General features: G+C 70.5%; 45 protein-coding genes (2 of these 45 only partly in view). 16 read left to right on the top strand and 29 right to left on the bottom strand.

Going from position 1 to position 57,671, the window contains the following annotated elements; all coding sequences use genetic code 11:
• The 4 genes from NQO67_RS06375 to NQO67_RS06390 all read right to left on the bottom strand — a co-directional run.
• A protein-coding gene (locus tag NQO67_RS06375; protein WP_255947768.1) for an ATP-grasp domain-containing protein crosses the window boundary here: on the bottom strand, positions 1-601 show its start. It extends 737 nt beyond the left edge of the window; 601 of the gene's 1,338 nt are visible here — the first part of the coding sequence; its start codon is at positions 599-601; the stop codon falls past the left edge of the window.
• On the bottom strand, positions 598-2,226 hold the full coding sequence (locus NQO67_RS06380; RefSeq protein ID WP_255947770.1) for an MBL fold metallo-hydrolase: 1,629 nt from the start codon (positions 2,224-2,226) through the stop codon (positions 598-600). The genes NQO67_RS06375 and NQO67_RS06380 overlap by 4 nt, the downstream gene beginning before the upstream one ends.
• A gap of 388 nt (positions 2,227-2,614) precedes the next feature.
• Positions 2,615-5,527 (bottom strand): AMP-binding protein, encoded by a 2,913-nt coding sequence (locus NQO67_RS06385; protein WP_255947772.1) that lies wholly within the window; start codon positions 5,525-5,527, stop codon positions 2,615-2,617.
• Between the two features lie 116 nt (positions 5,528-5,643).
• Entirely contained in the window at positions 5,644-6,807 is a 1,164-nt protein-coding gene (locus NQO67_RS06390; protein ID WP_255947774.1) for a hypothetical protein, read from the bottom strand.
• Between the two features lie 371 nt (positions 6,808-7,178).
• Here NQO67_RS06390 and NQO67_RS06395 point away from each other — a divergent pair, with 371 nt between their 5' ends.
• Entirely contained in the window at positions 7,179-7,871 is a 693-nt protein-coding gene (locus tag NQO67_RS06395; protein ID WP_255947776.1) for an HAD family hydrolase, read from the top strand.
• Here the strand turns inward: NQO67_RS06395 and NQO67_RS06400 are convergent.
• Together NQO67_RS06400 and NQO67_RS06405 are read right to left on the bottom strand one after the other, a co-directional pair.
• A complete protein-coding gene (locus NQO67_RS06400; RefSeq protein ID WP_255947778.1) occupies positions 7,789-9,429 on the bottom strand; it encodes an APC family permease in 1,641 nt (546 codons plus the stop codon). The genes NQO67_RS06395 and NQO67_RS06400 overlap by 83 nt on opposite strands.
• A 301-nt stretch (positions 9,430-9,730) precedes the next feature.
• The gene (locus NQO67_RS06405) at positions 9,731-10,990 is read right to left on the bottom strand and encodes an ATP-grasp domain-containing protein (RefSeq protein WP_255947780.1); all 1,260 of its coding nucleotides are present in this window, start codon (positions 10,988-10,990) and stop codon (positions 9,731-9,733) included.
• 294 nt (positions 10,991-11,284) lie between these two features.
• Between NQO67_RS06405 and NQO67_RS06410 the strand changes: the two genes are divergently transcribed.
• The 5 genes from NQO67_RS06410 (at position 11,285) to NQO67_RS06430 (ending at position 16,466) form a co-directional block, all read left to right on the top strand.
• Positions 11,285-11,590, top strand: coding sequence for a hypothetical protein (locus tag NQO67_RS06410; RefSeq protein ID WP_255947782.1), 306 nt, complete (start codon positions 11,285-11,287; stop codon positions 11,588-11,590).
• Positions 11,591-11,595: 5 nt separating this feature from the next.
• Positions 11,596-12,285 (top strand): SDR family NAD(P)-dependent oxidoreductase, encoded by a 690-nt coding sequence (locus NQO67_RS06415; RefSeq protein ID WP_255947784.1) that lies wholly within the window; start codon positions 11,596-11,598, stop codon positions 12,283-12,285.
• Positions 12,286-13,665: a class I adenylate-forming enzyme family protein gene (locus NQO67_RS06420; protein WP_255947786.1), complete on the top strand. Its 1,380-nt coding sequence runs from the start codon at positions 12,286-12,288 to the stop codon at positions 13,663-13,665.
• A gap of 85 nt (positions 13,666-13,750) precedes the next feature.
• Positions 13,751-15,466, top strand: a complete 1,716-nt coding sequence (gene cmlS, locus NQO67_RS06425) for a chloramphenicol-biosynthetic FADH2-dependent halogenase CmlS (protein ID WP_255947788.1) — start codon at positions 13,751-13,753, stop codon at positions 15,464-15,466.
• Between the two features lies 1 nt (position 15,467).
• On the top strand, positions 15,468-16,466 hold the full coding sequence (locus NQO67_RS06430; RefSeq protein WP_255947790.1) for an aldo/keto reductase: 999 nt from the start codon (positions 15,468-15,470) through the stop codon (positions 16,464-16,466).
• Between the two features lie 70 nt (positions 16,467-16,536).
• Here NQO67_RS06430 and NQO67_RS44175 read toward each other — a convergent pair whose 3' ends face one another.
• Both NQO67_RS44175 and NQO67_RS06440 read right to left on the bottom strand, forming a co-directional pair.
• Positions 16,537-17,115, bottom strand: a complete 579-nt coding sequence (locus NQO67_RS44175) for an IclR family transcriptional regulator (RefSeq protein WP_255947792.1) — start codon at positions 17,113-17,115, stop codon at positions 16,537-16,539.
• Positions 17,116-17,435: 320 nt separating this feature from the next.
• Positions 17,436-19,142: a cellulase family glycosylhydrolase gene (locus NQO67_RS06440; protein WP_255947794.1), complete on the bottom strand. Its 1,707-nt coding sequence runs from the start codon at positions 19,140-19,142 to the stop codon at positions 17,436-17,438.
• 179 nt (positions 19,143-19,321) lie between these two features.
• Between NQO67_RS06440 and NQO67_RS06445 the strand changes: the two genes are divergently transcribed.
• The gene (locus NQO67_RS06445) at positions 19,322-20,137 is read left to right on the top strand and encodes a zinc-ribbon domain-containing protein (RefSeq protein ID WP_255947796.1); all 816 of its coding nucleotides are present in this window, start codon (positions 19,322-19,324) and stop codon (positions 20,135-20,137) included.
• Positions 20,138-20,151: 14 nt separating this feature from the next.
• Here NQO67_RS06445 and NQO67_RS06450 read toward each other — a convergent pair whose 3' ends face one another.
• The 3 genes from NQO67_RS06450 to NQO67_RS06460 form a co-directional block, all read right to left on the bottom strand.
• Positions 20,152-21,438, bottom strand: coding sequence for a cytochrome P450 (locus NQO67_RS06450; RefSeq protein WP_255947804.1), 1,287 nt, complete (start codon positions 21,436-21,438; stop codon positions 20,152-20,154).
• On the bottom strand, positions 21,435-22,229 hold the full coding sequence (locus NQO67_RS06455; RefSeq protein WP_255947814.1) for an alpha/beta fold hydrolase: 795 nt from the start codon (positions 22,227-22,229) through the stop codon (positions 21,435-21,437). The genes NQO67_RS06450 and NQO67_RS06455 overlap by 4 nt, the downstream gene beginning before the upstream one ends.
• A gap of 152 nt (positions 22,230-22,381) precedes the next feature.
• On the bottom strand, positions 22,382-23,083 hold the full coding sequence (locus tag NQO67_RS06460) for a DUF4232 domain-containing protein (protein ID WP_255947816.1): 702 nt from the start codon (positions 23,081-23,083) through the stop codon (positions 22,382-22,384).
• A 226-nt stretch (positions 23,084-23,309) separates the two neighbouring features.
• Here NQO67_RS06460 and NQO67_RS06465 point away from each other — a divergent pair, with 226 nt between their 5' ends.
• Positions 23,310-24,122 (top strand): alpha/beta hydrolase, encoded by an 813-nt coding sequence (locus NQO67_RS06465; RefSeq protein ID WP_255947818.1) that lies wholly within the window; start codon positions 23,310-23,312, stop codon positions 24,120-24,122.
• Positions 24,123-24,233: 111 nt separating this feature from the next.
• On the opposite strand, the gene NQO67_RS06470 is transcribed toward NQO67_RS06465, so the two are convergent.
• Positions 24,234-25,280 (bottom strand): LLM class flavin-dependent oxidoreductase, encoded by a 1,047-nt coding sequence (locus NQO67_RS06470; protein WP_255947820.1) that lies wholly within the window; start codon positions 25,278-25,280, stop codon positions 24,234-24,236.
• Positions 25,281-25,631: 351 nt separating this feature from the next.
• On the opposite strand from NQO67_RS06470, the gene NQO67_RS06475 reads away from it, so the two are divergent.
• The gene (locus NQO67_RS06475; protein WP_255947822.1) at positions 25,632-26,204 is read left to right on the top strand and encodes an LOG family protein; all 573 of its coding nucleotides are present in this window, start codon (positions 25,632-25,634) and stop codon (positions 26,202-26,204) included.
• Between the two features lie 104 nt (positions 26,205-26,308).
• Here the strand turns inward: NQO67_RS06475 and NQO67_RS06480 are convergent, their stop codons facing one another.
• Both NQO67_RS06480 and NQO67_RS06485 read right to left on the bottom strand, forming a co-directional pair.
• Complete coding sequence (locus NQO67_RS06480; RefSeq protein ID WP_255947824.1) at positions 26,309-27,718, bottom strand: glycoside hydrolase family 28 protein; 1,410 nt, start codon at positions 27,716-27,718, stop codon at positions 26,309-26,311.
• Positions 27,719-27,891: 173 nt separating this feature from the next.
• Positions 27,892-28,428, bottom strand: a complete 537-nt coding sequence (locus tag NQO67_RS06485; RefSeq protein WP_255947826.1) for a hypothetical protein — start codon at positions 28,426-28,428, stop codon at positions 27,892-27,894.
• Positions 28,429-28,968: 540 nt separating this feature from the next.
• On the opposite strand from NQO67_RS06485, the gene fusA reads away from it, so the two are divergent.
• Positions 28,969-31,026 (top strand): elongation factor G, encoded by a 2,058-nt coding sequence (gene fusA, locus NQO67_RS06490; RefSeq protein ID WP_255947837.1) that lies wholly within the window; start codon positions 28,969-28,971, stop codon positions 31,024-31,026.
• 140 nt (positions 31,027-31,166) lie between these two features.
• Here fusA and NQO67_RS06495 read toward each other — a convergent pair whose 3' ends face one another.
• From NQO67_RS06495 to NQO67_RS06510, 4 genes are all read right to left on the bottom strand, one after another.
• Positions 31,167-33,605 carry a DUF8189 domain-containing protein gene (locus NQO67_RS06495; protein ID WP_255947839.1) on the bottom strand — a complete coding sequence of 813 codons (2,439 nt, stop codon included), beginning with the start codon at positions 33,603-33,605 and terminating at the stop codon, positions 31,167-31,169.
• Positions 33,606-34,108: 503 nt separating this feature from the next.
• On the bottom strand, positions 34,109-35,164 hold the full coding sequence (locus NQO67_RS06500; RefSeq protein WP_255947849.1) for an ABC transporter substrate-binding protein: 1,056 nt from the start codon (positions 35,162-35,164) through the stop codon (positions 34,109-34,111).
• A 38-nt stretch (positions 35,165-35,202) separates the two neighbouring features.
• Positions 35,203-36,069: an ABC transporter permease gene (locus NQO67_RS06505; RefSeq protein ID WP_255947851.1), complete on the bottom strand. Its 867-nt coding sequence runs from the start codon at positions 36,067-36,069 to the stop codon at positions 35,203-35,205.
• On the bottom strand, positions 36,059-36,874 hold the full coding sequence (locus NQO67_RS06510) for an ABC transporter ATP-binding protein (protein WP_255947853.1): 816 nt from the start codon (positions 36,872-36,874) through the stop codon (positions 36,059-36,061). Before NQO67_RS06510 ends, NQO67_RS06505 begins: the two co-directional genes overlap by 11 nt.
• A 218-nt stretch (positions 36,875-37,092) precedes the next feature.
• On the opposite strand from NQO67_RS06510, the gene NQO67_RS06515 reads away from it, so the two are divergent.
• Together NQO67_RS06515 and NQO67_RS06520 are read left to right on the top strand one after the other, a co-directional pair.
• Positions 37,093-38,733 (top strand): sensor histidine kinase, encoded by a 1,641-nt coding sequence (locus NQO67_RS06515; protein ID WP_255947855.1) that lies wholly within the window; start codon positions 37,093-37,095, stop codon positions 38,731-38,733.
• The gene (locus NQO67_RS06520) at positions 38,733-39,437 is read left to right on the top strand and encodes a response regulator (protein WP_255947857.1); all 705 of its coding nucleotides are present in this window, start codon (positions 38,733-38,735) and stop codon (positions 39,435-39,437) included. The genes NQO67_RS06515 and NQO67_RS06520 overlap by 1 nt, the downstream gene beginning before the upstream one ends.
• 25 nt (positions 39,438-39,462) lie before the next feature.
• Here NQO67_RS06520 and NQO67_RS06525 read toward each other — a convergent pair whose 3' ends face one another.
• From NQO67_RS06525 to NQO67_RS06560, 8 genes are all read right to left on the bottom strand, one after another.
• Complete coding sequence (locus tag NQO67_RS06525; protein ID WP_255947868.1) at positions 39,463-40,719, bottom strand: lactate racemase domain-containing protein; 1,257 nt, start codon at positions 40,717-40,719, stop codon at positions 39,463-39,465.
• 5 nt (positions 40,720-40,724) lie between these two features.
• Entirely contained in the window at positions 40,725-42,083 is a 1,359-nt protein-coding gene (locus tag NQO67_RS06530; protein ID WP_255947870.1) for a mannitol dehydrogenase family protein, read from the bottom strand.
• An 86-nt stretch (positions 42,084-42,169) separates the two neighbouring features.
• The gene (locus tag NQO67_RS06535) at positions 42,170-43,429 is read right to left on the bottom strand and encodes a hypothetical protein (RefSeq protein ID WP_255947872.1); all 1,260 of its coding nucleotides are present in this window, start codon (positions 43,427-43,429) and stop codon (positions 42,170-42,172) included.
• Positions 43,426-44,640, bottom strand: coding sequence for an N-acetylglucosamine-6-phosphate deacetylase (locus tag NQO67_RS06540; protein WP_255947883.1), 1,215 nt, complete (start codon positions 44,638-44,640; stop codon positions 43,426-43,428). The genes NQO67_RS06535 and NQO67_RS06540 overlap by 4 nt, the downstream gene beginning before the upstream one ends.
• The gene (locus NQO67_RS06545; protein WP_255947885.1) at positions 44,637-45,404 is read right to left on the bottom strand and encodes a sugar isomerase domain-containing protein; all 768 of its coding nucleotides are present in this window, start codon (positions 45,402-45,404) and stop codon (positions 44,637-44,639) included. The genes NQO67_RS06540 and NQO67_RS06545 overlap by 4 nt, the downstream gene beginning before the upstream one ends.
• Positions 45,394-46,149, bottom strand: coding sequence for a glucosamine-6-phosphate deaminase (locus tag NQO67_RS06550; protein ID WP_255947887.1), 756 nt, complete (start codon positions 46,147-46,149; stop codon positions 45,394-45,396). The genes NQO67_RS06545 and NQO67_RS06550 overlap by 11 nt, the downstream gene beginning before the upstream one ends.
• On the bottom strand, positions 46,149-47,423 hold the full coding sequence (locus NQO67_RS06555; protein WP_255947889.1) for an AGE family epimerase/isomerase: 1,275 nt from the start codon (positions 47,421-47,423) through the stop codon (positions 46,149-46,151). The genes NQO67_RS06550 and NQO67_RS06555 overlap by 1 nt, the downstream gene beginning before the upstream one ends.
• Positions 47,416-48,951 carry a sodium:solute symporter family protein gene (locus NQO67_RS06560; protein WP_255947891.1) on the bottom strand — a complete coding sequence of 512 codons (1,536 nt, stop codon included), beginning with the start codon at positions 48,949-48,951 and terminating at the stop codon, positions 47,416-47,418. Before NQO67_RS06560 ends, NQO67_RS06555 begins: the two co-directional genes overlap by 8 nt.
• 139 nt (positions 48,952-49,090) lie before the next feature.
• Here NQO67_RS06560 and NQO67_RS06565 point away from each other — a divergent pair, with 139 nt between their 5' ends.
• From NQO67_RS06565 to NQO67_RS06580, 4 genes are all read left to right on the top strand, one after another.
• A complete protein-coding gene (locus tag NQO67_RS06565; RefSeq protein ID WP_255947893.1) occupies positions 49,091-50,125 on the top strand; it encodes a LacI family DNA-binding transcriptional regulator in 1,035 nt (344 codons plus the stop codon).
• 195 nt (positions 50,126-50,320) lie between these two features.
• The gene (locus NQO67_RS06570; RefSeq protein WP_255947895.1) at positions 50,321-51,931 is read left to right on the top strand and encodes a helix-turn-helix domain-containing protein; all 1,611 of its coding nucleotides are present in this window, start codon (positions 50,321-50,323) and stop codon (positions 51,929-51,931) included.
• 78 nt (positions 51,932-52,009) lie between these two features.
• Positions 52,010-53,452: a purine-cytosine permease family protein gene (locus tag NQO67_RS06575; RefSeq protein WP_255947897.1), complete on the top strand. Its 1,443-nt coding sequence runs from the start codon at positions 52,010-52,012 to the stop codon at positions 53,450-53,452.
• Positions 53,449-54,462, top strand: a complete 1,014-nt coding sequence (locus tag NQO67_RS06580; RefSeq protein ID WP_255947899.1) for an FAD-dependent oxidoreductase — start codon at positions 53,449-53,451, stop codon at positions 54,460-54,462. The genes NQO67_RS06575 and NQO67_RS06580 overlap by 4 nt, the downstream gene beginning before the upstream one ends.
• Before the next feature lie 30 nt (positions 54,463-54,492).
• Here NQO67_RS06580 and NQO67_RS06585 read toward each other — a convergent pair whose 3' ends face one another.
• From NQO67_RS06585 to NQO67_RS06595, 3 genes are all read right to left on the bottom strand, one after another.
• The gene (locus NQO67_RS06585) at positions 54,493-55,686 is read right to left on the bottom strand and encodes an RNA-guided endonuclease InsQ/TnpB family protein (RefSeq protein ID WP_255947901.1); all 1,194 of its coding nucleotides are present in this window, start codon (positions 55,684-55,686) and stop codon (positions 54,493-54,495) included.
• A gap of 172 nt (positions 55,687-55,858) precedes the next feature.
• Positions 55,859-56,632: an ABC transporter permease gene (locus NQO67_RS06590; protein WP_255947903.1), complete on the bottom strand. Its 774-nt coding sequence runs from the start codon at positions 56,630-56,632 to the stop codon at positions 55,859-55,861.
• Positions 56,629-57,671: the 3' portion of a DUF1349 domain-containing protein gene (locus NQO67_RS06595; protein WP_255947905.1), read on the bottom strand. It continues 493 nt past the right edge of the window; only the last 1,043 of its 1,536 coding nucleotides appear in the window; its start codon lies beyond the right edge, outside the window — the gene reads right to left on this strand; its stop codon occupies positions 56,629-56,631. The genes NQO67_RS06590 and NQO67_RS06595 overlap by 4 nt, the downstream gene beginning before the upstream one ends.

Below are 57,671 nucleotides of genomic sequence, written 5' to 3' on the forward strand. Positions count from 1 at the left end.
GCGCGGCGGCGTCGTCCAGGATGTGCACGCCGATGCTGGCGGCCTGGCTGCGCGGCTTGAGCACGACGCGGCCGGGGGCCCGGTGCGCGAAGGCCTCCAGCTCCGCCCGTCCGGTGTCGGGACCGACGGCCAAAAAGCGTGGTACGGGTATCCCCGCGGCCGCCACAGCCTGCTTCATGGGCACCTTGTCCCGGCACAGCACCGCCGTGCGCACCGAGGTGCCCTGGAGCCCGAAGTGCTCGCGCAGCCGGGCCGCCGGCAGCGTGGTGTGCTCGTACAGCCCGACGATCGCGGCCGGCGGCCCGAACTCGGCTGCCAGCGACTCGACGACGGCACGAATGCGGTCGAAGTTGCGGTCGTAGGTGTCCAGGTCGGCATTGCTCACGTCGCCGGAGGCCGGTAGGTCCAGGAGTGCGACCCGTGCGAATCGTGCGGCCAGTTCCTCGGGGAGCCGGGCCGCGCTCGCACGCGGCAGGACCACCGTCACACGGTCGGCGTCGAAGTCGACGGCGTGGGCCTCGGATGCGTGGAAGCCGACGTGGACGATGTGCTGCCCGGCGTGCACCTCGGTGGCGGTGGCCCGGTCGGTGCCCGCGCTCACCCGCGCACCGCCATCGACTCGTGCAGGAACAGCCGCTTGGACGTGCCGCCGCGCTCCCTGACGTAGGCCACCAGCTTGTTGCTGTCGATCATCGCCGGGTGCTTGTCGTCGTACTCGACGCACATCACCGCGCCCAGCCAGGGCTCCTGGCCCATCGCGTACACGTAGACCGAGCTGGCCCGGAGCGTGTCGACGATGGCCGAGGCCTGCTCGAAGTTGGAGCCCTTGAGACGGCGACCCGCGTCGATCCTGCGCTCCAGGCGCTCCGGGAAGAGCGGCCCGTACAGCCAGCTGACCGGGGCGCCCACGCTCTCCATCCCGATGAAGACCGTGTCCACCTGGCCCACTGCCGCCGTGACCTGCGCATACAGCTGGGGCGAGATGTTGGTGGAGTCGGCGGCGAACAGGACGCGGGTACCGTCCAGGTCCAGCAGCCAGCCGCACTTGGTACGGATCCGGATGTCGCCGTGCTCGCCGAGGAAGGGCAGCGCGGTGATGGTGCCGCCGGGGGTGCGAAGGGTGTCCAGGTCGTCGAGTTCCACGACGTCGTCGAAGCCGAGGGCGCGCAGGATCCGCTTCAGGTCCGGGTCGACGAGGCTGGAGCCGGCCGACTTCGCGATGACGACGCGGCCCACCCGGTGCCTGATCCTGAGCAGCGTCTCCAGGAGCATGTGGTCCTGGTGGTTGTGCGTGATCAGCACGTTGTCGATGCGCTCGGGCAGATCGTCGAAGGTGAACCGGCCGTCGCTCTCGTGCGAGTAGCCGCTGTAGCTGATCACCGGGTCGACGAGGAACGTGGTGCCGCGGTGGCGGACGAACACGCAGGCGTGGCCGACGTACTCGATGGTGTCGTCCTGCGAGGGGGCGGCCGGTTCGGGAGTCTCCTCGAAGAAGCCCTTGAAGGTGGTGGCCCGCTCCCCCTCGATGCCGAGGTCGGCGGCGAACTGGTCCAGCTCGCGGGGGTCGAGCCCGCCGGCGAAGACCCTGTCGAGCAGCGGCGAATCCAGCGGAACGGTCACCAGCACCTGCTCGGGCGTGTACTCGAGTACCGGCGTGGTGAGGGCGAACTCCCTGGCGTCCCGCTCGATCGTGGAGAACCGGACCTGCTGAAGCCCTGGATCGAAGTACGGGGACGCGTAGAGCAGCGGCTCGATGAAACGGTAGTCGGGGGTCCGGTTGTCCCGGTTGTAGAACAGCTCCACCCGCCCGGCCAGCGGCTCGGGCAGCTGGCGGTACACCGGCTCCATGGTGGCACCGTCCAGGGTGGGCAGGATCTTCTGCTCCAGCTCCTCGATGGCGTCCGCGAGTTCCATGAGCGGGGCGTACTGCTCGCGCACGGTCTCGTACCAGCTGCGGATCCTGTCGTACGAGCCCGCGCACTCGTGCACGAAGGGCCCTCCCTGGAAACGGGCCTGCTTGAGCGCCGTGCGGTGCGCGTCGGGCTTTTCCAGATAGGACTCGACGATGTTCCGGTAATGGCCCTTCAGGTATTTCGCCAGGGTGAAGGGCGGCAGCAGATACGACCAGGCGTACCACCCGGCGACAGCGGGCTCCGCAATGACATTTCGCTTCAGCGACAGAAGCGGCGCCGGTGAGTGCAGCGATAAGGCCACGTCAGCCCCCATTCTCATCAACGTAGTACTGGAACACGGAAGTCGTCTCGATGCCCGGCGGTCCGCGGCAGCCGCCGGCCTCCCTCTGATCGGTGCCGTTCGACGGCGGCGCCCGGGTCAGAGCGGCATGAGCGAACCGCCCGGAGGCGGCGTCGTATCCGGCGCGGCAGGATCTCCCGCGTCGGACATCTCAAGGGGACGGGCCCCGGCGTCGAGGAACCGCCGGAAGGGGAGGTCCGCGCTCCCCGGCGCTCCGGCGGGCCGCAGGGCCGCCTCGTGGTGCACCTGCCGCATCAGGTGCCCGCTCACAGCCGAGGATATTGCATTCGTACACCCGTCCGCGCGTGCAGCGTGGCATGAGATTGGCAAAGCCGTGGTGGGAGATCTCCTTGCCCTCGTCTTACCGGTGTTCCCCGGTGCGAACACGGAGCGCCGCCGGCTCTGCGCAGTGCCCATGCGCTACTCCCCCCAGGTGTTTGCGTCGCAGGTCCCGGATGATCGGCCGGTCGGTGGCGTGCACCCGTTCGCCCCAGCCCGCCGCGCCGATCCACTGCCGGAGTGCCGCAAGGAGCGGAAGCTCGGCGGTGCCCGCCCGGGTCACGGTGGTCAACCACTCCTGCGCGTCCACGACCTGGTGCGCTTCGAAACCGAGCTCGTCGCGCAGCTCCTCGACGTCGTAGGTGCGGTGCACGAGGACGGACTCCTCGGCCGCGCCCTGCGCGTCGGCCGCCGCCAGCAGCGCCGTTGCGACGTCGGCGACATGGCAGACCGGGACGCGGCCCTCCAGCCGGGGCAGCGCACCGTGCCGCAGCGACAGCCGCAGCAGCTGGGCGAACACGTCCCGCTCCAGGAACGCGTGCTCCCGGTCGGTGTGCCCGTACACCAGCCCGGCGCGCAGCAGGTCGATGCGGCAGCGGTCGCCGGACAGCGCGCCGGCGTAGCCCTCGGCGACGAACTTCGACTGCGAGTACGGGTCCCGGACCGCGGCCAGCGCTTCCTCGCCGAGCGGCACGAAGCGCGGGCCGACGGAGGCGGCGGACAGGAACACGAAGCGCGGTGCGTCCAGCGCGGCGGCGGCGCGCACCAGGGTGCGGGTGGTGGCGATGCTCCCGTTCACCTGGCGCTCGAGCGGCAGCAGATGGTTGACCTCGAAGCCACAGTGCACGACGGGCCCCCAGCGGAGGTCCGGCCCGTCACCACCGCTCCCGGCGAGGCGCTCGGCGTCTTCGTATCCGAGGAACTCGACGTCGGCGAGGTCCGCGGGAGCACGCTCGAAGCGTGCGCAGTGCCGGGACACCAGGTGCTCGGGGTCGCTGGTGGTGACGACGGTGAGTCGACGGTCGCCGTCCAGGAGGCGGTCCAGGACGTGGCCGCCGATGAAGCCGCCGGCGCCGGTGAGGGTGAGGGCCGCGGCGCGCTCCCGCGCGCGTGGGGTCGCCGGGCGCAGCGCGGCGAGCTCGGCCGGCAGCGCGGCCAGCTCCGTGGCGACACCGGCGAACACGCCCGGCACGGGGTCGTGTGCCTGCGGGGCGGCGGTCCCGCGCTCGCCCGCGGTCCCGTCCCCGGACCGGTCGTGCAGTCCGGCGAGGAAGCCCGCAACGCTGAAGTCGTAGTTGAGCAGGTCGAAGACCTCCTGGACCGGGTCCTCGCCGTAGATCTCGCTCAGTTCGACCTGGATCCGTACGAGCGCCAGCGAGTCCCCGCCCGCGTCGAAGATCGAGGTGTCGGGTTCGACGTCGACGCCCAGGACGCCTGCCACGATGCCGTGGACGATCGCCCTGTCGTCGCCGGAGGCCGACCGCGCGTCCGCGGGGGGCGTGTCGTCGGCCGCGCCCGCGCGGTCCGCGGCCTGCTGAACGAGGGTCCGTACGGCCGCCTTGTCCGCCTTGCCGTTGTTCGTGAGCGGCAGCTCGGGGAGCGCGAGCAGGACGTCCGGCACCTCCCAGGGCGGCAGTTGAGCACGCAGCTGCGCCTTCAGCTCGGTCTCCTGACGGGTGGTCGCGGTGTGCGCGAGCACCAGCGCGGCGCCGTCCTGGAGTAACACGGCCGAGGCGTCCAGGAGCTTGGCCACCCTGCCGCTCAGCTCGGTCAGGCCGATCCGGTGGCCGAGCCGCTTGATCTGCTCGTCGAGTCTGCCCAGGTAGAACACCTCCCCGTCGACGAGCTCGACCTCGTCGCCCGTGTGGTAGGCGGGAGAGCCGTCGACGGTGGTGAACGGACCGGTCTCCTCGGCGGACGCGGCGGACGCGGCGGACGCCCCCTCGTAGCCGAGCGCCACCCCCGGGCCGACCAGGACGAGCTCGCCGCGGCCGGCAGCGGCATAGCCGCCCTGCGCGGCGTCGTACACCCGAGCCGTGTAGCCGTCGATGGGGCGGCCGACGGAGGTCGTGAAGCGCGACGGCTCCGCGACGCTGAAGCACACCGTGCCCTCGGTGGGACCGTAGGCGTTCAGGACGCGGCTGTAGCGGGCGGCGGCGCGGAACTCCACCTCGGAGAGTGCCTCACCGGCGAAGACGACCGTGCCGATCGATTTGCGTGCTTCGTCGTCCAAACGCGCGTAGACCGAGGGCGGCAGTGTGATGATGTCGCAGCCGCGGTCCCGCAGATGCCGTCCGACCGCGCTGAGCCACGAGCCGCCCTCGCCTGGCGGCACCACCAGCTGCGCACCGGCGTACAGGGCCACCAGGATCTCCGCGATGGAGGCGTCGAACGACAGCGACGAGAACTGCACCACCCGGTGCCCCGGCTTCACCCCGAAGAGCCGGGTCTGGGCGCGGCACAGGTTCTCGATGCCGGCGTGGCCGACGTTCACCAGCTTGGGAAGGCCGGTGGAGCCGGAGGTGAAGATCGAGTACGCTGCCGCCGAGCCGGGCACGGCCTTCGCGTCACCACGTTGGCCTGCTGCCGCGGCGGCGCGCGTGATCTCTTCCGCTGCGAGCACCCTGACGGCCTCGTCGTGTTCCACGCCCACTTCCCGGAGCGCGGTGAGCGAGTCCGGCGAACAGCAGACGACGAGACGGGGGGCCGCGACGCGGATCGCCTCCCCCATCCGTTCCGCGGGCAGCGTGGGGTTCAGCGGGGTGTGGACGAGCCCGGCGCGCATCACCGCCAACGCCCAGATGAGGGCCTCCGCGGTGTGCTCGCCGATCAGGACGACGCGGCCGCCGTCCGGGCAGAGCCGGCACAGCTGCGCCGCGCGCTCCCGGGTGACCTGGTCGAGCTCCGCGTACGTCCAGCTCTGCGCTCCCGATTCCAGCGCCACCAGGTCGCCATGGCACCCGAGGTGGTGGGCGACGAAGGCAGGCAGTTCCACGAAGTACCTTCTTTCAACTCGCTGAACGCGGCGGTGCACGGGAGTGGGCGGTGGGCTGGGCCCGTCGGCCTGCGCGCGCCGGGGCACGCGCGGGGCCCTTCAGCGCATACGGCGGGTCATTGCGCGGTCTTGACCGGTCCGCTCCGGGACCCGACCCGCTCCTCGAGTTCGCCGAGGATGTTCCGGGCGTCCTCGGTCGGCAGGAAGGCCCGCTTGTACTGCAACCGCAGCAGTGGAGGCCCGGGCAGGGACCGGTCGGCCAGGAACTTCAGGTCCTCGAACATCCGGCGGCTGCGCACCGGGATCCAGCGCCACCTGCCGGGTTCCGGCCGCATGAGTGTGGTGTCCGAGACCACGATGCGCGGCATGCGGCAGCGGCCGCAGGCGGCACCGAAGGTCTTGAGGTCGGAGACGGTGAAGCGGCCGAGCGAGTCGTAGAACTCCCGCTTCTGCCGGAAGTACTCGGGGGTGTAGTCGGACGCCAGCTCCCCGCGCACGACCAGCGGTTTGATCTCGGCGAAGTAACCGCCCTTGCGGGCGAAGTCCCAGCGTGACACCGGGTATTGCAGCACCAGCCCGCCGCCGATGTTCCTCAGCACCGTGTCGGTGACGGCGCTCAGCAGCTCGTCGAAGGAGATGCCCCGGCGCAGCGGCAGCCACTGTTCGTCGGTCGCTGCGATGGTCGGAATGCCCTTGCGACCCGGTACCGGCAGCTCCCCCAGCTCGTGCTCGACCAGCGCGGGATCGGCCGGCGGGAGCGCCGCGTACCTGGCGAGCAGCGCCGCGTGGTCGCGGTAGCGGCCGGCGACGGGGCGGGTCGGCTTGCCCTGCACCTGCGCGCGTATCGCCTTGAGCACGGCCAGCGCGTCGGACAGGTCGACGACCATGTGGTTCATCTTGACGAAGACCACGTGCTCGCCGTCCGCATGCGGCCACATGGCGATGTGCACGGCCTCGTCGAGCCGCAGGGGACGGGAGTTGTGGTAGTCCGAGACCGTCTCGGCGAGCCGGTCGGTGTCACCGTCCAGGAGCGTCTCATGCAGGACGACGGTGGCGGCCGTCTCGGCCTCGTCCCTGCCGAGCAGGTTCGCCAGGGCATGCGTGAGCCCCAGTTCGCGTGCGAACCGGAGGAGGCCGGCCGGATCGGCGGCGCATGCCGGGTCCAGGGTGCCGATCCAGGCGGCGCAGGGGTTGACGTCGCAGTCCAGGTCGAGGTCGCGGAGGAACCGGAAGAGGTCCTGCACGCCGAGTGCATCGGGCCGTAGGGAAAATCCGGACATCAGCCTTCAGTTCCCCTCGGGTTCGGTGCAGCCGGCAGGACGGAGCGCTCGCACGGAGACACCGGCGAGCGTGGTGGAAACGGGCCCGGCCATCGCTGCCGTGCCTGGACTCAACATGGCTGAAAGTCTGTCGAGCACCGTGCCGCACGGCAAGCGCGTTCAAGGACAGGGGGTGGCGTGCAACCGCGGCCGAGCGGTGTGCAACCGCGGCCGCGCATCAGTTGGACACTGCTGGTCCGGCGCCTGCCGGGCGAGCATGAGCCGACCCGGGGAGTTCGACGGCTGCCGTATCATCCCCGGTGCCGCGACCCGGCCTTCCTTTCCCACCTGTACTCCCCTTTCCGCCATATCCGCAGAAGGAGCTTCCACGCGTGGTGAATTTCGCCGTCTTCGACCTCGATGACACCCTGGTGGACAGCACCGACGCCATTGACCGGTGGTTTGCCGAGCTGGCCGGGCAGCGCGAACTGGGGGCGGAAGGACTGGAATTCCTCCGTGCGGAACAGCAGCGTCCGGTAGCCCCCCGGGAGACCTTTCGCGTCATCGTCGAACGCTTCGGTTTCTCCGAGTCCCCGGCCGAACTCCAGGCCCTCTTCTGGGAACGCTGGCCACGCCTGGTCCGGCCGTTCGGCGGTGTCATCGAGCACCTGCGCCTGCTGCGCGGGGCCGGCTGGCGGCTCGCCGTGCTGACCAACGGCCCGGAGTCGGTGCAGCGCCTGAAGATGGGCGACGAACTGGCCGGTCTCTTCGACGCGGTGTGCTTCGCCGACGGCACACAGGTGCCCCTGAAACCCGACCCGGAGAGTTTCCGTCTCGTTGCCCGCCGCGCCGCCGCCGAACTCGAGGGGGCGTGGATGGTGGGTGATTCCCTCGTACACGACGTCGCGGGAGCCACCGCGGTGGGCATGGAGACGATCTGGATCTCGGGCGGCCGGAAGCCGGCGCCCGGAGAGGCCGTTCCGGGTCGGGTGGTGGCCACGGTCACCGAGGCGTTCCGGCTCCTGCTTCCGGAGGGCGCCCGGGGTCTTCGGAGCCCACAGCGTCCGGAGCACGCTGATCGGTGAGGTACGCCACCCCGGAGCGCACCCCCCACCGATAGGTGCCAAGGCCGCACAGCGCCACCGCAAGGGTGTCCCACGGCGCGGGAATCGCTCCCATACCGCCGAAGGTCCCGAGCCCCGACAGCACCAGCAGCCACACCAGGTACACCAGCAGCCAGGTGCCCCTGCGCACCTCGGCCACCACGTCGAGCTGCCCGCGACGCAGTGCGGCGAACAGCAGCACGGTGCCCAGCAGCACCGGCAGTGCGACACGCAGGGTGTGCCAGCCGGACCAGTAGACGAGCTCGGCCGCCACGACGAACCCGAGCGGCAGGATCCAGCCCAGCCCTCGTACCCAGCCCGCCAGCCGCTCGGGAGCGGCGGTGCGGAAGGTGGCCGCCGCGACGGTGCACAGCGAGTACGTCAGCAGGGCGAGCACCCCCACGACCGCGATGATCTGCTGCCATCTGCTGGACGGCAGCAGGCACACCATGCTGAGCACGAAGTTCAGCGCCAGCGCGTTCCTGGGCACCCCGGCGCCCTCGTCCACGTGCGTGAACAGCTTCGGCAGCCCGCCGTTCTTGGCCACCGCGTACGTCTCCCTGCCGCCGGCCGCGACGATGACGTACGTCGAGCCCGACGGCGACAGCACCGCATCGGCGTAGATGACGGTGGCGAGCCAGCCCAGGTTGAGCAGCAGCGCGAGCTCCCCGTAGGGCGAGGCGAAGCTGAGCCCGGCCCAGCCGCCCGGCCCGAGGCGCTCGGATGGCACCGCGAGGACGAAGGTCACCTGGAGCACCACGTTCAGCACCACGGAGAGCCCGATGGCGGTCAGGACGGCGCGCGGGATGTCCCGGCGGGGGTTGCGCGCCTCGGCCGACAGCTCGATCGGGGCGGCGAAGCCGTTGAGCGCGTAGATGATGCCGCCGCCCGCGATGGCCGTCAGGACCGCCGACCACCCCTGCGGCGCGAGTCCGCCCCCCGCGGAGACGTTGCCGGGGTGGAAGCTGGACAGCAGCAGCGTCACCACGGTGATCAGCGGCACCGCCACCTTGATCACGGTGACCAGCAGGTTCAGCCGGGCGAAGAGCTTGACGCCGAACGAGTTGAGCAGCACCAGGGCCGCCAGCAGAACGGCACCGACGACCTTGCCCTCGGCCGACATCGCGTCATCGACGTAGAGGCCGGGCAGGTAGCGGTCCGCGTACTGCACGATGGCCGAGGTCTGCGCCGCCATCGTGCTGGCGACCGCCAGGAGCATGGCCCAGCCGATCAGGTTTCCGGCCAGCGGGCCGTTGGCGAGCAGCGGCCAGCGCACCATGCCGCCGGCTTGCGGGGTGCCCGCACCCAGTTCGATGAGCACCACGGCGATCAGCATGACCGCCACGCCCGCGATGATCCAGGAGAGCACGGCCGCCGGGCCCGCGAGGGCGGCAGCGTAGAAGGCGCCGAACAGCCAGCCGGAGCCGATGATGCCGCCGAAGGCCACGCCCGTCAGGCTCCAGAAGCCCAGGTCGCGCCGGAGCCGGCGGTCCTGGTCGGGCTCGGGCCGCGTGGCGGGATCGGGTGCCACGACCGTCATGCGGTCACCTCCGCGTGCCCGAGCAGACCAAGCAGCGGGCGTGTGCGCCGCGTTCGCAGTTTCACGGTGTCTTCCCTTACGTGCGATCAGCGACGAGTGCCGCCAGACGGTCGATGCCGAATTGATCTGAGGGCCCTGGTACGGGCGGTGCGCTGGGCAGGGGGCCGCGCCGGTGCATCGCCGGTGCATCGGCCGGCGATGTCGCTGCGCAGGGCCATGGAGGCCGGCGCCGGATCGGGCACCGGCGTGCAGCTCGCCGATGTCCGCGCAGGACGCCCAGGGTGCGCTTCGCGGGCGCCGGTCAAGGGGCGGGGCGGGTCCCGGTCTCCTCGGGCAGGGGGCGCGAACGCAGTTCGACCAGCCGTTCCGGGGCTTCGAGGTCGGTGAGGACCTCGGCCAGCCCCTCCCCCACCGCGATCACATGGCCGTAGCGCGTGACGAACGCGTCGGGCGGCAGCGCCAGGCGCTTGCCTGGACGGACGGTGACGCCGGTCTCGTGGATGGTCGGCCCGAAGCGCTCCCGGTGCACCAGCACCTCCACGGCCTCGCAGCGCGCCTGCGGCAGCAGGAACCGGACGGCGGCGGCCTTGCGGAAGCGCGGCTCGGTGACGGGTGTGCGGCCGGCCGCGACGTCCGCGGCGGCGACGGTGGGGTCGGTGCCGGTGGCCAGCAGGCCGAGGTAGGGGATGAGGTCGCCGCCGAGCCGTGCGTTGACCTCCACGAGCCGCGGTCCGTTCGGGGTGAGCTTGAACTCGGAGTGCGTCGCGCCGTGCACCAGGCCCAGCGCGCGGTGGATCGCGCGGAGCTGCCCGAGCAGTTCGGCGTCCTGGAGCAGTGGGTCGCCGGCATCCACGTCGTGCCCGGTCTCCTCGAAGTACGGTTCGAGCCCGAGCCGCTTGCGCGCCAGGACGGTGGGGACGACCTCTCCCCCGTGGATGATCGCGTCGATGCTGATCTCCGGGCCGGTCAGGAACTCCTCCACCAGCACGTTCGCCGCGTGCTTGGCCATGCCCAGCAACTCGGCGGCGTGCGCGGTGGCAAAGGCCTCCGCGATGTCCTCAGGTCCGTTCGCGCGTACGACTCCGACGCTGGCGGCCATGGCCCGGGCCTTGACGATCACCGGGTAGCCGATCTTGTCGGCCGCGACGAGGGCCTCTTCTTCGGTGGTGACCGTGTACGAGGCGGGTTGCGGCACGCCGGCGGCGGCGAGCACGGCGCGGGTGGTCGCCTTGTCGCGGCAGGCGCGGACGGCCTCCGGTGGGCTGCCGGGCAGTCCGAGGTCGTGGGCGAGCTGGGCGCAGAAGACGACCTGCGACTCGTCGTAGGTGAACACGCCTGCGACCGGCAGGGATTGCACGACCGCGAGTGCCGCCGCACGCAGCGCGCCCGCGTCCCGTGTGTCGACCCGGGTGGCGCCCGTGCAGTAGGCCAGCTGCCAGGTGGCCTCGTGCGAGTCCAGGAGCCATAACCGGTAGTGCTTCGACACGGCGGCCAGGAGGTACTCGCGATAATGCCGGTATCCACTGCCGACCAGCAGTAGGACCGGCGCGTTTTCTGTCATGACGGTTCCTTCTGCGGGTACGGAGTTGCATACGCGTGCCGAGACGAATACATCCATCGCCCACGCTATGGGCGCCCGAATACCTACCTGCGCGGCCGAGAATCTGTCAACTACGAACAGGAAAACGGCTTGTACAAGCGAGCACGTGCCGACAGAGCGGCCGTGCAAGTGGGGAAAAGGCGCAGTTGCACGGCCTCTGAACGGCCCTTGCGCGGGTCCCGGGCATGTGCCATAAAGATCCGGGCATCGGGGTCCGACGCATCTGGACCGCCCCAACAATAGGGAGGTTCGACTGTGACCGATCGAATCCTGCAGCTCATTGCATCGGCGATCGAAGAGATCAATGAAATGCGCGAGGAAGACATCCCTACCGATGACATACTCGACCTGCGCCTCTACGGCAGTGGAGGGGTTTTCGAGTCGATGTACCTCGTGGCCTTTCTTTCACAGGTGGAAGAGGGCCTGGAAGATGAATTCGGAGTGGATGTCTCGCTGGCCTCCGAAAAGGCCGTGTCGCTTCGGGTGAGCCCGTTCAGCAGTGTCCGCCGTCTGATCGCCTTCATTGAGGAGGAGCTGCAACTGGCCGGCGCGACCGTATGATCATCATGATCACCGGCACGCGTACCGGTATCGGCAGGGCGCTCGCCGAGTACTTCCTCGAATCCGGCCACCAGGTCATCGGTTGCAGCAGAAAACCGTCGGACATCGAGCACGCGAGGTATCAGCACCATGAAGTGGACCTGACCCAGAACTCTCAGGTGAAGAAGATGTTCCGGGAGGTCAGGCAGGAACACGGCCATCTGGACGCGCTGGTGAACAACGCCGGCACCGCCACCATGAACCACTTCATGACCACCCCGGACGAGACGGCCAGAAGAATCTTCGACATCAACTTCTTCGCCGTCCTGAACTGCTGCCGGGAGGCGGCGAAGCTGCTGCGCAAGTCGAGCGAGCCGTCCACCGCCATTCTCAACATCTCCACGGTCGCGGTGCCGTGGGCGCTGGACGGCCAGCTGGTCTACACGGCCAGCAAGAGTGCGGTCGAGCAACTCGTCCGGGTCATGAGCAAGGAGCTGGCCGGCTTCGGCATCCGGGTCAACGCCCTCGGTCTGCCACCGGTCCGCACCGTCCTGACCAGGACGGTGCCCCAGCCGAAGATCGACGCACTCGTCGAGCGCCAGGCCATACGCCGTATGTGCACGATGTCCGACCTCGTCGGCCCGGTGGAGTTCCTCATCGGCCCGCAGTCGGCGTTCGTGACAGGGGAGACCGTCATGCTTGGGGGTGTGCACTGAATGCGGGATGAACTGATCCGCCGCTTCGAGGACTTCGGCACCCGGACCGCGCTCTACGAGCAGCGGACCGGCTTCACGTACGCCGACCTGCTGGACCGGATCCGCCGCGTCCGGGACCGGCTGGGCGCGGCGGGTGTCGCCGCGCACGACACGGTCGTCGTGAACGGCGACTACTCGCTGGACTCCATAGCGACGCTCCTCGCGCTGTACCTCAACAGGAACGTCGTCGTGCCCGTGGTGGCGCTCAACGCCACGAACCTCGACACCATCACCGAGTACTGCCGCCCCAGGTACCTGGTGAAGCCCGGCGCGGAACCCGACATCCAGGCCCTGGAGCCGCCGGACGCGGACTCCGCGGGCAGGCTGGGCGACCTCAGTGCCCAGGAGGCCGCCGGGCTCGTGCTGCTCAGCAGCGGCAGCACCGGCGCCCCGAAGGTCATCCTGCACAACCTGGACGCCCTGGTCGCGGAGAAACTCAAGAAGCGTCCCCGGCAGCGGCGGAACGCGCTGAACATCCTGATGGTCCTGATGTTCGACCACATCGGCGGCATCAACTCGCTGCTCAGCACGGTGCTGGTGGGCGGTACCGCGATCCTCCCGGAGGAGCGCGTCCCCGACGAGATCTGCGGGCTGATCGAGGAGCACCGGATCCTCGTGCTGCCGACCAGCCCCACCTTCCTGAACCTCATCATGGTCGGCGACTACCACCGCAAGTACGACCTCAGCAGCCTGCGCCTGATCACCTACGGCACCGAGCCGATGTCCGAGGAACTCCTCAAGCGCGTCAACCAGTGCTTTCCGGGGGTCCGGCTGCTTCAGACCTTCGGCACCAGCGAGACCGGCATCGCCACCACCACGAGCGAGTCCTCCAGCAGCACCTACTTCAAGATCTCGGATGCCGGCGTCGAACACCGCGTCGTCGACGGCGAGCTCCAGCTGAGGAGCAGGACCCAGTTCCTCGGCTACCTGAACTACCCGGACGACTCCCTGACCGAGGACCGCTGGTTCCGCACCGGCGACCTGGTCGAGGAGGGCGCCGACGGCTATCTGCGCATCAAGGGCCGGGCCAAGGAAGTCATCAACGTGGGCGGCGAGAAACTGCTGCCGCTCGAGCTGGAGTCCATCCTGCTGGGCAGCCCGCACATCGAGGAGTGCGTGGTCTACGGCCGCCCGAACGCCATCACCGGTCAGACGGTGTGCGCGGACATCAAGCCGAAGGACGGGCTGACCCGCGCCGAGGTCCGCAAGCACGTCGTCGAGTTCCTCACGGGCCGGGTGGAGCCGTTCAAGATCCCCTCGAAGATCGCCGTGGTCGACTCCGTCGAGATCACCAGCCGTCTCAAGAAGGTTCGGCCCCTTCCGGGCAGCGACCCCGCGTGAGCAGGACAGCCCCGAACCGAGCAGGACAGCCCCGAAGCACCGCCCAGACGACCGGTTCCACACAGCACACCACAGGGAGAGCGCGATGGCACGATCGAAGGTATCCATCATCGGGGGCGGTCCGGCCGGCAGCGTCGCGGCGCTCACCCTCCACAAGCTCGGCCATGACGTCACCGTCTACGAGCGGAGCCGGTTCCCGCGCTACCGCATCGGCGAGTCCCTGCTCCCGGGCACGATGTCGATCCTCCAGCGCCTCGGTCTCCAGGAGAAGCTCGACGCGCAGAACTACGTGAAGAAGCCCTCGGCCACCTTCCTCTGGGGCCAGGACCAGGCCCCGTGGACCTTCTCGTTCGCGGCGCCCAAGGTCGCCCCCTGGGTCTTCGACCACGCCGTCCAGGTCGATCGGCGGCAGTTCGACCAGCTCCTGCTGGAAGAGGCCAGGAACCGCGGGGTCACCGTGCTCGAGGAAGCCAACGTGACCGAGGTGGACATCTCCCGACCCGACGGAGTCACTCTCACCGTCCGTCACAACGGCGAGACCCTGCATCCCGAGAGCGACTTCGTCATCGACGCGGGCGGCGCCAACAGCCCGCTCGCCCGCCAGCTCGGCGTGCGGCGCTACGACGAGTTCTACAAGAACTTCGCGATCTGGTCCTACTTCACCATGAAGGACCCCTTCGAGGGCGATCTGAAGGGGACCACGTACTCGATCACGTTCGAGGACGGCTGGGTCTGGATGATCCCGGTCAAGGACGACGTCTACAGCGTCGGGCTCGTCGTCGACCGCGACAAGGCCGGCGAGGTGCGGGAACTGGGCGCCGACGAGTTCTACCGCAGCACCCTCGCGAAGTGTGCGGGCGCCGTCGAGATCCTCGGGGACGCGCCGCAGGTGGACGAGGTCCGCATCGTGCACGACTGGTCGTACGAGGCCGAGTCGTTCTCCGCGGACCGGTACTTCCTCTGCGGTGACGCCGCCTGCTTCACCGACCCGCTGTTCTCCCAGGGCGTTCACCTGGCCTCGCAGTCGGCGGTGTGCGCCGCGGCGTCGATCGACCGGATCGCCCGGGACGAGGCCGAGAGCCAGGCCGTCCACGCCTGGTACAACCGCACCTACCGGTCGGCCTACGAGGAGTACCACGAGTTCCTCGCGTCCTTCTACACCTACGCCTCCTTCACCGAGCCGGACTCCGAGTTCTGGCGCAAGCGGCGGATCACCGAGTCCGACGACGAGCGGCTGAGCCGCAGGACGTGGTTCGAGAAGCTGGCGGGCGGCGGCGCGGACGGCAACGGGGTGACGGTGCCGAACTTCCATGACCGGGCCGCCACGATGATCACCATCGGCAAGCACCAGCGCAAGGGCCTCAGCGACGAGTTCTCCGAGGAAGAGCTGAACGGCGCCCGGGTCCGCTGGATCAGCGACCTGACCAAGCGGCTCAACAGCATCACGCGGTTGCGCTGGAGTGGCGACAAGGCCCTGCTGAAGCCGTACTACCGGGTCGACCGGACGACCTTCCGGCTGGAACCGCGGGAGATCCTCGCCAACGAGGAGGGCCTGGACATGGCCCACTACCCGTTGGACGAGGAGACCCGGCAGGTGTTCCAGGAGCTCGCCGAGGAGGAGTTCGGCTACCGCGACCTCATCAAGCGGCTGCGCGGCGCGGGCCACCAGGAGATCGGCACCCAGCTCGTGCTCCGCCTCATGGAGGCCGGCCTCCTCTCCGGTTACGACAAGAACGGTGACCGGGTGATCGTCCAGGGCCGGCTGCACTTCGGTGGCGTCGGAGTCGAGTACGAGGTGTGACGTGGAAGAGCTGAAACTGGGCGACCTGAGCGTCTCCCGCATCGGGCTCGGCGCGATGGGCATGTCCTTCGGCTACACCGGCGCGGGCACCGACGACGCGGAGTCCGTCCGGGCGATCCACCGCGCCGTCGAGCTGGGCGTGACACACCTCGACACGGCGGAGGGCTACGGCCCGTTCACCAACGAGGAACTGCTCGGCAGAGCGCTCAAGGGCCGTCGCGACGAGGTCGTCCTGGCCACGAAGTTCGGCCTGATCTCGCATGTACCACCGGACCCGGCCCCGGCCGGCTCCGGTGCCCGGGACCTCGACAGCCGTCCGGCCAATGTCCGGGCGGCCGTGGAGGGTTCGTTGCGGCGCCTCGGCACCGATCACATCGACCTGTACTACCAGCACCGTGTCGATCCCGACACCCCGATCGAGGACACCGTCGGCGCCCTCGCCGAGCTGGTCGCCGAGGGCAAGGTCCGCCACATCGGGCTCTCCGAGGCCGGCGCGGAGACCATCCGCCGCGCCCACGCCGTGCACCCGATCACGGCGGTGCAGTCCGAGTACTCCCTGTGGACCCGCGATCCGGAAGCGCAGGTGCTGCCGGTGCTGCGGGAGCTCGGCATCGGATTCGTGGCCTACGCACCACTGGGCCACGGTTTCCTCACCGGCCAGGTCCGCTCGACGGGGCAGTTCCAGGCCACCGATCTCCGTGCGGACAATCCCCGCTTCACCGAGGAGAACCTCCGGCACAACCTGCGCATCGCCGACGCCGTGCAGGCCGTCGCCGCCGAGGCCGGGGCGACACCGGCGCAGGTCGCCCTGGCGTGGCTGCTCACCAGGGGCGACGGCATCTCCCCCATCCCCGGTACCCGCCGTACCGCCCGGGTGGAGGAGAACGCCGCCGCCGGTGATCTGCGGCTGACGCCCGAACAGCTCGACCGGCTCGACCGGCTCCCCCCTGCGGCGGGCGAGCACCACACGCCCGAGCAGATGCGGCAGCTGAACGGTTGAACGGCCACGGGCGAGCCACGGCGGGTGAGCCACGGTCGTGGCTCACCCGCCGGCCAGCAGCGGCCGGGCGTCACTCCATGCGGGCGATCAGCGCGCCCTGGGAGGCGCGCTGGAGCGGGGCCGGCTGGGCGGAGTGCAACCGTCGGGAGGGCAGCCAGATCTCGATCGCGCCGATGATGCCGGGCGCCCGCACCGGCGTCGCCAGGCACGCCGTGCCGAGCAGGTACTCCTCGGAGTCCTGGAATGCATCACCGCACTGGGGCAGCCGTTGCTCCAGCACCCGGGCGTCGGTCATGGTGTGCGGGGTGAGGCCGACCAGCCGGTACCGGGCGAGGTAGTCGCGCCGGGCCGGTACGTCCAGGCAGGACAGGACGCACTTGCCGAACGCGGTCGCGTGCGCGGCTTCCTGCACGCCGACCCACAGGTCGACGGACGGGGTGTCGGGACGGTCGGCGATGTCCACCAGCGTGATGTCACCGCCCGAGTACAGCGACAGGTGGGCCGCGCCACGGGTTTCGTCGCGGAGCGCGCGCAGCACCGGCCGGATCCTCGGCAGCAGCGCCTGGCCGGCGTTGCGTCGGCACAGCGCGCCGACCTGCTCGCCCAGCACATGGCCGTCGTCGAGTTTGCACAGGTAGCCCTCGTGCACGAGGGTGCGGAGACCGCTGAACGGGTCCGATCAGGGTCGGTCCGACCATTTCGTCACCTCCGCCGGCCTCGTCGCCGCCTCCGCAGGATGCTCCGCGACGAAGGGGCAGGAAAGGTCGGTCCCGGCGCTTGGCGCGGTGCGCCCGGCGACACGGGAGGCACGGTGAGGTGTTCCGTCGCGCATTTCTGCACCGCCGCCGCACGTTGTCCCGCCGGCGGGACAACGGTTCGTTTCCGTCGCCTCGGCGTCCCCGGCAGGCCCGGCACCCCGGCGGACGGATCGCCGGGCCGGGCTGAGCCCGGCCCGGTGACCGCACGGGATCAGGACACGGCGCAGGTGCCGCCGCTGAGTGTGAACGCGGTCGGTGAGGCGTTGGTGCTGCCCCTGCTGGCCTGGAAGCCGATGGTGACCGAGCCGCCCGACGGGATGCTCCTGGTGTAGTCGGCCGGGGTGACGGTCACGTCGCCGCCGCTCTGGTGGGGCGTGCCTCCCCACATGTTGCTGATCGTCTGGCCGTCGGCGAACGAGAAGCCCAGGGTCCAGCCGCTGATGGCGCTGGTCCCCGTGTTGTCGATGGTGATCTCGCCCTGGAAGCCCGACGTCCAGTCGTTCACCACGCGGTAGCCGACGGAGCAGGTCCCGTCGGACGTGCCCGCCTCCTCGGTGGTGACGCTCACCGTGCCGGAGCGGTCGGAGCGGTTGCCGGCCGCGTCGCGGGCATAGACGGCGAACGCGTACGTGGTGTCCGCGCTCAGCCCGGTGACGGTCGCCGAGGTGGTGACGGAACTCGCCACCGTGGTCTCCGAACCACCGTTGACGCGGACGACGTCATAGCCCGCTACGGCAACGTTGTCACTGGCTGCGCCCCAGGTCAGGGCCACCGAGTTGGATGTCACCGAGGAGGCGGTCGGCGTGCCGGGGACGGTGGGGCCCTCCGTGTCATCGGTACTGCCGCCGCCGAAGATCGTGGCCTCACGGGAGGTCTGGGCGATGCCGTTGGCGCCGTTGAAGATGCGCTGTCCCCAGGAGCTGAGCTGGTCGGGGTCGAAGTCCCGCACCAGGTCCAGGATCGGATCGCTGTTGCCGCTCCAGGACCACGCGATGTAGCCGATCCCCAGGTCCTGGGCGGTGGACATCATGGTGTCCTCGTCCGGATCGCCGTACTGGTCGGCCGGCCCGCCGAACTCACCGATGACGATCGGCAGCTTGGCGTCGACGAAGGCGTTCAGGTAGTCGGTGATCTCCGCCGCCGTGTCGAACACGCTGTACATGTGGATGGAGAAGATCAGGTTGCCGGTGGTGTCGGCGTCGTAGACGGTCTGGGCGTTGGCCTTCATGACGCCCTGCCAGTCCTGGCCCCAGTTGGGCGCGTCCACCATGATCGTGTGTTGCAGGCCGGCGGCGCGCAGCTTCTGGATGGCGGAGATGGTGGGATCGGTCCAGCCCTCTGGGTTGGTGTTGCCCCAGGGCTCGTTGCCGATGTTGATGACGACGTAGTCCTCCTGGCCGGCGAGGACGCTCTTCAGCTTGATCCAGTAGTCGGCGGCGCGGTCGAGCGTGCCGGCGGCCGAGTCCTCGCCGTATCCGGTGGTGTCGTGGTCCTCCAGCACGCAGATCATCCGGTTGACCTTGCACAGGCTGATGACGTCGGCCACGTCGGAGGCGGTGTTCTCCGTCCAGCGGTAGCCGTCCGAGAGGACCACGCGAACGGTGTTGGCGCCGTACGCCTTGATGTCGGCGAAGGACTGGGTCTGGCCGGTGTACCAGGTGTGGGCGTGGTTGACGCCCCGCATGATGAAGTCGTTGCCGTCGCCTTCGACGAGCCGGCCGTCGCTGATGTGCAGGCCGGTGGCGTCCGCCGACTCCACCTGCGCGGCGGCCGGGCCGGCGAGGCCCAGGCCGAACAGGCCGAAGAGGGTCGTCAACGCGGCAAGGAGAGCGGCTATCGACCGCTTCGATCTCTTTCTTCCCACTGCGACTCCAGAGAGTGTTGGAAGGTTGGGCACCCGATTTGGGAGCGCTCCCATAAACGCATCATGACCAAGACACGTCAAGACTTATGCGCAAACGCCTGGAGGTTGCCCGCCGTCTCCTGCCTCGTCCGCGCGATGAGGCGGTCTCGGTGGCAGGCCGGGGATTCGGACCGGCGGCCCGCCCGGCTGGATCCGCCGGCGCGGTGCGGTACGCCCGCTCTACTGTTCCGGTCATGACGAAGCGGGGTCAGCGTGGTGGTGGCGGGCGGCCGGGGGCGCGGGCGCGCTCGCCCAAGGGGGCGTCGGGAAAGGTGTCGCGCAAGGGCTCGGGCGGGCGGGGTGCGTCCGCCGCCGGTTCGTCCGAAGGTGGCGCGGACGGCGCCCGCGTCGTCCCGGAGCCCGTGGTGGAGACGGTGCGGCTCCCGCTGTCCTTCCACCCGTGGCGCGGCGGCCATGTCGGTGAGTTCGACCGGGGGTTGCGGTCCTATCGGGGCGGCGAGTCCCGCGACTGGCGCCGGGTCGCGACGGTGCGGATGCTGGCCCGCGCCTCCCGGGGCCTCGACGTCCTCGGCCCCGCACCCGGTGAGTCGCTGCCGAGGGGGTTCCTCTGGGGCGACCCGGGGCGGCAGCAGTTCGGCATGGGCGGTCCGGACTGGGTCTTCGGACCGCTGGAGAGGCCCTGCCGCCGGTGCGCCACCGTGTTCGTCAGCTCCGCCGAGGAGCAGAAGCGCATGCACGAGGAACGCGGATGCCACATCGACGTGATGCCGGCCCTGTGCCGGGACTGCCGTCAGGTCAAGCGGGTCCGGAAGGAGTACTCCGAGCGCGTCGGGCACCTGGGCGGCACCCCGGCGCCGGACGCGCTGCTCCACGTCGCCCGCCTCGGCGCGCGGCTCCTGGCCGCCGGGGAACAGGTCAACGTGGACCGGCTGATCGGGTACAGCCGCACGGCGAGACGGACCAAGCGCCTTGCCCGGGACGCGGCCCTGGTCGAGGAGGAACTCCTGGCTCTGCGTGCCTCCGGCGTCCGACGCCGCTCACCCGGATGAGCGAGTGCCGCCGGTCAGGAGCCGGCCACCTGCACGGGCAGGGTCTTCAGGCCGTTGATGAAGTTCGACACCAGGCGGCGTGGTGGGGACGTGAGGTGGAGCGACGCCGGCAGGGTGCGGCGGACCTCGTCGTACAGGGCCCGGAGCTGGAGGCGGGCGAAGTGGGCGCCCAGGCAGACGTGGGGGCCGTCGCCGAAGGAGACGTGGGGGTTCGGGGAGCGGGACAAATCCAGGGCGTGCGGGTCGGTGAAGACGCGTTCGTCGTGGTTGGCCGAGGCGTGGAAGACGACCACCTTGTCGCCGGTGCGGATCCGCGTGCCGGCCAGTTCGGTGTCCCGGGTGGCGGTGCGCCGGAAGGTCAGGACCGGTGGGTGGCGGCGGAGCAGTTCGTCCACTGCGGTGCTGAGATCGGCCTCGCCGTCGCGCAGCCGGCGGTAGGCCTCGGGGTGCCGGGCCAGCAGGTGCAGGCCGCCGGGTGCCGCGCTGCGTACCGTGTCGTTCCCTGCCACCACCAGCAGGAAGAAGAACATCTCCAGCTCCGGCTCGGTCAGTTCCGGGTCCGAGCCGAGGGCGGTCATCACGTCGTCGCTCGGGTGGCGCCGCTTGTGTGCCGCCAGCGAGAGCGCGTAGTCGAACATGTCCCGCAGCGCTGCCGGGGATCTCGGATTGACGGGCTTGGCGTCCGCCCCGAGCACCGGTGTTCCGGCCTCGTCGGGGTCCTGGTAGCCGATGACGCGCTGGGTCCAGTGCAGCAGGAGGCCCCGGTCGCTGTCCGGTACGCCCAGCAGGTCGGTGAGATTGAGCAGCGCGTAGTCGTCGGTGACCTGGGCGACGAGGTCGCAGGTGCCGTCGGTGGCCCGTGCCCCGGCGACGGCCCGGGTGAGCAGGGAGCGGGCGCGCTCCCGGGCGACCGCGGCGAAACGGTCCACGCGCTTCGGCGTGAAGGCCCGGCTGACCAGGGCACGCAGGCGCCGGTGGTGCGGTGGGTCCTGGTTGAGCATCATGCGGCGGATGAACGGCAGGTCGGCGGGGTCCGGGTCGCGAATCTGGGTGGCGCCCAGATACGAGGAGTACGTCGAGGAGTCCCTCAGGACACGCACGACATCGTGGTGCCGGGTGACGGCCCAGAAGCCGGGGCCGGCCGGCCAGCCGAGCACCTCCGGCTCCTCCTGCCATGCCACCGGGTGGTGATCGCGCAGCTGACGGTAGCGATCGTGGGGGACGCCCCGCGCGTACTGCCTCGGGTCGAACACATCCGGTATCGGCGCCTGTCCCGGCAGTTCGGTGCCTTGCCCGCTCACGCCCTCGCCTCGCCCTCCTGCCCGTCGGCCCGTAGGAAGTCCTCCACCACACGGATCAGGTCGAGAGGGGCCTCGTCCATCGCGTAGTGGCCGCATGAGGGCAGTTCCACCAGTTCGCCCTGCGGAAACCAGCGCATCCAGGTGGCCTGCTGCACCTGGGCCGAGAGTGCCGGGTCCAGCGCGCCCACGACGGACAGGGCCGGCACGGGCGAACCGTCGAGCTGGTCGTGGAAGTCCTCGCCGGCCCAGGAGTCCAGCCAGGCCCGGAACGCCTTCACCTCGCTGCGTTCGAGCGAACGACGCACCATGCGGTCCAGCCAGGCCGCGGGGCGTCGACCTCCGGTGGTGAGGTCGAGGATGATGCGGCGGTTCTCCGGGTGCTGCGCCGCGGCGGAGAAGAGTTCCCACTGCTCGGGAGGCAGCGGCAGGCCGGATGCGGGTACCGGCGACACACCGACGATCCTGCGCACCCGTCCGGGCGCGGTCGCCACCGTCCGCTGAGCGATGCAGCCGCCCATCGAGTGGCCGATCACCGAGAACCGGTCCCAGCCGAGCCGATCGGCCAGCGCGATGACGTCCGCGGCGCCCTCCGCCGTGGTGTACGCGCCACTCATGTCCCTGGCCTCGCCGTACCCCCGCAGGTCCACCGCCGCGTACTGGAACGAAGCCAGGTCGAGATCCGGCAGCACCGGGTCGTAGGCGGAGCGGTCGGAGAACCAACCGTGTATCGCGATCACCTTGTGCGGGCCGTCGCCGTGCAGTCCATGAGGCAGAACAGGTAAAGCGGTCACGCTGACTCCCGTTGCCGGACGGAGTGGGCCGGCCGGTCAAACCGACCCAACTCCGATCACAATGGCGGTAATCAGCCGGCTGCGCAAGGCCGCCGGCCCGAGCCCTTCGGGCCGGCATCGTGCCGCGCCGATGCCTTCGGGGCCGCGGCGGGTCAGGGGTGGAACAGCGGCGACACGGCGTTCTCCGACATGTCCTGCCAGTACGTCACGTGGATCGTGTCATCCACCACGATGCCTTCCGTCGTGGGCAGTTTCACGGAGGTGGCCTCCCCCGTGTCGCTGCCGATGTTCTTGCCCTGGAACGCGACGGTGAGGGTCTTCTCGGTGGTGGCGTCTTCCTTGCCCTGGTTGGCGAGTACGCCCGCGTAGCCCTCCTTGCCCGGGTCGAGGACCACCACGGCCTGCGGCTTGGAGTCCTCGTAGGGCGGTGGCACGGACTGCGCTTGGCCGAACCTGACCGCCGGATAGCCGTACAGATTGCAGGGCTTGTCGCTCGTGTTGGTGACGGTGAGCAGGAGCTTCGCGTCGTCCTTGTGCGCGGGCAGCGCGAACTCCAGGGTCACGTGGGTGTTCGTGCCGGTGCAGGTGCCTTCCTCGGTACCGCCCCCGTCGCCGCCCGACGTGCCACCCGTCTCGCCGCCGGTGTTACCGGAGCCGCCTGTCCGGGTCGCGGAGGCGGTCGGCTTCGACGGCGAGGCGTCCTCGCCGGCCTTGCCGTCACCCGACTGACAGGCCGTGGTCGCCAGAGACGCGGCGACGGTCATGCCGAGGGCACCGAGCCGCCAGGTGCGACGGGTGGTCTTGCGGTAGGTGTGCATCTTGATCCCCGTGGGTGTGGGCTGACGTACGGTCACGCTGACTCGCAAGGATGCAACGGTCCGGGGTGCCGGACCGGTGCGCCCGAGGATCGTTACGGATCACGCACATGGAAGCGACGCTTCCCCCTGCCGCGCCCGCCTCGCCGGCTCCCCGAATGCGGGGGAAGCGTGCTCACACCCCCTCCCGGTCCACCGTCACCGCCCCCTACGCTCGGCGTGATCTCTTACCAGCCGCCACCGACGACGTTGGAGGAACCGACCGATGGCCGACGCACGGATGCACACCCTGGCCGGCACCCGGGGTGCGATCACCGCACACGAGTGGTCGCACCCCGATCCGCGCTGCGTGGTGCTCCTCATCCACGGCTATGGCGAGCACATGGGACGCTACCCGCATGTCGCCGACGCCCTGCTGCGCGCGGGGGCAGCCGTCCTCGGCCCCGACCACATGGGCCACGGCAGGTCGGAGGGCGACCGGGTGGTGATCGAGGACTTCGAGGACGTCGTCACCGACGTGCACACGGTCGACGAACTGGCCCGGGCCACCTATCCGGGCCTGCCGGTGATCGTGGTCGGCCACTCGATGGGCGGGCTGATAGCGGCCCGGTACGCCCAGCGGTACTCCGCCACGCTGACCGCGCTGGTGCTGTCCGGCCCCGTACTCGGCCGCTGGCAGACGATCGAGGACCAACTGGGCCTGGACGAGCTGCCCTACGTGCCGATCGACCCGGGCACGCTGTCCCGCGACCCGGCGGTCGGCACGGCCTACGCGGCGGACCCGCTGGTGTGGCACGGGCCGTTCAAGCGCCCGACGGTGAGCGCGTTCGACCGGGCCATGAGCACCATCTCCGACGCCGGCGACCTCGGCCCGCTGCCCACCCTCTGGATACACGGCTCGGACGACCGGCTGGTCCCGCTCGACGGCACCCGCACCGGTATCGAGAAGTTGCGCGGTGACGACTTCACCGAGCACCTGAGGCCGGGCGCCCAGCACGAGGTGTTCAACGAGACCGACCGGGACGAAGTCCTGGCCGAGGTGACCGGTTTCATGGACCGGGTCCTCACCACCCGCTGACGCCCCTCCTCCCCCACCGGTCTCCGGCGCGCGCCGTCACCGGCCGCACCGGTGCCGGCGTGTCCTGGAAAGGGCTCGCGCCGACGCCGATGCGCGCGCCGGTGCCGGAGTTCAGACCGCGTCGGCCGCGCGGTCCGTGGTCCGGAACGCGGGGATGACCTCGCGACCGAACCGGCGGATGCACCTGAGCTCCTCTTCGTGCCTGGGCCCGGCCGCCATGCGGAACGTCATGATCAGGTAGGCGGGGTCGATCGTCTCCTGGAACGCGCGGATCGACGCGATGCAGTCGTCGGGGCTGCCGACGATCAGGCGGTCGCGGCGGTGGCGGTCGAACTTGAAGTCCTCCTCCTTCGTCACGCCCTCGAGGAACGGCTCGCGCTCGGCCACCCACCGCGGGACCTGCTCGAAGTAGAACCAGTGATCGGCGCGTATGTGCGGCCACCACACGCGCTCGACGTCCTCCAGCGAGTCGCCGACCCAGCCGTCGCGCAGCAGGTTGACCGCGAGCTTGTCCGAGGTGCCGTACTCCACTCCGGCGGCGCGATAGAGCTCCGTCCAGTAGCGCATGACCTCGATGTTGTGCAGCGGATCGGTCGGCCACGGGCAGCCGAAGCGCGCTGCGCGACGCACGCCCGGTTCGGACATCGCGCCGATCCACAGCTGGGGGCTCACCGGCTTCGGTGTGATGTGGCCCTTGACGTTGAAGTGCCGGCCGTGGAAGTCGAGCTCCTCGCCCGCCCACGCGCGTTGCACGATCTCGATGCCCTCCTCGAACCGGGACACCTGGCGCTTGGCATCGAGTCCGAAGAGCTCGAACTCCGACGGGAAGTTGCCCAGGCCGACGCCGAGGCGGAGGCGGCCGTTGGACAGGATGTCGGCCATCGCGCCGTGCTCGGCGACGTGGATCGGGTGCTCGAAAGGAAGCAGGTGGATCGTTGTGCCGATATCGACCCGTTCGGTGATCGCCGCCAGCGCGCCGAGCGCCGCCCACGGGGAGGGCAGATAGCCGTCGGGCATCATGTGGTGTTCGGGGACGAAGAGCCCGTCGAAACCGGCCTCCTCTGCCACCCGCGCGGCCGCCAGGATCTCCTGCCAGCGCTGCACGATTCCCTCTGCATGGGGCGGATCCTGGGGACGGAACAGGATTCCGAACTTCATGGCCGTGTCTCCTCCCGGAGTGACCTCGTTGCCAGACCTGTCTGTCACATGTCTTTCTGGCGCTTCGCTACATCAGGGCGGACGGTGGTGGCGGCTCCGTACGGGCGTTGCCCAGATCTCGCGGCTGACGCCAGATCTCGCAGCTGACGCTCGGCAGGTGCAGCAACTGGCCGACCGCTCATCCCAGTGGATCACCGCCATCGCCGTCTGCACCCGCCGCGGCGCCCATCTGACCGACATCTTCACCGGCGACACCGGTCCCGTTGATCATCGCCCACGGCAGAACCCGTGGTCAGCGCCGGCGCGTCTGTGGTACACCGAAGGCTCCGCCCCGCCGTCCCGGAGGTCCCCGTGCGCCGCCTTGCCGTCTTCCTCGCCTCGTCCGACGGGAACGATCCGGCGTACGCCAAACTGGCCGCCGACGTGGGCGCGGAGCTGGCCCGGCGCGGGATCGGCCTCGTCTACGGCGGCGGCCGCAGCGGGCTGATGGGGGTGCTGGCGGACAGCGCGTTGAAGGCGGGTGGCGAGGTCGTCGGTGTCATGCCGCGCAGCATGGTCGAGCGGGAGTGGGCGCACGAGGAGGTGACGGAGCTGCTCATGTGCGATTCGATGCACGAGCGCAAGGCGATGATGGCCGAGCGCGCTGACGCCTTCGTCGCCCTGCCCGGCGGGCTCGGCACGCTGGAGGAGATCTTCGAGGTGTGGTCATGGCGCCAGCTCGGCTTCCACGCCAAGCCGGTCGGCCTCCTCGACGCCGGAGGTTTCTGGACGCCCCTGCTCGACGCCCTGCGCGGCATCGCCGACTCCGGCTTCCTGCCCGCGTCCACCCTGGACGACCTCGCCGTCGCACCCGCGCTCCCCGGTCTGCTGGACGCGCTGGAGGAGCGGCTGCGCCGCGGCCCGCAGCCCGCGCACGGAAGCTGACGGGGTCGACGGCGCACCGCGGCCCGTCCAGATCGCCGCGGTCCCCAAGCCCGTCGAGAAGGCCACAAACGGATGCACGACGGACGTACGGCGAACGTCTTGCGTCACTGCTTGACCCCGTCGATGACGACCTGGTGGAGTTCGAGATCGTCGACGTGCTCGGCGATGTTGGGCGTGTCGAGCGGGCCGTCGACCGTGACGTGGCTGAGCCGTACGCTGCCGACGGGGTCGTCCGGATAGCCCTGGATGTCCCACCCCTGACTGGCCGCGGCGACCTTCCAGTGGCTGAGGTTGATGTCGGTGACGGTGGGTGGGAACGACCCGGAGTCGCCCTCGCCGTAGTTGAAGTCGATCAGCAGCAGAGGGCCGCCGATGGCCTGCACGTCGACCCGGTAGACGTGGGTGCCCTCCAGGAAGCCGCCGCGCACCGAGTTGGTCTTCAGCCGGTGGCCGGACTCCAGACCGGTGGAGTTCATGGTCAGATCCCGGCCGTACACGTTGCGGATGCCGCCGCTCATCTCGCTGCCGAGGGTGATTCCGCCGTGGCCGTCGGCGAAGGCGCTGTTCTGGATGACGATGTTCTGGCAGGGGATGTTCACCCGGCGCCCGTCCGCGTTACGGCCGGACTTGATGGCGATGCAGTCGTCTCCGGTGTTGAAGGAGACGGAGTCGATCAGTACACCGTCGCAGCACTCAGGGTTGCAGCCGTCGGTGTTCGGGCCGTCGGACTCGACGGTGACGCCGCGTACCGTCACATCGCGGCAGAGGGTCGGATGCAGGTGCCAGAACGGGGAGTTGCGGAAGGAGACACCCTCGATGAGCACCCGCTCGCACTGGTACGGCTCCACGAAGGCGGGTCGGAAGTGGTATCCGGTTCCGTCCCGTTGGGCCACCGGTAGGCCGGCGTTGACGGTCGCCTCGAAGGCGGTGAAGTCGGGGCCGCCACCGGTCTGGGCCCATGCCCACCAGGTGGCGTCGGATGCCTGCCCGTCGAGCAGGCCGGATCCGGTGATGGCGATGTCGTGCTGGCCGAAGGCGTAGATGAGCGGGGAGTAGTTCATCAGCTCGATGCCCTGCCAGCGGCTGTAGACCGTGGGCAGGTAGTCCGCACGGTCGGTGGAGAACAACAGCGTGGCACCGTCGGCCACGTGCAGCTCCACCCGGGACAGCAGGTGGATGGGGCCGGTGGCCCACGTGCCCGCCGGGACCACCACCCGGCCGCCGCCCGACTCGTGGGCCGCCTTGACCGCGGCGCCGAGCGCGGCGGTGTTGTCGGTCGTGCCGTCCGGGACGGCACCGAAAGCGGTGATGAGGAAGTCCCGTGCCGGGATGCGCGGCGCGCGGACGCCCGCGACGATCCGGTCGGCGGCGGCGTCCCAGGCTCCGTCACCGTGGCGCGTTGCTGCCGCGGCGCTGCCGGCGAGGACGTCGGGCAGGGCGGCCGCCCCGCCCACGGCCGTCGCCGCCAGGAGCAGATGTCTGCGGGTCAGCCGGAAGGTGTCCATCGCGTTCATGTCCTCTCCTCAGGATCTGTGCCCCGCTGTCGCGGACGTCGACGTCGGAGGTTCCTGCGGACCGGGGCAGACCCTTGTGGTCGGCGATCAGTCGGCGATCAGTCGGCGATCGGATGGATCTTCGACCCCTATGTGCCCCGGCCGGCACGATGCGAACCGTGGGGCGCGGGGTGTCAGTCCCCGTCCGCCTGGGACAGCGCCTCGCTGATCATGCGGGTGGCGAAGTCACGGTCGTCGGTGAGGCGGTTGATGTGCTCGGCGAGCAGGAAGGCGGTGGCTTCCAGGGGGGTCATCTCGCCCTCGGTCCAGTACCCGTACTGCTTGCGCCACAGGCCGGGACTCAGGCCGGTGCCTGCGGCGACGAGCAGGCCGGCCATGGTGGGGATGGCTTCGGGGCGAACGCTCTTGGGCATCATGCGCATCGTGGCCACCAGGTTGGGCACCACGCAGGCGATGACGTCCTCGTCATGCTCCTCGTAGGCCATGCGCAGCCACTGCATGAACATGTAGATGAGCGTGCAGGCGCCGTCCAGCACGTCATCGACTCCCCTGGGGCCCAGGGAGGCGGCGAACTGGTCGATCATCGCCTGCTGTTCGGGGTCGGTCCTGGTCCTGCCGTCGTAGACGGCTTTGAGTCGAGAGTCGATCACCATGAGTGCTGCGCTCACATCGCCGGCGGGAGCATGCCGGGGGTCACAGGACGACGACACGGAACTTCCTCCTCGTGCGACGGTGGGTGACGAGCCGCGTCCGTACAGTAGTCCGCCGAGAGGACGGCAGGCGGCCCAACCCATCGAATTGCCCCCTGGGGGTGGTCGACCACCGGTCCCGGGTCCCGATCGGTTCCTCGACGTCCGCGTCCGTGAAGCCGTGAGCCGACGCGCCGAACCAGAGGTCATCGGCGACCCCCTCGCCGGCGGCGGAAAATGTGATGCCGCTCGCCCGCGCGCCTCCCTACACTCGCCACGGACCGAGCGGCCTGTGCGACGGCGCGTGGTCCGTACCGCGTCGTCGAAGGATGAAGGAAGGGAGCCGGCCATGCGTGACCACACCGTTGGCGTCGCTCCCTGTGCCCGGTACTCGGTGATCCTGGTGTCCTCGGTCGTCTGGTGCCCGCTGCGCGCCAGGCACCAGACGTCCGTGACGAACGTCTGACATCCCTTCCCGGCCTGTCCGTCCAGTCAGGCCGCAGCGTTCTCCCATGCATCGCGCTGCCCGGTTTCCCGGAACGTCCCGAAAGGCACTGCGCCATGCGCACGCACCGCACCCATCGACTCGCCCACGTCCGCAACCTCGGCATCCTCGCGCACGTCGACGCGGGCAAGACCACCGTCACCGAGCGGATCCTCTATGCGACCGGTACCACGTACAAGCAGGGCGAGGTCCACGACGGCACCACCGTCACCGACTTCGACCCGCAGGAACGCAACCGTGGCATCACCATCTTCGCCGCGGCCGTGAGCTGCGCCTGGCACGATCACCGCATCAACCTGATCGACACGCCGGGCCATGTCGACTTCACGGACGAGGTGGAGCGTTCCCTGCGCGTCCTGGACGGCGCCGTCGCGGTGTTCGACGCGGTCGCCGGTGTGGAGCCGCAGAGTGAGGCCGTGTGGCGGCAGGCCGACCGGCACGGTGTGCCGCGTCTCGTGTTCGTCAACAAGATGGACCGGGCCGGCGCCGACCTGGACGCCACCGCCTCGTCCATCCGGGCACGGCTGCATCCGGCGCCGCTGGTCGTCCAGTTGCCGATCGGCGCCGAGGACACCTTCACCGGCGTCGTCGACCTGGTCCGCATGCGGGCGCTGACCTGGACCGGCGGCAGAGCCGGGGAAGGCCCGGTGCCGGACGTGCTGCGCGACGAGGCGGAGCAGCGGCGCAGACTGCTGGAGGAGACGGTGGCACAGCTGCACCCGGTCGCGCTGGAGGAGTTCTGCGACACGGAGACGCTGTCCGCGGCCACCCTCTCGGGTGCGCTGCGCGACCTGACCCGCAGCGGCGACGGCGTGGTGGTGCTCTGCGGCTCTGCGTACCGCGACCGGGGCATCGAGCCGCTGCTCGACGCGATGGTGGCGTATCTGCCCTCGCCCCTCGACGTGCCGCCCGTACGCGGCGTGCACGACGGCGGCGAGCAGGTCAGGCAGGCCGATCCGCAGGCCCCGCTGGCTGCCCTCGCCTTCAAGGTGAGCGGCACGCAGACCGGTCGGCTGACCTACGTACGGATCTACTCGGGAACGATCGGAAAGGGGGACGCCGTGTGGAACGCGACCGCGGGCCGCACCGACCGCGTCGGCCGGATCCTGCGGGTCATGGCCGGCCGGCACACCCCGCTGGACGAGGCGGTCGCCGGGGACATCGTCGCCGTGGTCGGGCTGAAGTCCGCTCGCGTGGGCACGACCCTGTGCGCACCGGGCGCGCCGCTCGTGCTCGAACCGCCGGGGACCGCCGAACCGGTGGTGTCGGTGGCCGTCGAGGCACGCCGGTCGGCCGACACCGGCCGGCTCGCCACGGCCCTGGCCCGGCTCACCGAGGAGGACCCGTCGCTGGCCGTGCGCACGGACCCGGAGACCGGCCAGACGGTGCTGTCGGGCATGGGCGAACTGCACCTGGAGGTGGCGGTGGAGAAGATCCGCCGCGACCACGGCATCGAGGCCGCGGTGGGCCGCCCGCGGGTCGCCTACCGCGAGACGGTCGGCCGGGGCGTGACCGGTGTCGTCTTCCGGCACGTCAAACAGGACGGCGGCGCGGGCCAGTTCGCCCATGTCGTCCTGGACGTCGCACCGCTGGAGGTCGAACCGGGCGCGCCGGCCTTCGTGTTCCGCTCGACGGTGACCGGTGGTCGGGTGCCGCAGGAGTACGTCCGCGCGGTCGAGGCCGGCTGCCGTGACGCGCTCGCCGAGGGGCCGCTCGGCGGTCATCCGGTGACCGGCCTCCTGGTGACGCTCACGGACGGGGCGACCCATGTGAAGGACTCCTCGGAGACGGCCTTCCGCACGGCGGGCCGCCTCGGTCTGCGGCAGGCTCTGCGGGAGTGCGTCATGGTCCTGCTCGAACCCGTCGCCGAGGTCACGGTGACCGTGCCCGAGGACACCGTCGGCACGGTGCTGGGTGACCTGGCGGCCCGCCGCGGCCGGGTGACGAGTTCCTGCACGGGGCAGGGTGCGACGGTGGTCACGGCCACCGTCCCCCTGGCAGGCCTGTTCGGCTACGCGACGCGCCTGCGCAGCGGGACCCAGGGCCGCGGCACCTTCACGGCCCGCCCCACGGGCCACGCTCCGGCGCCCGCCGCGGTCCCCGCCGGCCGGTGACGTCCGTTGGGGGTGGCCCCGTCCGTACTGGGTGTGCGGACGGGGCCACCGCGTGGTCGGCGGGGGCACCGATCCCGGTTGCCGGCGTTCCGGGGGGGGGCGGGTCTTCCGGGTGTACCGGGTGTGCCACAGATGGCCGGTCAGGGCAGGACGTTGCCGCCCATGCTCTGCCAGCCGGTCCAGCCACCGCCGGGGGTGTAGACGTCGGACCAGGTCGTGCCGTTCTCGGCGCGACCGTAGAGCTGGAGCTGGGTGCCGTACCGTACGACGACGGGGTCCGCGGCCAGCTTGCCGCCGACGGAGAACCAGCTCGACCAGCCGCTGCCGGGGGTGTAGTCCCTGGACCAGGTGGCGCCGTCCGGCGCGCGGCCGAAGATCTCCAGCTGGGCGCCGTACTGCGTGGTGTCGTAGGGGGTCACGACCGGGTTTCCGACGATGGTGCCGCCCACGCTCTGCCAGCCCGACCAGCCCTGGCCCGGCGTGCGGACGTCGGACCAGACGGCGCCGTCGGAGCCCCGGCCGTACACCTGTACCTGCTGCCCGTACTGGACGGCGGCGGGGTCGCCGGTGATGACGCCGCCGAGGCTCGCCCAGCCCGACCAGCCCTTGCCGGGGGTGAACACGTTGTACGAGGTGGAGCCGTCGGGCGCCCGGCCGAACAGCTCCAGTTGGCTGCCGAACTGGATGACCGTCGGGTCCCCGGTGAGGCTGCCGGCGAGACTGCTCCACCCGGACCAGCCACTGCCCGGGGTGTACACGGCCGTGCTGACGGAGCCGTCCGGCGCCCTGCCGAACAGCTCGATCTGGTCGCCGGACTGCTGGGTGTGGTAGTCGATGGCCACCGGATCACCGGCCAGCTCTCCGCCGAGCGAGGTCCAGCCGGACCAGCCGCCGCCGGAAGCCTTGGTGTCGGTCGTGACGGAGCCGTCGGCGGCCCGTCCGAAGACCTCGATCCGGTCGCCGTACCGGATGGCGGCCGGGTCGGAGGTGAGGTCGCCGCCGAGCGAGGTCCAGCCGGACCAGCCGCTGCCGGGAGTGTTGACGTTCGCCGAGACGGAGCCGTCGGCGGCCCGGCCGAAGGCGTCCACCTGCGCTCCGGCACGGACGACCTGGCTGCTGCGGGCCCCGGCGGCGCTGGCGTTCGGGATGACGTAGGTGGTCACCGACTGGGCGGGCAGGGTGACCGGCAGCCAGCCGTTCGAGCCGACCGGGACGCTGCCGACCGACGCCAGGTTCTCCGAGGCCGAGGTCCGGTACGCGGTGGCCGCGGCACCGGCGGCGAAGGAGAAGCGGTTGAGGTCGTAACTGACCGACTCGGACGCGGTGGTCGGGTTCGTGGCCACGATGACCAGCTTGTCGCCGGTGGGATCGTAGGCGGTGAACGTGTTCGGGTCGTCGCTGTCGATCATCTCGTACCCGGGCCGGACGAACTTGGAGTAGTTCCCCATCACGTAGTACCGCTTGGGAAAGGTCAGCTCACCGGTACCGGATGACGCGATGTCGGCCCACACCAGGCCCCAGAGGTCGTTGATGTTCCCGTTGTCCTGGCCGCCGTCCACGGCCTGCCAGATCACCCACGCACTGGGGTGCATCTGCTGCTCGTTCGTCAGGATCCGCTGGGACAGCACGAGGCCGGCCGCCATCTGGCTGGACTCGGTTCCGGAGCCCCATTCCGACATCCACACCGGTTTCCCGGTCTGCTGACCGAGTCGCTGGAGCGGGCTGCCGTCCGCGACGCGGTAGTCGTGCGTGTTCAGTTGGGTCACGGCGGCCTGGGAGGCGGGCCCGTAGGCGTTGTAGTCGGCGATGGTGCCCGCGCTGCCGAGTTCGTCAGGGGCGCTGATGCCGACGTCGTCGCCCAGCCCGGCCGCCGCCAGCTCGTCGTGGAGGTAGCCGATGATGGTGTTCTGCGCGGTGGTGTTCACGTTCATGGCCTGCTGGTGGCCCGCCGAACTCCACTGCGACAGCACCGCCTCGTTGAACGGCTCGACCTGGGTGACCGGGATGTCCCAGGACTCGCGCATGTGCGCGACGACGGTGGCCAGGTACTGGGCGTAGGCGTGGTACTGGGAGCTTTGCAGGTTGTCGGCGCCCGCGGTGTCCGCCCCGGCGCTACAGCCGTTGACGGTCATCCAGTCCGGGGCGGAATAGGGGATCGCCTCGAAGACGTCCGCACCGCGCTCCTTGGCGGCCTGAAGCATCCACCGCTGGTTGGGGTCCTGGGACCAGTCGTACACCCCCGGGCTCTGCTCGAAGGACGGCACCGCGCCGCCCAGCCGCAGCTGCGCCGCACAGCGGTCGGTCGGGGTGGTGGCCCCGATGTTGTAGCGCACCACGTTGAGCCCGAGTCCCGAGGTCGGCGAGAACAACGCGTCGGCCAGCGCGTTCTTCGCCGCCGTCGAGGACCAGCCGCCGGAGCCCTCGGCCCACCAGGCCAGCGAGGTGCCCCATCCCTGGATCGTCTGGTAGCGCGTCCCGGGATCGATCTCGACCGGGATCGTGGTCGCCGCCCCGGCACGCTCACCGCCCGCCAGGCCGACCGGGCCGAACGCTCCCGCGACCAGCGCCAGGACGGACACGCGAACGGTCCAGCGCCGCACGGTCCCGCGTGGTCGCCGACGGCCGATCACGAGTGCGTCCTCAGGGACGCGCCGGGCCCGCACGCCGCAGCGGCTAACCGCCGCCTGTGGGACAGGTCGCCGGACCTTCTCATGCCACCGATTCCACTGAATCCACTGAATCCACTGAATCCGCTTATTCCATGACGTCTCATATGTCTCCTCAAGGTCTCCCGCACCTCACACGGATGCGCCGGACGCGCCGCGCGCGCCGCATGTGCCGCACGCGCCGCCGACAGGAGGAGGATCAGCGACCGAACATGAACCCGTCAATATTAATTGGTAATTTTTGTGGCGTGCAGTGCGCGATTTACTGAGGTATGGAGTGAATGAGCCGCACCGGGTAGCTACATGACGACATGGCGCGTGCACCGGCGCCCCAGCGGTGGTGCACGCCCGCACAGGGGCGCGGGTCAGTCCGGTGACCCGCGCCACCCTCGCGCGGCGCCGCCCCGGCCGCGGTGTCACCCGGCCTTGTCGGTGAACTCGGTGGTGTAGGTCTTCTTCAGGTCGATGGTGGCGTCCTTCAGGTTCGGGTTGAAGGACTTCAGGACGCGCTCCACCGTGGCCGGACCGTTGGCCGGCATCTTGCCGTCCTTGGTGAACATCGGCAGGGTGTTCTCGATCGCCTGGGCGTACAGGCCTTCTCCGCCCTGTGCGTAGTCGCTGGGCATCTTCGCCGCGATCTCCTTGGCATCGTGCGACGAGATCCACTTGAGCGTGCGCACCAAGGCGTTGGCGAGTTTCTGGACGGTGTCCTTGTGCGAGTTCGCCCAGTCCGTGTTCATGTACAGGCTTGACGAGGGGTACAGCCCGCCGAGGGCCTTCTGCGACCCCTCGGGTGTGCGCATGTCGACGATGACCTTGCCGAGCTTCTTGTCGAGGATCTGCGCGACGGTCGGGTCGGTGGTCATGCCGCCGTCGATGGACCCCTTCTGTAGCGCCGAGATGAAGGTCTGCCCGGCGCCGACGGCGACGTTGGTGAACTTGTCGGTCGACACCCCGTCGTGGACGCCGAGGTACTTCGTCAGGAAGTCGGTGGAGGACCCGAGGCCGGTGACGCCGAGTTTCTTGCCGGCGAAGTCCTTGGGGGACTTCAGGCCCCCGGCGGCCTTGTTGGAGACGATCTCGACCTCACCGGGTGTCTGGGCGAGCTGGACCACGGACTCGACCTGCTTGCCCTTGGTCTGGAGGTCCAGGGTGTGGTCGTAGAACCCGACGACCCCCTGGACGTTTCCGGCGACGAGGGACGTGGTGGCGTCGATGCCGGCCGGCTCGCTGAGCAGCTCGATGTTGAGGCCCTCGTCCTTGAAGTAGCCCAGTCGCTGGGACAGCATCGCCGGCAGGTAGATGACCTTGTCGATGCCTCCCACCATGATCTTGACCTTGTCTCCCTTGCCGCCTCCGCCACCGTCCGACGCGTCGGAGGACACCTCGTCGGCGCAGCCGCTCAGGGCGGCCAGGGCGGCGAGTGCGGTGATGGCGGTGGTCAGTTTGGTGGTGCGGGTGCGACGGGGCATGTGCGGCTCCTGAGGGTGACGCGGTGATGGAAAAGAGGTCAGCGGGCTTCGTTGCCGGCGGGCTTCCAGCGGAACAGCCGGTTCTCCATGAAGGTGAGCAGGCCCTCGGCGAGCAGGGCGACCACGGCGAGGATGACCATGGCCGCGTAGACGCCCGCGGAGTTGAAGGTGCCCTGGGAGGTGGAGACCAGCAGGCCGATGCCCTTGGTCGCTCCGATGTACTCCCCGACGATGGCCCCGATGAGGGCGAAGCCGAAGCTGACGTGGAGGCTGGTGAAGATCCACGAGGTGGCGGAGGGGATGACGACCTGGAAGGTGACCTGGCGGTCGCGGGCGCCGAGGATGCGGGCGTTGTCGATGAGGTGGCGGTCCACTTCCCGGGCGCCCTGGAAGGCGTTGAAGAACACCGGGAAGAAGACGAGGACGACGGCGGAGGCGACCTTGGAGGCCGGTCCCAGGCCGAACCAGATCAGGAAGATCGGCGCGAGGACGATACGGGGCAGCGCGTTGAGGACCTTGATGTAGGGGCCCATGACGTCGGCGAGGAACCGCACGCGTCCCAGTGCGATACCGAGCACGACACCGCCGATGACGCCGACGACCCAGCCGAGCAGGCTCTCGTAGAGGGTGTACCAGATCTGTTCGGCCAGGGAGCCCTGCGGGGTGCCGTGCATGACCCACTGCTGGATCTGGTCCCAGATCTTCGAGGGCATCGAGAAGTTGAACGGGTCGATGATGCCCACCCGGGAGAACCACTCCCAGATGCCGAGGACGAAGACGAGCACGGCGGCGCGGGAGAGGCCGACGGCCAGGCGCCGCCGGCGTGCGGCGCGGGCGCGTTCCGTGGCGCGGGCGGGCTTGGCGACGTCGACGGGCACGGTCGCCTTCCGGATCTCAGGCGGCATTGCTGGCTCCCCTTTCGCGGGTGATCCGGACCTCGGCGCCCAGGGACGACCAGATCTCCCGGTAGATCTCCACGAACCGGGGCTCCAGGCGGACCGACTCGACCCGGCGGGGACGCGGCAGGTCGATGGTGAAGATCTCCTTCACCGTGGCCGGGCCCGCGGTCATGACGACGACCTTGTCGGCGAGCGCGATGGACTCCTCAAGATCGTGGGTGACGAAGACGACCGACGATCCCGTGCCGGACCACAGCTCCATCAGCTCGTCCGACATCAGGGCGCGGGTCTGCACGTCGAGGGCGGAGAAGGGTTCGTCCATCAGCAGGATGGACGGGTCGTTGACGAGGGTGGCGGCGAGCGCGACACGCTTGCGCTGCCCGCCCGACAGCTGGATCGGGTAACGGTCCTCGAAGGCGCTCAGGCCGACCCGGGCCAGCCATTCGCGGGCCCGGTCCTTGGCCTCCGGCTTGGGAACGCCGCGGAACCGGGGACCGGCCATGACGTTGGACAGGACGGTGCGCCAGGGAAACGTCGCGTCTTGCTGGAAGACGAACCCGACCCTCTCGTCGATACCCCGCACCGGCGTGCCGGACAGCAGCACCTCCCCCTCGGTCGGCTCCTCGAGGCCGCTGACCAGGGTGAGGGTGGTGGACTTCCCGCAACCGGTCGGGCCGACGACGGCGACGAACTCGCCCTGCTCCACGGTCAGGTCCAGATCACGCACCGCGGTGTGCGAGGCACCGGACGGCGTACGGAAGGCCTTGCGGACCCCGCGCAGTTCGATGGCCGGACTCGATTGGCTTGTCATGCCAGGGAACGTTAGGAACAAAGCCGCGGGGTGAGAAGATTTCGCCAGCAACCGCTGGTTGTTCTCGTTACGCGGGGTTTTGCTCATTGTGCCGACGGCCGGCGCACCGGCTCCCGTCCGGGGCCTTCCCTGGCCGAAACCCTGCCGGTTACGGTGCGCTCACCCCGGCGAGACCGCTCCCTCTTCCCCCGGGGCAGCTCTGGAAAGCAGGTGTCACTGTGGCCCGCTTGCGCATCGGCTGGCCGAGGCAGGTGTTCGCCCAGGTGTTGATCGCCCAGCTGGTCATCACCACGGGTGTTCTGCTGTTGTTGACCGGGCTGTTCCTCCAGCCGCTGCGGACGCAGCTCGACGACCAGGCCGAGCATCAGGCGCTGGCCATCGCCCAGACCACGGCGGCCGATCCGGACATCGTCACGGGGCTGCTGTCGAGCGATCCCGATCCGCAGGGGCCGGTGCAGCGGCAGACCGAGCGCACCCGTAAGGCGACCGGTGCCCTGTACGTCGTCGTGATGAACCCACGCGGGATCCGCTGGTCCCACACGGACGTGCGGCAGGTGGGTCGCCGGGTGTCGACCGATCCCTCCGTCCCCCTGCACGGGCACGTCGTCCTACAGATCGACCGAGGCACGCTCGGCACCTCGGCGCGGGCGAAGGTACCGTTGCGCGACGGCACCGGGCGGGTGATCGGCGCGGTCTCCGTGGGGATCGCGTACTCCAGCGTGCAGGACCGTCTCCTCGCGGCACTCCCGGGGCTGCTGCGGTACGCGGGCACGGCCCTGGCCGCCGGAGCGGGCGCCGCCTTCCTGGTGGCCCGGACGCTGCGCAAGCGCACGCACGGCGTTTCCGTGAGCGACATCTCCGCGCTGCTGTCGGAGCGGGAGGCCATGCTGCACGCCGTACGCGAAGGGGTGATCGCCCTGGACGAGCGGGAGCGGGTACGGCTGGTGAACGACGAGGCGGCGCGCCTGCTCGCTCTCGAGGAGGGCGCACAGGGGCGTGCGCTCAGTGAGGTGCTGCCACCCGGCCGGTCCCGTGATGTGATCGCCGGGCAGGTCACCGGCCGGGATCTGCTGACCGTGCGGGGGAACCGCGTGCTGATCGCCAACCGGATGCCGACCCAGGACGGCGGGTCGGTCGTCACGCTGCGCGATCGGACCGAGGTCGAGCTGCTGGGCAGGGAACTCGACTCCATCAAGGGCCTGCTGGAGGCGCTGCGGGCGCAGGACCACGAGCACGCCAACCGCCTGCACACCGCACTCGGCTTCCTCGAACTGGGCATGCACGAGCGGGCCCGGAGCTATGTCGCCAGCCTGACGCATGCACGGCGGGCGTCCGCCGAGGAGGTCTCCGAGCGCATCCGCATGCCCCTGGTGGCCGCCCTGCTGGTCGGGAAGTCGGCCATCGCCTCCGAGCGCGGCGTGGCCCTGCGGCTGTCCGACCGGTCCCAGCTGCCCGCCGGCCTGGTCGAGGCCCGGGACGTCGTGACCGTGCTGGGCAATCTGATCGACAACGCCCTGGACGTGGTGAGCGGCGGGCACATCGCCCATCCCGTCGTCGAGGTCGAGGCCTTCGTGGAAGCCGACACGGTCGTGATCCGGGTCAGTGACAACGGCCCCGGGGTGCCCGTGGAACTGCGCAGCACCATCTTCGAGGAGGGCTGGACCACCAAGGAGTCTCCCCCGCACCGCGGTCGGGGCCTGGGCCTTGCCATGGTCCGCAGCCTCGCCGAACGCTATGGCGGCACCGCCCGCATCGCCGTGCGGGCCGGCGGCGGTGCCGTCTTCACCGTCACGTTTCCCGGCATCGTCGCGCATGCGTCCCCGACACCGTCCCCAGCCCTGCAAGGAGAGTCGTCGTAATGGATGTCCTCGTGGTCGACGATGACTTCCACGTCGCGGAGATCAACGCCGCGTACGTGGACAGAGTGACCGGTTTCCGCGTGGTGGGCACGGCCCAGAACGCCTTGCAGGCGCTCAGGGAACTGGAGCGCACAGCGGTCGACCTGCTGCTCCTGGACCACTACCTGCCCGATCGGACCGGTCTCGACCTGGTGCGCGACATGCGGCAACGCGGCCTGCGCAGCGACGTCATCATGGTCACCGCCGCACAGGACGTCGACGTCGTCGAGGCCGCCCTCCGCTACGGAGTGCTGCACTACCTCGTCAAGCCGTTCACCTTCGACGCGCTGCGCACCCGGCTGGAGAGCTACGCCGAGCTCCGGCGCACCCTGCGGGACGCCAGCGCCAGGACCACGGCCGGGCAGCATCAGGTCGACCGGATCTTCGGTGCCGTCCGGACCCCGGCGACCGCCCCGTCCGCACCGGTCAAGGGCTGGTCCGGGCCCACGGTGGAGCTCATCTGCCAGATCCTCGACGAGGCCGGCGGCGCCCTGTCCGCCCAGGAGGTCGCGGCCGAGGCGGGCATCAGCCGCTCGACGGCCCAGCGCTACCTGCGCCACCTCCAGGACCAGGGGGTGCTCCAGCTGTCGCTGCGCTACGGCGACGCGGGGCGGCCCGAGCACCGGTACGCCTGCGCCTCGCCCAGGCGTGACGACCAGGCGTGAGGCGCACACCTGGTGCGGCCACCGTTCAGGGGCGGAGCTTGTAGAGGATCTCCCCCGCGTTCCGTGCCACCAGCGTCTGCGGATCCCGTTCCCACGCGGCGATGTCGATCGACCTCGGGTCCAGGTAGGAGAGCCCCAGCGCACGTGTCGTCTCGGGGTCGATCCCGGTGGCGAGGGTGACCTCGATCCGGCACTGCTCGCCGGCGGACTCGTCGTAGGTCCCGCCGCCGCGCAGATGGGTGGAGTGTGCCAGGACGCCCCAGGGATGGTGGCGGAACCGGTCCCACTGCTTCACGAAGTAGTCCCGGCAGTGGTAGCCGACCTCCGCGATGGCGGTGCCGTGGGTCAGGCTGACCTCGGTGAGCTGCGGTGCGTACAGCACGACCTGGCCGCCGTCGGCCACGACGGGTTCCACCTTGTACATGCCCTTGGCGGCCGTCCACAGCTCGTCATAGCGGTCCGACACCAGGGACAGCACGCGCCGCACCGGCGCGTCGAGGTACCGCACGTCGACCTGGGCGGTGATGTCGGCCGCCGCCGCCCAGGCGTCCTGGGTGCCGCCGTACGTGAGGGCGTGCAGGTCCGTCGTGCCGGACTCGACGACCAGGCTGAAGCAGCGCAGTTCGCTCGGCACCCGCGCGGCGGCGCGGTTGATCAGTTCCCGGACCGGTGTGATGCCCCGGGTGCCGATGATCTCCGCGCTGGTGATCAGTGCGCCGAGCCAGTGCGAGACGTCGATCACCTCCTGTCCGGCGACGCCCGGGAACAGGTACTTGTTGCCGCCGGAGAACCCCACCACCTCGTGCGGGAAGACCGGTCCGACGACCAGGGTCACGTCGCTGTCCGCCACGGCCCGGTTGAGCCGCACCTCCACCGGGTCGCGGAGCCGGCCGCCGGAGAGCTCGGCCAGTTCCGCGCCGGGGATGGTGCCGACGGACACCAGCGCCTCCGGCCGCCACCACTCGTGGTTGCGGATCGTCACACCGGGATACCGCTGCTCGCTGTGGCCCGGCGGATAGCCGAACAGCGCCGCGAGTTGGCGTTCCGTCATCGCGGGATGGGTGCCCAGCGCGACCATGAAGGTCAGTTCCGCCACCCGGCCGTGCAGTGCCGCGTGCACGCTGTCGAGCAACGGGGGCAGCGGGCAGCTGCGGGTGGCGTCCGGCACCAGCACGCAGACCCGTTTGGCCGTGTAGTCGTCCGCGTCGAGCGCCGCGCGGACGAAGGTGTCGACGGCCTCAGGTGTGAGGGTTTCCTGTGCCGAACCGAGGACTCGGGTCACGTCGATCACTTCCCTTTTCCGTGCGGGGCCACCTGCTGGGACACCAGGGCGTCGAGGTCGGCCACCAGCGCGTCGTCGTCGGCCAGGTCCGGGGCGACGAGCGCGAGCAGGTCCTCGGTCCGACGGGTGGTGCGCAGCCGGTCGGCCCATGGATCGGCCAGGTCCGCCGGCTCGGTGCGCAGGTAGGCGATCCAGCAGGCGAGCATCCGCAGGGCCGCCTCGCCCCGGTGGCCGGCGGCGCGCTCGCGGCGCAGGATCGGCACCGCGCGCATCCGCAGCTTCTGCGTGCCGTCCGAGGCGATCTGGGCGAGCAGGTGGCGGATCCGGGGATTGGCGAACCGGTCGATCAACTGGTCCTGGTAGCCGGCCAGGGTCCGAGCGGGCTGGGGCAGGTGTCGGGCGGCCTCCGCCCACCACTCCCGCACCCATCCGCGGCAGGTGTCGTCGGCGACGGCGTCGGCCACCGTGCGGTGCCCGCGCAGCAGTCCCGCGTAGGCGAGGATCGAGTGCGCGCCGTTGAGCAGCCACAGCTTGCGGTGTTCGTACGGGGTGACGTCGTCGACGAACTGGGCACCTGCCTCCTCCCAGGGCGGCCGTCCACCGGGGAAGGCGCCGGCGAGCACCCATTCGCGGAACGGTTCCGCCACCACCGCGGCCCGATCGGTGCGGCCGGTCAGCCGGGCCGCGGTGTCCAGGTCCTCGGCGGTGCTGCGCGGGGTGATGCGGTCGACGGCCGTGGACACGAACGACACCGACGCCGCGATCCACTCGGCGAGGCGCGGATCGAGCTCGCCGGCGAGTTCCGCCACGACCTGGCGCAGCGCCTCGCCGTTGCCGCTGAGGTTGTCACAGGGCACCAGGGCGATGGGGCCGGTGTCCGCCCGCTGTCGCGCGCGCAGCCCGGCCACCACCCGGGCGGGTGCGGTGCGCAGCGGGCGGCCGTCGTCAGCGGTCAGGGCCGCGAGGTCGGCGAGCACGGCCGGGTCGCCGAGGTCCAGCCGGCCGTCGCCGGTCCGGCAGTAGCCCGCTTCGGTGACGGTGAGCGTGAGCACCCGGACATCGGAAGTGGCGAGGCAACCGGTCAGGGCGGCGGTGTCGGCACCGTCGATCGCCTGGGAGATGGCCGGGACGACGTCGGCCTGGTCCGACTCCGGCCCGCGTACCAGCAGGGTGTAGAGCCCGTCCTGGGCGGTCAGCGCGGTCGCCGCGGTCGCACTGCGGCCGGTGAAGGCGGCGATGCCCCACGGGTCGGAGCGGCCGACCACGCCGGTCCACCAGGCCTGGTGCGAGCGGTGGAACGCGCCGAGCCCGAGGTGGGCCATCCGTACCGGGGGCGCCTCCCGGCTGCGGTGCAGGGCTGTCACTGCCGTATCTCCTCCTCTTGTGGACGCGGTCGCACGGTCCGTGGAACGTTGCACGGCGCGTGCGAAAACCGCGCGTACGAGATGTTTCAGATCTCCCCGGCGAGGCTGACGGCCAGTTCGGTGAGGGATTCGGCCGCTCCGGGGGCGAACGGTGCCGGCATCCCGTAGTAGCGATGTGCCTCGTCGACCTCATAGCCCCCGTACGGGAACTCCTCGGCCGGTGGCAGGTAGCCAGGGCTGCCGTCCGCGTAGCCGATCACCAGGCACTCCCCGGGCACCCGGTCGGTGATGCGCCGTGCGGTCGCCGAGAAGGGCTCGCCGGGCAGCGCGACGATCCGCAGCCCGCCCCAGCACAGCACGGTGACCCGCGCCGTCCAGGACGCCGTCGGATGCGGGGCGACCTCGCCGGCCCAGTGCAGCCAGTTGCGCAACAGGGCCTGCCGGCCCGGGGTGGCCGTGGGCAGTTCGCGGGCCCACGCGGCGGCGTCCGCGGCGTCCTTGACCGGGTCGGTGGCCATCAGGGGCAGGGCGATGCCGGCGGAGACCGCGGCGGTGCCGGCCTGGTCCACCGCCGTGCGGGTCGCCGCCGTGCGGGTCGGCACGGCCAGCGCGGCTGCCGCGATCCGCCGCCCGACGCGATCGGCCGCCGCGAACGTCCGCTCGCTCGTACTGCCCAGCGTCATGGAGGCGTGTGCGCTGTGCCCGGTGTTCAACTCGCCGCAGCATCCGGTGAGGAACAGGCAGGTGGACCCGGGCTCGGCCGCCTCGACCGCAGCACGCACCACGCCCGGGTAGTCCGCGGTCCACAGCAGGTTGTCCGCCCCCAGGACGACGGGATGGCAGGGGTAGCTGACCACGGAGGCCAGCAGCGCGCCGTCCCCGCGGCGGAACCGCAGCACCGTCAGCGGCGCGTACACCGGGCCGTCGGCCCGGCGGCGGTTGCGTGCGACGCCCGGGTCCGCTCCGCGGCCCACCTCCAGCACGGCGGGTTCGCGTGCCGCCAGGGCACGGTGCGCCGCGGCGACGCAGGTGGCGTGCAACGTGGCGAGGTAGTCGGCGTCCACGGGTCCGCCGAGCCGCCCGGGCACCGTTGCCGGGCCGCCGTGGGTGTGCGTGGCGGTGACCACGACATGGCCGGGCACCTCGGCACGTACCCCCGCGCAGAAGTCCTCGTGCAGTCCGCAGGTGTCCACGGTGACGAGCACCGTGTCATCGACCGCAAGGGCCCGCACGGTGATCGGATCGTGCCGGCCGGTCGCCGGCTCGGTCCGGGCGGCGAACCCCGACAGGGCGAGACCGGCCGGTGGGGTGCAGTCGTGCACCGCGGTGCCCACCTGTACGGTCATGCGGTCCCGCCCGGGGAGGCCGGATGGTGTGTCGGGCCCGTGGACGCCGCGGGACCCGCGCACTCGTCGTCCGCCACCAGGGCACCACCGTCGACCACCAGGACGCCGCCCGCCACCACCGTCCGGATGTCCAACGTGCGGTCGCCCGGCTGCCAGGCGAAGGTGAGCAGGTCCGCGGGAGCCCCCGGCACCAGGACGCCCCGCCCGCCGGCGAACCGGCCCGGGTTGGCGGTTGCGAGGCGCAGTGCGGTCGCCAGGGTCAGATCGGCCATGGTGAGCGCGGTTGCCACCCCGTCGGCCAGCGAGCGGGACGCACCGGCCAGGAAGGGCGTGCCCACGTAGCCGAGCCGGCCGTCCGGGGACAGCTCCACCTCGCCGCCCACCGGCGTGCGGTACCGGCCCGGTGGCAGACCGCCCAGTTCCGTGCAGTCGGAGACCAGGTGCGCCCGGTCGACGCCCTTGGCCCGCAGCATCGCCTTGAACGTGTCGGCCGGCAGGTGGTGGCCGTCCGCGATGAACCCGGCGGACAGCCGGTCGTCGGCGAGCTGCGCCCACAGGTAGTTGGGGTGGCGGGCCAGCACGGCGTGCGCACCGTTGCCGAGATGGGTGGACAGCCGGGCACCGGCGTCCACGGCACGGGTGATCTGTTCCGGGGAGGCGTGGGTGTGCCCGATCGCGCACCGCACCCCGGCTCGGGTCGCCGCCCGGATGAACTCGATCGCGGCGTCGTCGTGCGGGGAGACGGTGACCATGCCCACCAGGTCGCCCCAGCGGTGCAGCTCCGCGCTGCTCGCCGGCCGGATGTGCCGGGCGTCGTGCACACCGCGCGGACCGTCCTCATGGGACAGGAAGGGGCCCTCGACGTGCACGTACGGAATGGCGTGCGCCACCCGCGGGTCGGCGTCCCTGGCCTCGCGTACCGCCTCCAACGCGCGGGTGATCCGCTCCTCGTCGGCGGTGACCACGGTCGGCAGCACCGTCGTCACGCCCGCTTTCCACAGCGCTCGCACCAGTGCGGCCACCGTCGTGGGCGTCACCGAGGCGGCGTTGACGTCGTGCCCGGCGAACCCGTTGACCTGGAGGTCCACCAGGCCCGGTGCCAGCCAGAGGTCGGTGCTTTCCGAAGCGGGGCGCACCTCGGCGATCACGCCGCCTTCGGTGCTGACGCTCAGCGTCCGGCCGGTGGCCGGGTCCCGTCCGGTGACCTTCACAGGGACCGCACCCGGCCCCGGAAGTCCGCCAGGAACCGGGCGTTCGCCTCGTCGCCGCCCGGCGCGTTGCCACTGCGCCACACCGGTGGCTCCACTCCGGACGCGGCGAGCGCCTGGACCGTGCGCAGCACCAGCGCGTTGAGCGCGTAGGCGTTGGCGAAGGTGGACACCGCCGCGAGCGGTTCGCCGACCCCGTCGATGCTGATCACCGCGTCACCGATGGGCACCTTGGTGTCGACGGCGATGTCCACGACGTCGTGCAGGTTCGCCTTGGACGGGTGCCGGGCCGGGTGGTCGGGAGCGGTGTCGGCGGCGTGCTGGCGGGAGCTCAGGCCGATCACCGTTGCCCCGCGCTCCCTGGCCTCCAGGGCCGCGTCGATCAGGGCGGCGTTGATGCCGTAGGCGTTCACCAGGATGAGCACGTCGTCGGGGCCGAGGCCGGCGTCGGCGATCACCACCCGGCCGTAGCCCGGTGTGCGCTCGATCGCCATGGAGCGCAGCGCGCCGTTGGACAGCAGGGTGCCCTCGTCCAGGATCGCCGAGACGTGCATCAGCCCGCCGGCCCGGAAGAACACCTCCTGCGCGGCGAGGTTGGAGTGACCGCCGGGGCCGAAGATGTGCACGAGGCGGTCCCGGCGGATCTGCGCGGCCAGCACCTCTGCGGCCCGCCCGATGGTGTCGCGCTCCTCCGTGTGGATGCGCTCCAGAAGCGCGGTGACCGTCCGCAGGTAGGTCAGGGTGTGGTCGGCGTGGTCATCGGGCATCGGGGGCGGACTCCTTGTCGACGTAGAGGGTGCACCGGGGGTGGGTGCGCAGTGCACTGGCGGGCAGCGAACCGTCGATCGGTCCGTGCAGCGCCCGGGTGACGGCGTGCTTCTTCTGCGCGCCGGGCACCATGCAGAACGCCTCGGCCGCGGACAGCAGCGCGGGGACGGTCAGGGTGATGGCTCGGCGGGGTACGTCGTGCAGGGTGGCGAAGCAGCCGTCGTCGACCTGCTGGACGCGGCTGACCTCGTCCAGGGTCACCACCTTCACCAGCGCCGGGTCCGCGAGGTCGGCGGGCGGGTCGTTGAAGGCGAGATGGCCGTTGACCCCGATGCCCAGGCACAGGATGTCGATCGGCGCGGCGGCCAGCAGCGCGCTGTACTCGTCCACGGTGGCCTGCGGGTCGGCGCCCGGGTCGATCAGGTGGACCGTGCCGACCGGCACCCGGTCCAGCAGGACCGTTTGCAGCCAGGTGCCGAACCGCTGCGGCGCTTCGGGTGCGAGGCCCAGGTACTCGTCCATGTGGAAGGCGGTGACCCGGCTCCAGTCGATGTCCGGCCGGGCGGCCAGCTGGCGCAGGGTCGCCTCCTGGCTGGGCGCGCTGGCGAAGATCATGCGCACCGCTGCCTGCTCGGCCAGCCGGCGTACGAGCGCGTCACCGATGTCGCGCGCGGCGGCTGCGCCGAGGGTTTCCCGGTCCGGGAAGGAGCGGAGTTCGATCTGGTGGGGGGCGTTGTCGGACATCAGTTCTCGGCTTCTCCATGGAGTTCGACGAGCAGCAGCAGTGCGCGTGCGATGTGGAAGGGGTCCTTCACGGGCAGGGCCACCACCTCGTCCAGCGGGCGGCCGTCCCGGGCACGGATCTGGGTCCACTCCCGCCCGGGTCCTTCGGGGAAGGTGCCGAAGGTGTACTCGTGGATGCGGTCGTGCCAGGCCGCCAGTTCGGCGCTGCCGTGGGCCCTGGCCAGCAGGGCCGTCGCGTACAGGGCCTCGGCGTGCGGCCACCACAGCTTGGTGTCCCAGGTGCGGGTGACCAGGTTCTCGTACCGGTCGTCGAGCAGGTCGCCGCGTGGTGCCCCGCCCTCCCGGTCGACGTAGCGCAGCAGGCCGCCCTCGGCGGTGTCCCAGCCGACGGCCAGCGCGCCGAGCGCGGCTTCGACCACCCACGAAGGATCGCCGGCCACCGCCGCGACACCGGGCACGGTGGCCGCGGCGCGGTGCAGGAACCACAGGAACTCCAGCAGATGGCCGGGCGTGCGGTGCCGGGCGAGCAGGGTGCCGTCCAGACCGGGGCCGCGCGGCGCCATGTCGCGCATCTGCGTTCCGGTGACGAACAGGGCGGAGAGCGCGTCGGCGGCCGCGGCGACGGTGATCTCCTGGGCCCGTCGGGAGCCGGTCGCAGCGTGGAGTTCGGCGCCGGCGTGCATCAGCATCATCGGTTCGGCGAAGCACCGGAACCGGGGATGGACCGGGTACGGCTCGTTCAGCGCGGTGCAGGACCGCACCCGGTCATAGGCGCTGACCAGCAATTCCTCGGCCAGCGCGCCCCACGCCCGGGCGGCCGGGGTGCCGGTCGCCACGAGTTCGCCGTGCAGCCCAGCGAAGCCCAGCACCGCGAAGAGATCGGCGAAGACGCTGGCGTGCGCGGCGCCGTCCGGTCCTGCGGGCCTGACCGTCCCGTCGGCGCTCAGCACGTAGGCGGTGGTGCCGTCGCCCAGCAGGGCGTGCGCCGCGACGAACTCGGCCGTGCCGGTCGCCTGGCGCAGCAGCGTGTCCGCGTCCATGTCGATCAGTCCGGCCCTGGCGGCGCGGGACAGCCGGGCGGTGAGCCAGGCCCAGCGGCCCTGCGACCAGGTGTACTTGTCCGTGCTGACGAGGGTGTCGCCCACGTTGGCGAAACAGGTGTGCACGCCGCCGCGTTCCGCATCCGGTCCATGGGCCAGCCACCAGGCCAGGACGTCGTCCTCCAGATGCGACCGGTGGAAGCGCTGGAACCGGTGAAGACCTGCGTCAGGCATGGACGGCGGCCTTCTCCTCGTGCGGCCCGTGCCGCTCGTCGTCGGAGTTCAGCGCGTCGATCAGGGCGTCGGACGCGGGATCCCGCCAGGGCCGCAGGAAACCGCAGGCGATGAAGGTGACGAGGGAGACGAGGATCGGTCCTGCCACGGACACGGTGGTCGTCCAGTTCTCGTTCAGCCGGGCGACCTGATCGGCGAAGGCGTACTTGGTGAGGACGAACACGAGCAGGCCGGCCGCCCAGGACAGGATGGCCGCGGAAGGACCGCTGCGCCGGAACAGCGGCAGCATGCCCAGCAGCATCGGGATCGCGACCGGGCCGACCAGCGCGCCGAACCACAGCACCAGCAGGCCGAGCACCCCGCCGAAGCTGTCCGCGGTCAGGGCGACCGCCAGGGACAGCGCGATGAAGAGGAACGTGGCGACGCGTCCGGCCGCCAGCTCGGCGCGGGCGCTCAGCCGCGACCCGCCGCGCAGCACCGCCGGGATGATGTCCCGTACGACGACCGCGGAGATCGCGTTGGCGTCGGAGGACGACATCGCCATGGTGTGCGAGAACATGCCCGCCAGCACCAGGCCGACCAGGGCCCCGGGCAGCAGATGCGTGGTCAGCAGGGCGTAGGACTGCTCGGGGGACGACAGGTTCGGCAGGATCAGCGGCGCCGCCCACATCGGGAAGAACAGCACCAGCGGCCAGACCAGATAGAGCCCGCCGGACAGCAGGGCGGCCTTGCGTGCCTGGGCACCGGAGCCGGAGGCGATGAAGCGCTGCGCGAGGTTCCAGGTGCCCCCGTTGTAGGAAACGGTGTCGACCAGCGCGTAGACCAGGAAGAACACCACGGTGTAGCTGCCGGAGAACGGGTGGGCGTGGCTGGGCGGCAGCTTGCTCCACATCGTCCAGATCGACGACGGACCGCCGAGTTCGGACAGCGTGACGACCAGCATGGTGATGCCCGCGACCAGCTGGATCACGAACTGCCCGAAGTCGGTGAGCGCGTCCGCCCACAGGCCGCCGACCGTGGAGTAGACCAGCGTGACGCTTCCGGTGAGCAGCACGCCCCAGGTCAGCGGTACCCCGGCGAAGACGTTCAGCAGGACGGCGCTCGCCGTCCACTTGGCGGCGACGTCGAAGAGTTTCAGCGCGGCGCCGCTCCACGCGAGCACCTGCTGGGCGGGCACGTTGTACCGGGTGGTCAGGTACTCCAGCGGCGAGATGATGCCGAGCCGCTGCCGCAGCCTGGGCCAGCGCGGCGCGAACACGGCGGCGCCTATGGACAGCGCGATCACGATGCCGAGCGCCCACCAGATGTAGACGGCGAATCCGACGGTGTAGGCCACCGCGGCGTACGCGACGAACACCGCCGCGCTGTACCCCGACATGTGGTGCGAGATGCCGGCCAGCCACCAGGGCATCCGGCCGCCGGCGGTGAAGAAGTCACGGGCGTCGTGCACCCGCGACTTCGCCCACAGGCCGATGGCGATCATGAGACCGAAATAGAGCAGCAGCACGAGCCAGGCCGCGGCGCCCATGAGACCTCCGAGGATGTGGGTGTGATGGCGTCGCCGTGCACACTTGCATGCAACCGGATGCACAATCAAGACTCTCGGGCTAAGATCCGTGTTTCAGGAATCGTGGACCGTGTGCCGCGCCCGACCAGCCGGGGGACGAATGACCGAGGCTCCCACTCCCACCATCGGCATGATCGCCGAGCGGCTCGGCATCTCCCGGTCGACCGTCTCGCGCGCCTTCACCAGACCGCACCTGCTGCGGCCCGAGACGGTCCAGCGGGTCCTGACCACCGCAGAGAGCCTGGGCTATGTGCCGAACCACGCGGCCAGGACGCTGTCCACCGGCCACAGCGGGACCATCGCGCTGATCGTCCCGGACATCGCCAACCCGTTCTTCCCCCCGCTGATCCGGGCCGCCCAAGCCGGCGCCGACCAGCAGGACTTCTGCGTACTGCTCGGAGACTCCGCGGAGAACCCGGACCAGGAGAGCCGGCTGATCGCCCGGTTCACCCGGCAGGTCGACGGCCTGGTGCTGGCGGCTTCCCGGCTGGCCGACGCCGCGCTGGTCGACCACGCCGGGCACAAGCCACTGGTACTGATCAACCGGGACATCCCCCGGATCCCCCGGGTACTCGTCGACTCGCACACCGGAACCGTGCAAGCGGTTGCACACTTTGCGGAACTGGGGCACCGTCACATCGCCTACGTCGGGGGCCCCGTCGGCTCCTGGTCCGACCACCAGCGGCGCCGGGCGATCAACACCGCGCGCACCGAGCACGGGCTCACCGTCACCATGCTCGGCGCCCGGCCGGCGACGTACGCCGGCGGCACGCGCACCGTCGACGCGCTGCTGGCCAGCGGCGCCACCGGCGTCATGGCCTTCGACGACGTGGTGGCGCACGGGATCCTGGCCGGACTCGCCGAGCGCGGCCTGCGGGTGCCCGAGGACTTCAGCGTCGTCGGCTGCGACGACGTCCTGGCCGCGACCACCTACCCGCCGCTGACCACGGTGTCGCTGCGCTGCGCGGACGCCGGGGACATCGCGGTGTCGGTGCTGCTGGAACTGCTGGGCGGCCGCAGGCTGGGCGACGTGCGCTACAGCCTCGACTCGCAGCTCGTCGTGCGGGGCACCACCGGGCCGGCGCGGCACGGCAGGGACGGGAGGAGGGCATCCTCCACCGGCCCGCGCCCCTGACGCGAGGGCGCCGTCAGAGCAGAATGATCGTGTACTCGGCGAAGCCCGGCTCCGCCGGTGGCAGGTGCCGGCCTTGACCGTCATCCACGGCAACGCACCATGATGGTGGACGGCCCGGCAGGTGATCTCCTGAGCGGCGCAGGCGCACCGGCACGAGCCACCGCCTTGGACGCCCGACGGATTGGGGGCGAGGTCGTGCGCGCACGGCTCACGGTACGGCAACTGGTCGACGACCTCGGCTGGCCACTGGCCCGGGTCGGGCGTTCCAACGGCGGTCTTGACCAGGCGGTGACCAGCGTGATCATCCAGGATTTCGAGCAGCCGGTCCGCTCGGAGCCCGGCTGTCTCGTGCTGGGTGTGGGGATCGGTCCCGGTACCGTGCTCACCCCGCTCGTCGAGGACATGCGCAAGGCGGGCGCGGTCGCGCTCGCCGTCAAGCCTCCGTTGCCCGAGCAGGCGCACGATCTCCCCCTGCCGGTGCTGGAGATCAATGCGGACGCGTCGTGGATGCACGTCGCCGTCACCATCCGGGAACGCCTGCTGGAACAGGACCGTGCTCCGGAACCGACGTCCGGGGCCATGGGCGATCTGTTCGACATCGCCAACACGATCAGCGAGGCGATCGGGGCTCCCGTCACGATCGAGGACCACGCCTCGACGGTGCTGGCCTGGTCGGCCGATCAGCAGGACACCGACGACGCGCGGGTGGAGACGATCCTCGGCCGCGCGGTGCACCCGCGGTGGCTGGAGTGGTACGAGGCGTGTGGCGTGTTCCGGCGACTGCATCGCGAACGCGGCCCGGTGTTCATCGAACCGGGCGCTCCGGGACTGCTGCCGAGGACGGCGATCGCGGTGCGTACGGGTTCCCATGTGCTCGGCTACATCTGGGCGGCCGTGTCCGGTCCGTTGAGCGCCGAGCAGGCCGATCGACTGCGCATGCTCGCGCCTGCCGTGGCGCTCCACCTGGTCAATGTCCGTACCGGCGAGGCATACGCGCGGCAGCATCGGGGTGAGCTGGCCGCCATCATGCTCGGCGGCGGCCAGGAGGGCCGCGGTGCCGCTCACGAACTGGGCATCGGCCCGTCCCCCGCGTGCGTGCTCGTCGCGGGCATGGCCGGCGCCGCATCCCACGACGGCGACGGTGCATCCGACACGACCGAGTCGGCGGCGCGACTGCGTCGGTGCGCGCACTCGCTGGCGCTGTACCTCGCCACCACTCATCCGTCTTCGGCCACGGTCGTGCTGGGCGACGCGGTGTACGCGTTGATCTGGTGGCCGCAAGAGGGCGGCGGGGAGGCGCTGGAGTCCGCGGAACGGCTCGCACGGGACTTCCAAGCACGCTCTCCGCACGGCAGGCACTGTCTCATCGCGGTGAGCGGACCGGCTGCCGCCGTCGAGGAGATCACCACGGTACGAGCCCAGGCCGACGCCGTCCTGACGGCCATGCGCCGCACCGGCATGGCCGGCACCGTCGGCACCATGGAGTCGATGGCGCTCCCCGTGTTGCTGCGGCAGCTGGCCGACGACGCCATCGCCCAGGGAATCGGGAACTGCATCGGGCCGCTGAACCGGTTGATCCGGCACGAAGGTCCCGGTGGCGAGCTGGCTCGCACGCTCGCCGCGTACGTGGACTCCGGTCGGGCCGTGGACGACACGGCGGTGGCCCTGCGCGTGCACGTCAACACCGTGCGGTACCGGCTGCGACGCATCCGGCACCTTGTGGGCCTGGACTTCTCCGACGCCGACGCCATGCTGCTCGTCCAGTTGCAGCTCCGCATGCGGGCGCTGTCCGGCAACGATCTTTGATGTCCAGGACATCTGCGGGCGGCCATGTTTGTCGTCGCGGACAAGAGAATCCGCGACCCAAGATCGGACACTGAGGGCGTGGATACCAATTCCCACGAGCGTCCCGATTTCATCCTGGAACGACGCAGCATCGAGTTCGTGCCCGCCCACCTACGCCATGGCAAGCCTTCCGACCTGCTGTTCGTGTGGTTCGGCGCGAACATGGAGCTACCCGTCGTGGCGGCGGGCGCGGCCACCACCCTGAGCGGGCTGAGCCTCGGATGGGCCGCGGTGGCGATCCTGATCGGTGTGCTGGTCGGCACACTGCTCATGGCGAGCCATTCCGCCCAGGGCCCGCATCTCGGGCTGCCGCAGATGATCCAGAGCCGCGCGCAGTTCGGGTTCTACGGTGCCGCGTTCCCTCTGCTGTTCGTGATCGTGATGTACCTCGGGTTCTACGCGGCGGGCGTGGTGCTCGGGGCGCAGGCCCTGACGGCGTTGACGGGGCTGCCCCTGTCCGCGGGGATCATCGTGCTGGCCCTGTTGAGCACGCTCGTCGCGATCTTCGGATACAACCTGATCCACCGGTTCGAACGCTATCTTTCCGCGCTCGTCGCCGTCGTGTTCCTGGTGCTCACCCTGCTGCTGGTCTTCGGTGACGTACCGGCGACGCACCCCGCGCCCGCGTCCGGCGGGTTCGTGCTGGGACCGTTCCTGCTGGCGGTGTCGGTGTCGGCGACCTCGCAACTGGGCTTCGCGCCCTACGTGGCCGACTACTCGCGCTACCTGCCCGAGCAGACGTCGATCAAGAGCGTGTTCTGGTACACCTACGCCGGAGTGGGGATCAGCGGGGCCTGGCTGATGATCCTCGGTGCCGCGCTGAACCTGCGGTTCCAGCAAGGCCCGGTCGAGAGCCTCGGCCGGCTCGCGCACGGGGCCGGCGGCTGGTTCGAGGCACTGACCTACGTGGCCCTGATCGTGGGCGTGTTCAGCATCAACGCCCTCAACATCTACGGCGGCTACATGTCCGCGCTGTCGTTCGTGACGACGTTCGTGCGCCGGTGGCACGGCGGTCTCGGACTGCGCCTAGTGTTCATCATCCCCGTCGCGGTGGTGGCCACCTATCTGGGCTTTCTCTACAAGGACAACCTGCTCTCGTCGTTCCAGGTGTTCCTGACGCTGTCCCTGGTGCTGATCATCCCGTGGACGGCGGTCAACCTCGTGGACTACTACGCGATCCGCCACGGTCACTACGTGATCGAGGAGATCCACAAGCCGGACGGGATCTACGGCAAGGTCGGCGTCGCGGGAGTCGTCTCCTACGCGATGGGTTTCGCCGTCCAGATCCCCTTCATGAGCAACGACGTCTACGAAGGTCCCGTGGCGCGGCTGCTGCGCGACGGCGACATCTCGTGGCTCGTCGGTGCGCTGGTGGCCGGCGCCTGGTACTACGTCGCGAAACGCCCCTGGGCGTCCGCCGGGGCAGCGCAGGACGACGGCACGGCCACCGAGCGGGTTCGGGAATCGGAGGTCCCGTCATGAGTGCGGCCGATCCGACGGTCGTCGTCGTGGGCTGCGGCGTCAGCGGCCTGACCACGGCGCTACGGCTGCGCCGCCTCGGCCGTACCGTGCGGATCGTGGCCGACCGGCCTGCGGAACGCACCACCTCGGCCGTCGCGGGCGCCACCTGGTTTCCCTACAAGGTCGACCCACCCCACCGGGCCCTGGGTTGGACGGCGGCGAGCCGACCCGTGTTCGAGTCGCTGGCGGCGTCGAGCGAGACGACGGGCGTGGTGCTGCGCACGTGCGTGATGTTGCACCGGAGTCCGCTCGGGGGAGCTCCGTGGTGGGCCGACGCGGCACCCGACCTGGCCCTGTTAGGGCGCGCACAGCTCCCGCCCGGATTCGCCGACGGCTACTCCTTCACCCAGGCCGTGATCGACATGCCGATGTACCTGGCCTATCTGCTCGATCGCTTCCTTGCGCACGGCGGCGAACTGCTCCACGCGCGACTCTCCTCGTTGACCGAGGCCGCCCGGTACGGCGATGTCGTGGTCAACTGCTGCGGTCTCGGGGCGCGTGAGCTCTGCGACGACCCCGCGACGTATCCCGTCCGAGGCCAGTGGCTCCGTGTCGACAATCCCGGCATCGACCGGGTCCTCGCCGATTTCGACCATCCGGACGGTGACGCCTACATCATCCCGCACCGTCACAGTTGCATCCTCGGCGGTACCGCGGACGAGAACGCCTGGGACGAGACACCCGGCGACGAGGTGTCGGCCCGCATCCGCAGGCGGTGCACCGAACTGGATCCCCGGCTGGCCGGGGCGAGGGCGCTGGAGCAGCGGGTCGGACTGCGACCCGTTCGCCGAGGCGGAGTCCGGCTCGAACTCGACACGCTTGCGGACGGCACGCCCTGCGTCCACAACTACGGTCACGGCGGCGCGGGCGTGACCCTGTCCTGGGGATGCGCCGACGAGGTCACCGACCTGGTGCGGTCGCTGGGCACCGACATCGACACGCCACCGGCGGCGACGGGAGGAACCAGTTGACTTCCTCTCCCTCGTGAACGAGGGAGATTCCTACGGCTCGCGCCGTGGGGTTTTCTGCTTCGTCGCCGACTGCCCGCCCGGCTTACGCCGTTGAGGTCTTACACCAGCTCCACAGACCGTCACCGCCAGCCCGGCGGCCTTGAGGTTGATCGCTGCGTTCACGTCACGGTCATGGGAAGTGCCGCAGTCACACGTCCAGGTACGGACGTTGAGCGGCATCTTGTCCTGCAAAGTGCCGCAGGCGGAGCACAGCTTGGAGGAGGGAAAGAAGCGGTCCACGACCACGACCTCGCGTCCGTACCAGGCGGCTTTGTACTCCAGCAGCGAGCGGAACTCCCACCAACTCGCGTCCGAGATGGCTCGGGCGAGCGTGTGGTTCTTGACCATGTTACGCACGGTCAGATCCTCGATCACGAGCGTTTGGTTTTCGCGCACGAGTCGAGTGGTCAGCTGGTGCAGCATGTCTCGGCGCCGGTCGGCGATCCGTGCATGCACCTTGGCGGCCTTGCAGCGCGCATTGGCGCAGTTGTTGCTGCCCTTGGTCTTCTTCGCCAGCTCGCGCTGGGCCTTGGCCAGGCGGGCACGGTCGCGGCGTTCGTGTCGGGGATTGGCGATCTTCTCCCCGGTGGACAGGGTCAGCAGATGGTCCAGGCCCACGTCGATGCCGACCGCACTATCGGTGGCGGGAAGCGGCTTGATGCTGGGGTCGTCGCACCGCAGGGAGACGAACCAGCGCCCGGCCGCATCCCGGCTCACGGTCACCGTGGTCGGCACCGTTCCTTCGGGAAGCGGCCTTGACCAGACGATGTCCAGCGGGTCGTTCATCTTCGCCAGGATCAGTGCCCCATCACGGAACGTGAATGCCGAGCGGGTGTACTCCGCGCTGCCACGGGACTTTCGCTTGGACTTGAAGCGCGGGTACTTGGAGCGCTTGGCGAAGAAGTTGCTGAACGCGCCCTGCAGATGCCGCAAGGCCTGCTGCAGCGGGACCGAAGACACCTCGTTGAGGTAGGCGAGTTCTTCGGTCTTCTTCCACGCCGTCAGCATCGCCGAGGTGGCGTTGTAGTTGACGCGCTTCTGCCGCGCCCAGGCCTCGGTGCGGGCGGCGAGTGCCATGTTGTAGACCTTGCGCACACAACCGAACGTGCGCGACAACTCCGCTGCCTGCGCATCGCTGGGGTAGAAGCGGTACTTGAACGCCCGCTTCACCTGCATCGTGGCCATGCTCACAAACTAGTGAACTTATTGGTGAAGACCAAATCTGCGGGTGAGAGCACCATCTTTCGCCCTGACGGCGAAACCCGCTCCTTGCCCTGCTCCGCAGGAGCTGGGTTTCCTCTCCCTCGTAAACGAAGGGGTCTCCACTCAGAAGTCCAGATAATCCAACCGGACGACCCTAGGTGTCGCGCCTGCACAGCAGCAGGCCGCCGGTCAGGAGCGCCGCCGCGGCCCACGCCGCGGTCACGCCGAGACCGGCCCAGGGGCCGATGGGCAGGCTGCGGATGTCGGTGGTGGTCTGGATGGCGAGCCCGGCGCTCATCGGCCCGATCTGCCGGAGCAGGCGCTGCCCGGAGGGAGCGCCGACCACCTGGGCGAGGACGGGGACCAGGTACAGCAGGCCGAGGACGATCCCGACACCGGTCGCCGAGTCCCGCACGACGGTGGCGACACCGAGGCTGAGCAGGGCGATCAGGATCAGGTAGAGGATCGACCCGAGGGCGGCACGCAGCGTGGGCCAGTCGGTCGGGGACAGCGCAGGGTGGCCGCGGGCCGTCGTGAAGGCATGGGCCGGCAGGAGGAGCCGCCCGGCCGCCAGGGACCCGAGCACCGCAAGGGTCCCGGCCGGGGCCACGATCCCGGTGAGCGTGACGGCTTTGGCCGCGAGGACGGTGGCTCGCTGCGGCACCGCCGCCACCGTGGTGCGGATCATGCCCGTGCCGTACTCGCCCGCGATGACCGGTACGGCCAGGACGACGACCAGCGCCTGCCCGAGCTGGACGCCGGTGAGGCTGAGCTTGGTCATGTCACCGCAGGAGGCGGGCCCGCAGGTCACCACCGAGGTCGCGGCGGCGCTCAGGGCCACGGTCGCCACGACGGTACCGAGCAGCAGCCAGAGCGGGCTGGGGACGGTCCGGGTCTTCGTCCATTCCGCGTGCAGGGCCCGTCTCACGCGTCCCTCCTGTGCAGAACGAGCGCGGCCACGGCCAGGCTCGCCGCCGCGTAGCCGGCCAGGACGGCGAACCCGGCCCAGGGTGCCAGCGGGTAATAGCCGTTGTAGGGCGTGTAGTCGCTCGCGACCTGGTGATACCGCACGAGCGTCTGCTGGACGGCGAAGGCCGCGCCCGGGGTCACCCGGGCCAGCCAGTTCGACACGCTCGCGGGCATGAACGGGTTGGCGAACAGGAGGTAGGGCAGCACGACGGCCACGACGACGGTGGTGACGGCGCCTGCGCTGCGCCGGATGAGGGCGCCGACGGAGAGGGCCAGGATCGCCGCGGTAGCGAGCAGCGCCGCGATCCCGAGCTCCACCCGTAGCTCGGTCGAGGACGTCACCGGGAAGACGTACACGCCGTTGGCCCGGGCGAGCCGCTCGCCGAGCGGAACCGCCACGACCGCTCCCGCCAACGCGGCGACGAAGGTGACGCCCCCCAGCACCATCGCCTTGGCCACCAGCACCCGGCTCCGTCTCGGGCTGGCGGCCAGGGTGACGTGGATCAGGCTCTTCCGGTATTCCGTGGTGATGAACAGCGCCCCCACGACCATCACCACGATCAGCGCGGCGAACGTGCCGGTGAGGAGCTCTCCGAGGGTGCCGCCGGTGGGCAGCGTGTCGCGCACGGCGGGCGCCATGTCGCCGGCGCCGGTCACCGTGAAGCGGCCGCCGGATCCCGCGAACGAGCCCGAGGTGTTCTCCGGGTAGCCGGAGAAGCTCGGGGACCGGGGCCCCACCTGGTCGCCGGTCCAGTTGCCACCGCCCCAGCGCCCCTGGACACGAAGGTCCCCGAAGACGGCCGTGGACACGGTGCCGCGCGTGCCCATGCCTGCTGCGGAGGGCGGAGACGCGACGAACAGCCCGCCCAGCGCGGTCCGCCCGAGCCCGTTCACGTGCGCGGTGCCCACCGTGGTCCAGTGCCTGCCGTCGGCGGAGGCACGGCCGGTGATCGTGTCGCCCGAGCGGTCCAGCCGCAGCCAGCGGACGGCGGCGGTGG

Origin of the sequence: Streptomyces odontomachi (genome assembly GCF_024435355.1) — a bacterium.
Classification (GTDB): Bacteria; Actinomycetota; Actinomycetes; order Streptomycetales; family Streptomycetaceae; genus Streptomyces; species Streptomyces odontomachi.

Coding starts and splice junctions, on each gene's coding strand:
- NQO67_RS06580 (WP_255947899.1), top strand. CDS start 53,449: ATGAGTGCGGCCGATCCGACGGTCGTCGTCGTGGGCTGCGGCGTCAGC.
- NQO67_RS06520 (WP_255947857.1), top strand. CDS start 38,733: ATGGATGTCCTCGTGGTCGACGATGACTTCCACGTCGCGGAGATCAAC.
- NQO67_RS06535 (WP_255947872.1), bottom strand. CDS start 43,429: ATGACCGTACAGGTGGGCACCGCGGTGCACGACTGCACCCCACCGGCC.
- NQO67_RS06445 (WP_255947796.1), top strand. CDS start 19,322: ATGACGAAGCGGGGTCAGCGTGGTGGTGGCGGGCGGCCGGGGGCGCGG.
- NQO67_RS06420 (WP_255947786.1), top strand. CDS start 12,286: ATGCGGGATGAACTGATCCGCCGCTTCGAGGACTTCGGCACCCGGACC.
- NQO67_RS06500 (WP_255947849.1), bottom strand. CDS start 35,164: ATGCCCCGTCGCACCCGCACCACCAAACTGACCACCGCCATCACCGCA.
- cmlS (WP_255947788.1), top strand. CDS start 13,751: ATGGCACGATCGAAGGTATCCATCATCGGGGGCGGTCCGGCCGGCAGC.
- NQO67_RS06465 (WP_255947818.1), top strand. CDS start 23,310: ATGGCCGACGCACGGATGCACACCCTGGCCGGCACCCGGGGTGCGATC.
- NQO67_RS06510 (WP_255947853.1), bottom strand. CDS start 36,874: ATGACAAGCCAATCGAGTCCGGCCATCGAACTGCGCGGGGTCCGCAAG.
- NQO67_RS06415 (WP_255947784.1), top strand. CDS start 11,596: ATGATCACCGGCACGCGTACCGGTATCGGCAGGGCGCTCGCCGAGTAC.
- NQO67_RS06480 (WP_255947824.1), bottom strand. CDS start 27,718: ATGAACGCGATGGACACCTTCCGGCTGACCCGCAGACATCTGCTCCTG.
- fusA (WP_255947837.1), top strand. CDS start 28,969: ATGCGCACGCACCGCACCCATCGACTCGCCCACGTCCGCAACCTCGGC.
- NQO67_RS06545 (WP_255947885.1), bottom strand. CDS start 45,404: ATGCCCGATGACCACGCCGACCACACCCTGACCTACCTGCGGACGGTC.
- NQO67_RS06560 (WP_255947891.1), bottom strand. CDS start 48,951: ATGGGCGCCGCGGCCTGGCTCGTGCTGCTGCTCTATTTCGGTCTCATG.
- NQO67_RS06470 (WP_255947820.1), bottom strand. CDS start 25,280: ATGAAGTTCGGAATCCTGTTCCGTCCCCAGGATCCGCCCCATGCAGAG.
- NQO67_RS06440 (WP_255947794.1), bottom strand. CDS start 19,142: ATGGGAGCGCTCCCAAATCGGGTGCCCAACCTTCCAACACTCTCTGGA.
- NQO67_RS06405 (WP_255947780.1), bottom strand. CDS start 10,990: ATGACAGAAAACGCGCCGGTCCTACTGCTGGTCGGCAGTGGATACCGG.
- NQO67_RS06585 (WP_255947901.1), bottom strand. CDS start 55,686: ATGGCCACGATGCAGGTGAAGCGGGCGTTCAAGTACCGCTTCTACCCC.
- NQO67_RS06505 (WP_255947851.1), bottom strand. CDS start 36,069: ATGCCGCCTGAGATCCGGAAGGCGACCGTGCCCGTCGACGTCGCCAAG.
- NQO67_RS06400 (WP_255947778.1), bottom strand. CDS start 9,429: ATGACGGTCGTGGCACCCGATCCCGCCACGCGGCCCGAGCCCGACCAG.
- NQO67_RS06555 (WP_255947889.1), bottom strand. CDS start 47,423: ATGCCTGACGCAGGTCTTCACCGGTTCCAGCGCTTCCACCGGTCGCAT.
- NQO67_RS06550 (WP_255947887.1), bottom strand. CDS start 46,149: ATGTCCGACAACGCCCCCCACCAGATCGAACTCCGCTCCTTCCCGGAC.
- NQO67_RS06390 (WP_255947774.1), bottom strand. CDS start 6,807: ATGTCCGGATTTTCCCTACGGCCCGATGCACTCGGCGTGCAGGACCTC.
- NQO67_RS06380 (WP_255947770.1), bottom strand. CDS start 2,226: ATGGGGGCTGACGTGGCCTTATCGCTGCACTCACCGGCGCCGCTTCTG.
- NQO67_RS06565 (WP_255947893.1), top strand. CDS start 49,091: ATGACCGAGGCTCCCACTCCCACCATCGGCATGATCGCCGAGCGGCTC.